Origin of the sequence: Corynebacterium glyciniphilum AJ 3170, assembly GCF_007673095.1 — a bacterium.
In the GTDB taxonomy this organism is placed as follows: domain Bacteria; phylum Actinomycetota; class Actinomycetes; order Mycobacteriales; family Mycobacteriaceae; genus Corynebacterium.
Genome location: NZ_VDYZ01000008.1, coordinates 111,053 through 168,564, shown reverse-complemented (window position 1 = coordinate 168,564; position 57,512 = coordinate 111,053). Strand labels below are relative to the sequence as shown.

General features: G+C 65.7%; 52 protein-coding genes (2 of these 52 running past the window's edge). 22 read left to right on the top strand and 30 right to left on the bottom strand.

Features of this window, described 5'->3' with window-relative positions; genetic code table 11:
- The 3 genes from FS507_RS09620 to FS507_RS09610 all read left to right on the top strand — a co-directional run.
- A protein-coding gene (locus FS507_RS09620) for an aromatic ring-hydroxylating oxygenase subunit alpha (RefSeq protein ID WP_145942556.1) crosses the window boundary here: on the top strand, positions 1-213 show its 3' portion. 975 nt of this gene lie to the left of the window's left edge; only the last 213 of its 1,188 coding nucleotides appear in the window; its start codon lies beyond the left edge, outside the window; it ends in the stop codon at positions 211-213.
- Between the two features lie 12 nt (positions 214-225).
- Positions 226-1,182 carry a PDR/VanB family oxidoreductase gene (locus FS507_RS09615; RefSeq protein WP_222121407.1) on the top strand — a complete coding sequence of 319 codons (957 nt, stop codon included), beginning with the start codon at positions 226-228 and terminating at the stop codon, positions 1,180-1,182.
- A 96-nt stretch (positions 1,183-1,278) separates the two neighbouring features.
- Entirely contained in the window at positions 1,279-2,658 is a 1,380-nt protein-coding gene (locus tag FS507_RS09610) for an MFS transporter (protein WP_145942555.1), read from the top strand.
- Between the two features lie 57 nt (positions 2,659-2,715).
- Here FS507_RS09610 and FS507_RS09605 read toward each other — a convergent pair whose 3' ends face one another.
- The 10 genes from FS507_RS09605 to FS507_RS09560 all read right to left on the bottom strand — a co-directional run bounded on the left by FS507_RS09605 (position 2,716) and on the right by FS507_RS09560 (position 13,593).
- Entirely contained in the window at positions 2,716-3,894 is a 1,179-nt protein-coding gene (locus FS507_RS09605) for a hypothetical protein (protein ID WP_260853279.1), read from the bottom strand.
- 59 nt (positions 3,895-3,953) lie between these two features.
- The gene (locus FS507_RS09600) at positions 3,954-4,958 is read right to left on the bottom strand and encodes an FAD-dependent oxidoreductase (protein ID WP_260853278.1); all 1,005 of its coding nucleotides are present in this window, start codon (positions 4,956-4,958) and stop codon (positions 3,954-3,956) included.
- Between the two features lie 112 nt (positions 4,959-5,070).
- Positions 5,071-6,474, bottom strand: a complete 1,404-nt coding sequence (locus tag FS507_RS09595; RefSeq protein WP_145942554.1) for an amidohydrolase family protein — start codon at positions 6,472-6,474, stop codon at positions 5,071-5,073.
- Positions 6,471-7,043 carry a pyridoxamine 5'-phosphate oxidase family protein gene (locus FS507_RS09590; protein WP_145942553.1) on the bottom strand — a complete coding sequence of 191 codons (573 nt, stop codon included), beginning with the start codon at positions 7,041-7,043 and terminating at the stop codon, positions 6,471-6,473. Before FS507_RS09590 ends, FS507_RS09595 begins: the two co-directional genes overlap by 4 nt.
- Positions 7,040-7,828: a creatininase family protein gene (locus FS507_RS09585; protein WP_145942552.1), complete on the bottom strand. Its 789-nt coding sequence runs from the start codon at positions 7,826-7,828 to the stop codon at positions 7,040-7,042. The genes FS507_RS09590 and FS507_RS09585 overlap by 4 nt, the downstream gene beginning before the upstream one ends.
- The gene (locus FS507_RS09580; RefSeq protein ID WP_145942551.1) at positions 7,825-9,252 is read right to left on the bottom strand and encodes an FAD-binding oxidoreductase; all 1,428 of its coding nucleotides are present in this window, start codon (positions 9,250-9,252) and stop codon (positions 7,825-7,827) included. Before FS507_RS09580 ends, FS507_RS09585 begins: the two co-directional genes overlap by 4 nt.
- Positions 9,249-10,457 carry an ABC transporter substrate-binding protein gene (locus tag FS507_RS09575; RefSeq protein ID WP_145942550.1) on the bottom strand — a complete coding sequence of 403 codons (1,209 nt, stop codon included), beginning with the start codon at positions 10,455-10,457 and terminating at the stop codon, positions 9,249-9,251. Before FS507_RS09575 ends, FS507_RS09580 begins: the two co-directional genes overlap by 4 nt.
- A gap of 42 nt (positions 10,458-10,499) precedes the next feature.
- Complete coding sequence (locus FS507_RS09570) at positions 10,500-11,420, bottom strand: ABC transporter permease (protein ID WP_145942549.1); 921 nt, start codon at positions 11,418-11,420, stop codon at positions 10,500-10,502.
- Positions 11,417-12,145, bottom strand: coding sequence for an ABC transporter ATP-binding protein (locus FS507_RS09565; protein ID WP_186314631.1), 729 nt, complete (start codon positions 12,143-12,145; stop codon positions 11,417-11,419). Before FS507_RS09565 ends, FS507_RS09570 begins: the two co-directional genes overlap by 4 nt.
- A 119-nt stretch (positions 12,146-12,264) precedes the next feature.
- Entirely contained in the window at positions 12,265-13,593 is a 1,329-nt protein-coding gene (locus FS507_RS09560; protein WP_145942547.1) for an amidohydrolase family protein, read from the bottom strand.
- Positions 13,594-14,084: 491 nt separating this feature from the next.
- Between FS507_RS09560 and FS507_RS09555 the strand changes: the two genes are divergently transcribed.
- The 3 genes from FS507_RS09555 to FS507_RS09545 are packed head-to-tail and all read left to right on the top strand — an operon-like array spanning position 14,085 to position 17,352.
- Positions 14,085-15,026 (top strand): PDR/VanB family oxidoreductase, encoded by a 942-nt coding sequence (locus FS507_RS09555; protein ID WP_145942546.1) that lies wholly within the window; start codon positions 14,085-14,087, stop codon positions 15,024-15,026.
- 56 nt (positions 15,027-15,082) lie between these two features.
- The gene (locus FS507_RS09550; RefSeq protein ID WP_145942593.1) at positions 15,083-16,291 is read left to right on the top strand and encodes an amidohydrolase family protein; all 1,209 of its coding nucleotides are present in this window, start codon (positions 15,083-15,085) and stop codon (positions 16,289-16,291) included.
- The gene (locus FS507_RS09545) at positions 16,288-17,352 is read left to right on the top strand and encodes an isopenicillin N synthase family dioxygenase (protein ID WP_145942545.1); all 1,065 of its coding nucleotides are present in this window, start codon (positions 16,288-16,290) and stop codon (positions 17,350-17,352) included. Before FS507_RS09550 ends, FS507_RS09545 begins: the two co-directional genes overlap by 4 nt.
- Before the next feature lie 68 nt (positions 17,353-17,420).
- Here the strand turns inward: FS507_RS09545 and FS507_RS09540 are convergent, their stop codons facing one another.
- Both FS507_RS09540 and FS507_RS09535 read right to left on the bottom strand, forming a co-directional pair.
- Positions 17,421-17,981: a pyridoxamine 5'-phosphate oxidase family protein gene (locus tag FS507_RS09540; RefSeq protein ID WP_145942544.1), complete on the bottom strand. Its 561-nt coding sequence runs from the start codon at positions 17,979-17,981 to the stop codon at positions 17,421-17,423.
- Complete coding sequence (locus tag FS507_RS09535) at positions 17,974-18,579, bottom strand: dihydrofolate reductase family protein (protein ID WP_145942543.1); 606 nt, start codon at positions 18,577-18,579, stop codon at positions 17,974-17,976. The genes FS507_RS09540 and FS507_RS09535 overlap by 8 nt, the downstream gene beginning before the upstream one ends.
- 157 nt (positions 18,580-18,736) lie before the next feature.
- On the opposite strand from FS507_RS09535, the gene FS507_RS09530 reads away from it, so the two are divergent.
- Positions 18,737-19,042 carry a helix-turn-helix domain-containing protein gene (locus FS507_RS09530; RefSeq protein ID WP_145942542.1) on the top strand — a complete coding sequence of 102 codons (306 nt, stop codon included), beginning with the start codon at positions 18,737-18,739 and terminating at the stop codon, positions 19,040-19,042.
- Here the strand turns inward: FS507_RS09530 and FS507_RS09525 are convergent.
- Together FS507_RS09525 and FS507_RS09520 are read right to left on the bottom strand one after the other, a co-directional pair.
- Positions 19,014-19,619, bottom strand: a complete 606-nt coding sequence (locus FS507_RS09525; RefSeq protein WP_145942541.1) for a ClpP family protease — start codon at positions 19,617-19,619, stop codon at positions 19,014-19,016. The two genes, FS507_RS09530 and FS507_RS09525, sit on opposite strands and share 29 nt — an antisense overlap.
- A 1-nt stretch (position 19,620) precedes the next feature.
- Positions 19,621-20,253 carry a ClpP family protease gene (locus FS507_RS09520; protein ID WP_145942540.1) on the bottom strand — a complete coding sequence of 211 codons (633 nt, stop codon included), beginning with the start codon at positions 20,251-20,253 and terminating at the stop codon, positions 19,621-19,623.
- A 221-nt stretch (positions 20,254-20,474) separates the two neighbouring features.
- On the opposite strand from FS507_RS09520, the gene FS507_RS09515 reads away from it, so the two are divergent.
- Positions 20,475-21,641 (top strand): acyl-CoA dehydrogenase family protein, encoded by a 1,167-nt coding sequence (locus tag FS507_RS09515; RefSeq protein ID WP_145942539.1) that lies wholly within the window; start codon positions 20,475-20,477, stop codon positions 21,639-21,641.
- Here the strand turns inward: FS507_RS09515 and FS507_RS09510 are convergent.
- Genes FS507_RS09510 through FS507_RS09500 form a run of 3 tightly spaced genes read right to left on the bottom strand, consistent with a single transcriptional unit; the run spans position 21,622 to position 25,636 of the window.
- Positions 21,622-22,782, bottom strand: a complete 1,161-nt coding sequence (locus FS507_RS09510) for an N-acetylglucosamine-6-phosphate deacetylase (RefSeq protein WP_145942538.1) — start codon at positions 22,780-22,782, stop codon at positions 21,622-21,624. The genes FS507_RS09515 and FS507_RS09510 overlap by 20 nt on opposite strands.
- A gap of 2 nt (positions 22,783-22,784) precedes the next feature.
- Positions 22,785-23,570: a glucosamine-6-phosphate deaminase gene (nagB, locus tag FS507_RS09505; protein WP_145942537.1), complete on the bottom strand. Its 786-nt coding sequence runs from the start codon at positions 23,568-23,570 to the stop codon at positions 22,785-22,787.
- 8 nt (positions 23,571-23,578) lie between these two features.
- On the bottom strand, positions 23,579-25,636 hold the full coding sequence (locus FS507_RS09500) for a glucose PTS transporter subunit IIA (protein ID WP_440130346.1): 2,058 nt from the start codon (positions 25,634-25,636) through the stop codon (positions 23,579-23,581).
- Between the two features lie 219 nt (positions 25,637-25,855).
- On the opposite strand from FS507_RS09500, the gene FS507_RS09495 reads away from it, so the two are divergent.
- Entirely contained in the window at positions 25,856-26,551 is a 696-nt protein-coding gene (locus FS507_RS09495; RefSeq protein ID WP_145942536.1) for a GntR family transcriptional regulator, read from the top strand.
- Positions 26,552-26,564: 13 nt separating this feature from the next.
- Here FS507_RS09495 and FS507_RS17590 read toward each other — a convergent pair whose 3' ends face one another.
- Together FS507_RS17590 and FS507_RS09490 are read right to left on the bottom strand one after the other, a co-directional pair.
- Positions 26,565-26,741 (bottom strand): hypothetical protein, encoded by a 177-nt coding sequence (locus FS507_RS17590; RefSeq protein WP_186314629.1) that lies wholly within the window; start codon positions 26,739-26,741, stop codon positions 26,565-26,567.
- The gene (locus tag FS507_RS09490; protein WP_145942535.1) at positions 26,738-27,454 is read right to left on the bottom strand and encodes a TetR/AcrR family transcriptional regulator; all 717 of its coding nucleotides are present in this window, start codon (positions 27,452-27,454) and stop codon (positions 26,738-26,740) included. The genes FS507_RS17590 and FS507_RS09490 overlap by 4 nt, the downstream gene beginning before the upstream one ends.
- 83 nt (positions 27,455-27,537) lie before the next feature.
- Here FS507_RS09490 and FS507_RS09485 point away from each other — a divergent pair, with 83 nt between their 5' ends.
- The 3 genes from FS507_RS09485 to FS507_RS09475 all read left to right on the top strand — a co-directional run bounded on the left by FS507_RS09485 (position 27,538) and on the right by FS507_RS09475 (position 30,740).
- Positions 27,538-28,293 carry an SDR family oxidoreductase gene (locus FS507_RS09485; RefSeq protein ID WP_145942534.1) on the top strand — a complete coding sequence of 252 codons (756 nt, stop codon included), beginning with the start codon at positions 27,538-27,540 and terminating at the stop codon, positions 28,291-28,293.
- A gap of 88 nt (positions 28,294-28,381) precedes the next feature.
- On the top strand, positions 28,382-29,644 hold the full coding sequence (locus FS507_RS09480) for an SLC13 family permease (protein WP_145942533.1): 1,263 nt from the start codon (positions 28,382-28,384) through the stop codon (positions 29,642-29,644).
- Between the two features lie 19 nt (positions 29,645-29,663).
- On the top strand, positions 29,664-30,740 hold the full coding sequence (locus tag FS507_RS09475; protein WP_186314628.1) for a PrpF domain-containing protein: 1,077 nt from the start codon (positions 29,664-29,666) through the stop codon (positions 30,738-30,740).
- 18 nt (positions 30,741-30,758) lie between these two features.
- On the opposite strand, the gene FS507_RS09470 is transcribed toward FS507_RS09475, so the two are convergent.
- From FS507_RS09470 to FS507_RS09435, 8 genes are read right to left on the bottom strand one after another with little or no spacing between them, the layout of a single operon-like run.
- Positions 30,759-32,153, bottom strand: coding sequence for an NAD-dependent succinate-semialdehyde dehydrogenase (locus FS507_RS09470; protein WP_145942531.1), 1,395 nt, complete (start codon positions 32,151-32,153; stop codon positions 30,759-30,761).
- Between the two features lie 34 nt (positions 32,154-32,187).
- Positions 32,188-33,834 (bottom strand): amidohydrolase, encoded by a 1,647-nt coding sequence (locus tag FS507_RS09465; protein WP_145942530.1) that lies wholly within the window; start codon positions 33,832-33,834, stop codon positions 32,188-32,190.
- Between the two features lie 9 nt (positions 33,835-33,843).
- Positions 33,844-35,316, bottom strand: a complete 1,473-nt coding sequence (locus FS507_RS09460) for a purine-cytosine permease family protein (RefSeq protein ID WP_145942529.1) — start codon at positions 35,314-35,316, stop codon at positions 33,844-33,846.
- A 34-nt stretch (positions 35,317-35,350) separates the two neighbouring features.
- Complete coding sequence (locus FS507_RS09455) at positions 35,351-37,147, bottom strand: amidase (RefSeq protein ID WP_145942528.1); 1,797 nt, start codon at positions 37,145-37,147, stop codon at positions 35,351-35,353.
- Positions 37,140-38,168, bottom strand: a complete 1,029-nt coding sequence (locus tag FS507_RS09450) for an agmatine deiminase family protein (protein WP_145942591.1) — start codon at positions 38,166-38,168, stop codon at positions 37,140-37,142. Before FS507_RS09450 ends, FS507_RS09455 begins: the two co-directional genes overlap by 8 nt.
- Positions 38,169-38,188: 20 nt before the next feature.
- Positions 38,189-39,775, bottom strand: coding sequence for an APC family permease (locus tag FS507_RS09445; protein ID WP_186314627.1), 1,587 nt, complete (start codon positions 39,773-39,775; stop codon positions 38,189-38,191).
- Between the two features lie 4 nt (positions 39,776-39,779).
- Positions 39,780-40,709, bottom strand: coding sequence for a universal stress protein (locus FS507_RS09440; RefSeq protein WP_145942526.1), 930 nt, complete (start codon positions 40,707-40,709; stop codon positions 39,780-39,782).
- A gap of 3 nt (positions 40,710-40,712) precedes the next feature.
- A complete protein-coding gene (locus FS507_RS09435; protein WP_145942525.1) occupies positions 40,713-42,197 on the bottom strand; it encodes a flavin monoamine oxidase family protein in 1,485 nt (494 codons plus the stop codon).
- Between the two features lie 247 nt (positions 42,198-42,444).
- Here FS507_RS09435 and FS507_RS09430 point away from each other — a divergent pair, with 247 nt between their 5' ends.
- Positions 42,445-43,158, top strand: coding sequence for a TetR/AcrR family transcriptional regulator (locus FS507_RS09430; protein WP_222121406.1), 714 nt, complete (start codon positions 42,445-42,447; stop codon positions 43,156-43,158).
- Positions 43,159-43,183: 25 nt separating this feature from the next.
- Here FS507_RS09430 and FS507_RS09425 read toward each other — a convergent pair whose 3' ends face one another.
- Both FS507_RS09425 and FS507_RS09420 read right to left on the bottom strand, forming a co-directional pair.
- Positions 43,184-44,560 (bottom strand): aspartate aminotransferase family protein, encoded by a 1,377-nt coding sequence (locus FS507_RS09425; RefSeq protein WP_145942524.1) that lies wholly within the window; start codon positions 44,558-44,560, stop codon positions 43,184-43,186.
- Complete coding sequence (locus FS507_RS09420; RefSeq protein ID WP_145942523.1) at positions 44,557-45,036, bottom strand: Lrp/AsnC family transcriptional regulator; 480 nt, start codon at positions 45,034-45,036, stop codon at positions 44,557-44,559. The genes FS507_RS09425 and FS507_RS09420 overlap by 4 nt, the downstream gene beginning before the upstream one ends.
- Positions 45,037-45,218: 182 nt before the next feature.
- On the opposite strand from FS507_RS09420, the gene FS507_RS09415 reads away from it, so the two are divergent.
- The 7 genes from FS507_RS09415 to FS507_RS09385 all read left to right on the top strand — a co-directional run bounded on the left by FS507_RS09415 (position 45,219) and on the right by FS507_RS09385 (position 54,427).
- Positions 45,219-46,928: an amidohydrolase gene (locus tag FS507_RS09415; protein WP_260853270.1), complete on the top strand. Its 1,710-nt coding sequence runs from the start codon at positions 45,219-45,221 to the stop codon at positions 46,926-46,928.
- Positions 46,929-47,002: 74 nt separating this feature from the next.
- Positions 47,003-48,097 (top strand): ABC transporter ATP-binding protein, encoded by a 1,095-nt coding sequence (locus FS507_RS09410; protein WP_440130345.1) that lies wholly within the window; start codon positions 47,003-47,005, stop codon positions 48,095-48,097.
- Between the two features lies 1 nt (position 48,098).
- A complete protein-coding gene (locus tag FS507_RS09405; protein ID WP_145942520.1) occupies positions 48,099-49,253 on the top strand; it encodes a polyamine ABC transporter substrate-binding protein in 1,155 nt (384 codons plus the stop codon).
- A gap of 22 nt (positions 49,254-49,275) precedes the next feature.
- The gene (locus FS507_RS09400; RefSeq protein WP_145942519.1) at positions 49,276-50,205 is read left to right on the top strand and encodes an ABC transporter permease; all 930 of its coding nucleotides are present in this window, start codon (positions 49,276-49,278) and stop codon (positions 50,203-50,205) included.
- A gap of 3 nt (positions 50,206-50,208) precedes the next feature.
- On the top strand, positions 50,209-51,069 hold the full coding sequence (locus tag FS507_RS09395; RefSeq protein ID WP_145942518.1) for an ABC transporter permease: 861 nt from the start codon (positions 50,209-50,211) through the stop codon (positions 51,067-51,069).
- Positions 51,070-51,101: 32 nt separating this feature from the next.
- Positions 51,102-52,511 carry an NAD(P)/FAD-dependent oxidoreductase gene (locus FS507_RS09390; protein ID WP_145942517.1) on the top strand — a complete coding sequence of 470 codons (1,410 nt, stop codon included), beginning with the start codon at positions 51,102-51,104 and terminating at the stop codon, positions 52,509-52,511.
- Positions 52,512-52,696: 185 nt separating this feature from the next.
- A complete protein-coding gene (locus tag FS507_RS09385; RefSeq protein WP_145942516.1) occupies positions 52,697-54,427 on the top strand; it encodes a thiamine pyrophosphate-binding protein in 1,731 nt (576 codons plus the stop codon).
- A 49-nt stretch (positions 54,428-54,476) separates the two neighbouring features.
- Here FS507_RS09385 and FS507_RS09380 read toward each other — a convergent pair whose 3' ends face one another.
- On the bottom strand, positions 54,477-56,003 hold the full coding sequence (locus FS507_RS09380) for a PucR family transcriptional regulator (RefSeq protein ID WP_145942515.1): 1,527 nt from the start codon (positions 56,001-56,003) through the stop codon (positions 54,477-54,479).
- Between the two features lie 114 nt (positions 56,004-56,117).
- Here FS507_RS09380 and gabT point away from each other — a divergent pair, with 114 nt between their 5' ends.
- On the top strand, positions 56,118-57,458 hold the full coding sequence (gene gabT / locus FS507_RS09375; RefSeq protein ID WP_145942514.1) for a 4-aminobutyrate--2-oxoglutarate transaminase: 1,341 nt from the start codon (positions 56,118-56,120) through the stop codon (positions 57,456-57,458).
- A gap of 27 nt (positions 57,459-57,485) precedes the next feature.
- Positions 57,486-57,512: the start of an NAD-dependent succinate-semialdehyde dehydrogenase gene (locus FS507_RS09370; RefSeq protein WP_145942513.1), read on the top strand. 1,437 nt of this gene lie beyond the right edge of the window; 27 of the gene's 1,464 nt are visible here — the first part of the coding sequence; it begins with the start codon at positions 57,486-57,488; its stop codon lies off the right edge, out of view.

Here is a 57,512-nt window from a genome sequence, read left to right as displayed (position 1 = left end):
GTGCGCAACTTCGACACCGACCAGCCTGTGCAGGACGTCTACGACTTCAACCTGCAGGTCTTCGAGGAGGACCGGGCGATGGTTGAGGCACAGAAGCCGGAGAACCTTCCGCTCGACCCGTCGTTGGAGGTCCACATCCCGGCCGACCGCTCGTCCATCGCCTACCGTCGAGCGCTGCGCGGGCTGGGCCTGTCGCAGTTCTTCACGGCGTAAGGGGACGGACAGATGACCCTTGCGACCGTCCATTCCATGACACGGGCAGGACGCGACGTCCTGCTCATCGAGCTGCATCCCACGCAGGACGGCGCCTTCCCGTCGGCGACGGCCGGAGCACACATTGACCTGCACCTCGGACCCGTGATCCGCCAGTATTCGTTGCTCGGTGACCCCCGTGACACAGCTCGTTGGCTCATCGCCGTCAAACGCGAGGACGACGGACGCGGCGGCTCGGACGTGATCCACACCCAGCTCCGCGTCGGGCACACCGTCGAGATCACCGGCCCCCGCAACCACTTCGAACTGCAGCATCCCACTGGCGGAACAGGTCGCACCATCCTGCTCGCCGGTGGAATCGGGGTCACTCCGCTGATCGCGATGGCGGAACAGTGCGCCGCCACCGGTCGGGAATTCACCCTGCACTGCTACACCTCCGACGCCGACGGGCTGCCGTTACGCGACCATCTGCTCGCCCGTCCGTGGTCGCCGAACATCGTCGAGCACCTCAGCAACGATGGAGAATCGTTGCGCACCACCGAGGCCTTGCCGCATTCGTACTCGGACGGGGACGACCTCTACATCTGCGGGCCTGCCGGATTCATCAGCCGCGCCCTCGAGCTCGCCGAGAGCGGGCGGTGGCCCGCCGACGTCGTCCACGTCGAACGCTTCGCACCCACCGAACAACCTGACCTCACCGGCGACGCCTTCACCGTCACCGTCGCCTCGACCGGGGCGTCCTACGCGGTCGCCGAGGACGACACCATCGCCGAGGTGCTCGCCGCCCACGGCGTGGCGGTGGAGCTGTCGTGCGAACAGGGGATCTGCGGCGCCTGCCTCACCGGTGTCGTCGACGGGGTGCCCGATCACCGCGATGAGGTGCAGTCACCGGCCGAGCACGCGGCGAACACCCGGGTGGCCCTGTGCTGCTCCCGGTCGAGGACCGCCAACCTCACCCTCGCCCTCTGATACTTGCCCTCTGGTCCTTCGCGGGGACGGTTCCGTCGGTTACGGTTGTAGGTCCCCGTCGGCTCTCTCCGCCGCACCGACAGACAGGCCGGACCCGTGAACGCACCGTCGCCGACCCCCGCCGTGCCCACCGTCCCGCCGGACGGCTTCCGCATCTTCCTCAACGTCCTCGTCAACACCGCCGTCGCGAACATCACGACCAGTTTCCTGTGGTTCGCCCTGACCTTCTGGATCTACGCCGAGACACGCAACGTCATCGCCACCGGTGTCGTCGGAGCGTCCTACATGCTGTTCGTCTCCGTGTTCAGCATGCTCTTCGGCACCCTCGTCGACCGCTTCCGCAAGAAGGACGTGATGGTGTGGGCCACCCTGACCGCACTGACGGTGGTCCTCCTGGACATCGTGTTCTTCTTCATCGTCGGCGAGGGACGGATAGCCGACCTCGGAACACCGTGGTTCTGGGTGTTCGCCGTCGTCCTGCTCGCCGGGGCCGTCGTTGAACAACTCCGCAACATCGCCCTGTCCACCACTGTCACACTGCTGGTCGCCGAGGAACGGCGGGCCAACGCCAACGGCCTCGTCGGCACCGTCCAGGGCATGGCGATGCTGGTCACCAGTGTCTTCAGCGGCCTCTCCGTCGGTTTCCTCGGCATGGGCTCGACACTGCTCATCGGGGTGACCGTCATGGTACTGACCCTGCTGCACCTGGTCACGGTGCGCATCCCAGAGCACGAGGTCCTGCAGTCGGACGACGCGACGGGGTGGGTCGACATCCGTGGCGGCTGGCTCGCCGTGATCGCCGTCCCCGGGCTCCTCGCGCTAGTCCTGTTCACCACGCTCAACAATCTCTTCGGTGGTGTGCAGATGGCGCTGATGGACCCGTACGGCATCGACCTCTTCGGCGTCCAGGGGTGGGGGATCTGGTTCGCCGTGGCCTCTACCGGGCTGTTTGTGGGCGGTGGTGTCATCGCGAAGTGGGGTTTGGGACGCAACCCGATCCGTACCATGCTGCTCTTCGCCGGTGGGATCGGTGTGGTCGGTGCCCTGATGACGCTGCGCGAATGGGGATGGTTGTTCGTCGTCGGCATCTGGCTGATGATGGCGTTCATCCCCGCCGTCGAGGCGGCGGAACAGACGGTCATCCAGAAGGTCGTGCCCTACGGGAAACAAGGCAGGGTGTTCGGCTTCGCCATGACTTTCGAGGCCGCCACCGCCCCGGTAACCGCCCTGTTGGTTGCGCCGCTGGCCGAGTGGTGGGTGATCCCGCACCTGGATACTGAGCAGGGCACCCGGCAGTGGGAATGGCTGCTGGGGACGGGCGACTCCCGGGGCATCGCACTGATTCTCATCGCCGCCGGGGTCTTCTGTGTGGTGCTGGCGGTGGCGGCGATGTGCACGCCGCAGTACCGGAGGTTGTCGCGGATCTACGTCGGTTCCACGGATACTGCTGACTCCACCAGCGGGGACGTGGCTTAGGACATCTGAGTCACCGCACAGAACGAATCTGATCTCACGATCGTTCTGCGCGGTGACTCAGATATCGGGGTTCGGCAGAAGAGGAGGATCCGCGCGATCAACGGCGCGCTCCACCGCCTCGTCGACATCCTCCATCATCTGAGGTATGTCCGAAAGAAGCCGCGCGTCAATCCGCGCGAACTCCCATCGCAACGCCTGCAGCCGGTGAACTTGCTCGAAGTCGATGCCTCGCCTCTCTTCAGCACGGTGGTACGCGCCGTCGTAAAACAGAGCGATCTTCAACTCCTCACAGGCCAGATCTGCCACCAGGTGTTTCCATGGTCGACCCTTCGGATCAAGCTGTACGGTGACCTGCGACGCCCAGGAGAAGCCTTCAGGCAGGACGTCACGGGTGTACAGCCGCAGGAGTGTCTCCCGCGGAGACTGTGCTCCGATGTCCGACAACGCCAACAGTTTGTCGATGGTCCTCCGATCGACGTAGTTGCGCGATCCGCGCCGGATGTTCTCAGCGGTGAGCCATGTGCACTGGTAGAAGGCGTCGATGAACTGGATGGAACGAACTTCCCGGTCCGTCAGGCCGGGGACAGGCGGGACGTCCCAGCCGTGCGATCCCTTCAGAATCGAGTGGAGGCACTGGCCTGCGGCGATATCGGCGCTGACGCCCCGGAGGTCCGGGAACTCCGGGTCCGGGCGCACCACCGGAGTCCCTGTACGGTAGCGCCGGAACACCGGCACCCGCGGCGTGGTGGCGGCAACCCAGGAGCGGGCGTCGCCCCGTGGCGAGCCATCGCGCAGCAGTACCACTGGTGCATCGTCGCACCAGAACGGCAGACCGTGGAACGCGGCAGCTGCCCAGAATCCGATGACGCTGCCGACACTGAGCATCCAGTGAGCGCGGGCGCGGGTGACGATGTCCATGCCGAAGCCGCCGCAATCGTCCGGTAGAACGCGGAACTCCTCCGGCATGTCCTCGGTGGCCAGATCAACCACCACTCCACGAGTGAGGTCACGGAACCGTTGCCGGACCGTGGTCTGCGTGGCGCGTCCCGACGCCAGGACCTCCGCCCGACGCTCCGGGACCGGGCGTGGCAGCACCCTGATGGAATGCTCCAGGCCCCGGCCGTCCGGAATCCGCCCCGCACGGCGCGCTGCCGCCAGCCATCGACGCCGGCGCCGTTTCTCCTCACGGAACTCGCGGCGTCGCTGCTCAGTTGCTCTTCCTGTCCCCGTCCCCATCACACCAGTGAAGCCGATAGGACACACCGGCGAAAGGGTGTGGATGAAACTGTGGAGAACTACAGCTCGCCGACGAGTTCCACGACACGCTCGGCGGTGCCCCAGGACAGTGTCACTCCCGCGCCGCCATGCCCGTACGCGGCGATGACCGGCAGGTCGTACCCGTCGACATGCTCGATTCGCACCGTCTCACGTGCCGGACGCAGTCCCGCGCCGTGGCCGATGATCGGCAGCTCCGTGAGCTCGGGGACCAGAGCCTCCGCACGGGACAGGATGGCCTCGGCGGTGGCCTGATCCGGGGTCTCGTCCCACGAGCCTGACTCGGACGTCCCACCGACGACGATCTCGTCCTCGCGGGGGAAGACGTACGTCATGTGCGACGGGTCATCGGAGTCCACGACCCAGTCGGTAAGCAGCGGGCCGTCCTCCCCGCCGTCACCGTTGGCGAAGAGCATCAGCTGCCCACGCACCGGGGTGACAGCGTCATCCCCACCGAGAAGCTCACCGCCGCGTAAACCGCCGGCGATGACGACCGCATCCCTCGTCCCCGTCAGCTCCTCCAGCGAGGCAACCGTGCGCCACTGGAAGGCCACGCCGTTCATCCGGCAGGAATCCATCAGCCAGGCGAGGTACCGCGAGGTCATGATCATCGGCAGGGTGGCCCGCACACCGCCGTCGACCGGCTGGACGGCATCCTCCCCCAGGACATTCACCACCGGCGCGACCCAGGAGCGGTCCGGCGGATCGAGGCGCTCATGCAGGACACCGGTGCGCATCTGCACCGGTGGTACGTCGTCGGTGAAGTCATCGGTGGCGGTGTCGGCGCTGGTGTCACCGAGAGCTGCCAACTCCACGAACCGTCGCAGCGACCGTTCGACGACCTGCTCCGTGCCTGCAGCGTGGTACGGGAACCACAGGGCACCCGCCAGGGCGGACACTGTGTCCCCGGGGCCATGGTCGGCGATGACGGTGACCTCGTGGCCGGTGTCAGCGAGTTCGTGCGCGCAGGACAGGCCGATCACGCCGGCGCCGATGACGGTGATTCGCAAGTGGTTCGATGGCATGGCGACCATTGTTTCATGTGCCTCTCCCCGCGGTGAGCATCTGAGTCACCGCGCAGAACGATCCGGAGCCGTGAACCGTTGTGGGCGGTGACTCAGATGCTGCCGTCCACCTTTACAACGCCGGGGTGAACCCACCGGCTGCGGCGGAGCGGACCATGCCCTCGTCCGCCAGGCGGTTGACCTCCGTGGCGTCGGCACCCGAGAGCGAGGAGGCGGAGGAGTCATACACCACCTCGCCGCCGACGTACACCGTCCTCAGGTGACGCAGCCCGCAGGCCAGTACGTATGTCGCCACCGGGTCCCACACCGGCCCGGTCGCCGGATCGCGGGGATCCACGACCACCAGGTCGGCAAACTTACCGACCTCCAACGAGCCCACCTTGTCATCCACTCCTACGGACCGCGCGGAGCCGAGGGTGTGCAGGTGCAGAACGTCGTCCACGGCCATGATCGATGCATCGGAGTGGACGGCACGCTGGGTGAACAGTCCGGTGCGCATGTTCTCGAAGGGGTCGGAGGTGTCGGTGCAGGACTGGTCGTCCACGCCCATGCCCACGGTCACGCCGCGTCCCAGCAGGGACACGATGTCGGCGACGCCGGAGCCCAGGCGTCCGTTGGACATCGCCTGCCACACCACCGAGGTGCCTGACTCGACCACGCGGTCCACCATGCGTTCGGTGGGGTGGACGAAGTGGCCGAAGGCGAAGTCGCTTCCGAGAACCCCGGCGTCGTCGTACCAGTCGAACTTGGACTGCTGGACGTCGATCTGCTCCGCGGTCTCCACGAAGTGTGCCTGGTTGGTGATGCCCCACTTTTCCATCAGGGTCTTCTCCCGCTCGGCGGTGACGGCGGCGGAGGCCCACTGCACCGCGCCGTAGACCGAGCCGCCGAGGTTCAACGCCGGGTCGATCTCGTCGAGGTGTGTCATCGCCACTCCGAAGGCGTCGAAGGCGTCCTGCTCGGGAAGCTGTTCGTCGTCGACGCGCACCGACGTGACGAAGCGGATGCCGGCATCGGCCACTCCGTCGATCTGCCGGGTCACGAAGTCCGGCTCGTGGACCTTCACGGCCTTCAGGGTGGAGGTCCCGTAGTCGAAGCGGCAGATCACCCGCGATTGGGTGAAGTTGTACACCGAGGTGATGCCGGAGGCGAGGTGGTCCAGGCCACCGGCGCGGGAGAGCCAGTACATGGTCTCCGGGTCGGCGTTGGCGAGCATCGCACTGTTCTGGGTGACCCACTTGTACAGCGGGGAGGAGTGCTCCACGCCGCGCATGCCGCCGGTGTAGATGTGGCTGTGCGCGGAGACGAACCCCGGGGCGAGGAAGGCACCGTCGAGGTCGACGACCGTGGTGTCCGGGGATGACGTCGCGACGGTCTCCGGTGGGGTGCCGTCACCGAGGCCGTCGATGCGTCCGTCTGCACCGACGGACAGCCAGCCGGTGAACCAGCGTGGGGGTGCAGGCTCCGCGCTGACCGGGATGATGACGGCGTTGGTGAACAGGGTGGGGGTGTTCATCCGGGAAGAACCTCCTGGGTCCAGTGAGAATCAGTGGTGGTACGCGTGTACCGCACGCGACGGGACGGCCTGGCGGCGTCTGCGGACCAGAACAGGTACTCGCGCGGGACGACGGCGTACCCGGCCCACGTCTCCGGTGGGCCGGAGTCGGCGAGGTTCGGGTGCTCGTGGGCGAAGGCCTCCCAGAGGCGGCGACGCTCCTCCGCCGGCTTCGCGGCGAGGTCGGCGTCGTTGAGCCAGGCGAGCAGTTGCAGGTAGCGGGAGCGCCGGGCGAAGGCGGTGCATTCGCCGGCCCGGGTGTCGGGGACGACGTCGCCGATGACGGTGACCTGCCATGTCCCTTCCGGAGACAGCACCGTCAGCGAAGCCTTCGGGCACGCTGCGATGTCCCGGACCTTCTGCGACCTGGCGTCGGTGTGGAAACACACGCGGCCGTCCTCGCCGACACCGGACACCATCACTGTGCGCGTCCGTGGGTAGCCGTCCGGGCTGACGGTCGCCAGTGTCATCAGGGTCGGGCCGGACGGCGACTCCTCGAGGTGGTCGAGGAACAGGCGCGACGGTGTCATCGCCGACCTCCTGGGGTGAAGGACGCGATCTCGGGCAGGGCGGCGACGATCTCGTCGACGCGTGTGCGGAACAGCTCCTCGCCGACCTCGGCGGACGCCCCGGTGGGGTCGCCGACCACTCCGGATTCTGACAGGTCGGTGGACAACCATCCGAAGGTCACCGCGCGATCCGGGGCGCCGAAGCCGATGTGTGCGCAGTCGGCGACGGTGTCGGCGACCTGCGGACCCAGGACGTTGGCGGCGGACATGTCCACCAGGTCCGGGGCGATGTGCAGCATCATGGAGGTCTCCGCCCAGCCGGCGTGCACTCCGATGCCGCGTTCGGTCTCCCCGGGCAGGGCAGGGCCGGACATCAGGAAGGTGTGCAGGTCGAAGCGTCGGCGCAGCTCGCGCAGGGCGACGCCCAGCAGGGCGGAGTTGCCGCCGTGGCAGTTGACGAAGAGCAGGCGCCTGGCCGGGGTCGCGGCGATGGAGCGTCCCAGATCCACCACCGTCTGGAAGAAGGTCTCGGGACGCAGCCACATCGTGCCGGGCAGCAGGGCATGCTCGTCGGACTTGGTGTAGGCCAGTGGTGGCAGCAGCCAGACGTCGGTGCCGGAGGCGGCGGCCTGCGTCACTGCCTCGGACGCGACAGCGTCAGCGACGGTCAGGTCGGTCGACACGGGCAGGTGCGGGCCGTGGGGTTCGATCGCCCCGGTCGGCAGCACCAGCACGCTGTCCTCCGAGAGAACGGCGGGGACCTCGGCGGTCGTCAGGTCGGCGAAGCGCCGGGACGCGCTGATCACATCCACCTCCCGGGGTTGAGGATGCCGTGGGGGTCGGAGGTGTCGGCCAGGGCCCGTACACGCTCGGGTTCCAGGTCGATGTACCACTGGTGCGGGGAGTGCACCCCAACCCCCAGGGCGGTGAGTTCCGGAACACCGGTGAGGATACGGTCCTTGAGGTCGTCCACGTTCTCGTTCTGTCCGATTCGGCCGTTGAGCATGCCGAACATCATGTTGTTGCCGACTTCGAGGTGGAACAGGCCACTGCCGTCCGCGGTGGAGAACACCGCCTCGACCTCCTCGAGTCGGTCGACGACCGCATTGCCCTGGCACTCCATGTGGAACCAGCGACCGGGCTGCTTCTTCTGCAGCCACCACGTCGGGTGGTTGTAGGAGATCGTGGAGAGGCGCACGGACTGGGTGATGCCCTCGCGGACATCCTCGACCTGCCCGCCGTAGGACGCGACGATCGCCGTGACGTCCTCTACTTCGTCAGCATCGACGATGCCCCGCAGGCTCGCCCGTCCATGCACGAGGGCGGGGTCGGCGGGCAGGGCGTCAACGATCTCCGCGCCGTCGGCGGACATCAGCCGCGGCTGCAACCGGGCGTCCAGCACTGCGCGGGCGGCGTCGAAGGCGGACCGTGTCGATCCGAAGGACGCGTACACGCACCGCCAGTCCTGCAACGGCTCGACGCGCACGGTGGCGCGCACGATGATCCCGGCGACGCCGTAGGTATGGACGAACGGTTGGGCGTCGTCGTCCTCCAGGTGGATGATCCGGGCGTCCGCGGTGGCGGGGACGATGTCCACGGCGGTGACGAAGCCCTGGTGGTTGCGTCCGTGCACGATGGTGCCGGTGCCGGCGGAGCCGCCGCCGAGGAACCCTCCCAGGGTGGACTGCACGGTGGACGGGTACATCCACAGCTGGTGGTCGTGCTCCCAGGCGTACTGCTCGAGAGCGAGCATCCTCGCCCCGGCGTCGGCGGTGATCGTGCCGGACTCCGCATCCAGTCCGTGGATTCCGGTCAATGAGGTCATGTCGAGCACCAGACCACCGAAACGGGGCAGCACCTGGCCGTAGTTGCCGGTGCCTTTGCCGCGGGTGGTGACCGGTACACCGTGTCGGACGGCGGCGCGCATGATCTCGGGTACCTCGTCGACGCGCCGGGGGTAGCAGACCACGTCCGGGGTACCGATTTCCCCGGCGGCGAGTTGGGCGGACAGGACCGGGCTCATGCCGGAGCCGTCGCGGGATGCCCGGGCGATCGCGCGGGGCAGCTGGCTGACCCCGCGCGGGCCGAGGACAGCGATGAGGTCGTTGACCAGGGCGTCGACGTCGGCTGCGGTGAAGTCGGGACGTCCGTCCTGGGTGGCGGTGGCGAAGACGTGGTCGACGTCGGTCTCGACGCGGACCCCGAGCTGTGGTGTTGTAGATGCGCTCATGAGAGCGAGACGCTCTCGTCGAGGAACTCGTTGGTGGCCAGCTCGTCAGTGGCCACACCGTCCTTCACAGGGGTGTTCTGTTCGTCGAAGATCGGGGTGACGATGTCGAGCACCTCGTTGAGGCGCACCTCGTCGAAGGAACCGAGCACACCGTCGGTGCCGTCGGCGACGAGCTCCTCGTCCAGCATCTGCCGGTGGCCGTACTCCGCGTTGCCGTCGCCGTAGACCCAGCCGGCGTTGAAGTCGGCGACGGCCTCGACGATCAGCTCGTTGGTGGCCGCGGGGTCCTCCATGTAGGACTTCACGCCGCGTTGCAGGACCGGGACCAGTTCGGAGAGGCAGTCGGTCGTCGCGGCGTCTTCCAAGTCGGCTGTCTTCGCAGCGAGGGCGGACTTGTAGGTCGGGAACCCTGCGTCGTGGATGAGCTGGTAGTCCACCGGCTTCATCCAGCCCTGGACCTCGTTCTCGTAGTTGTAGGGCTCGGAGGAGGAGTAGCCCTGCTGGGCGTTGGCGCCGTCGGCGGCGACGAAGGTGGCGGGGGAGCCGTCGTAGCTCTCGTCGATCTGGGACTCGTCGAGGATGCCGGCGCCGGTGAGGTACCTGATGTAGGACATGTTCGAGAAGGTCAGGACGGTTGTGTTCTCACCCTTGAGGTCGGCGATCTCGTGGACGTCCGGGTAGGTCTCGGGGTCCCACATGATCATCTGCGGGCTCTTGTCCAGGGTCGTCATCACGCCGGTGGTGGGCATGCCGTCGGAGTTCTGGATGGACTGGTCGGTGTCGACGTAGCCGAGCAGGATATCCGGGTCCTGGTACATCTGTGAGGTGACGTTCTGGTTCCCGATCGCCGGTCCACCGGAGCGGATCTCCAGATCGACGCCGGTGTAGCCGTTGTCGCCGTCGAAGAGCGGGCCGCTGACGACCTTGCCCTCGGCGTCGATGGTGACCGCGTCACGTCCCTCGCCGCCGTAGTTGAGCTGCTCGTAGAGGTGGCCGTGCTCTGCCTCGGGGAACCAGTCGGTCTGGACGACGACGGTGGACGGGCAGACGGAGGACAGGTCGGTGGTGCCGATGTCACCGTCGTAGTCGGATGCGGCGGACGAGGTGGATGAGGCGCTGCCGTCGCCGCAGGCGGTGAGGGCGAAGGTAGTGACCACGGCGACGGTGCCGGCGGTCACGGTGGAGACGGTACGGGTGGTTTTCATGCGGATTCTCCGGTTCTCGAATGTTCAGGAAGGTCGGGAAAGTTATTTGCTGTACCAGCGGCCGACGACGCGGTTGCCGATCCAGCCGAAGATGAGGAACACGACCACACCGAGCAGGGAGGCGAGGATGATGGCGGCGAAGAGTTCGGGCGACTGCAGGCGGGAGCGGTAGTTGTCGAGCAGGACCCCGATGCCGGGCGTGCCCTGCTTGAAGAAGAAGTCGCCGACGATCGCACCGACGACCGACAGTCCTGCGGAGGTCCGCAGTCCGACGAAGATCGACGGCATGGCGGCAGGCAGTTCGAGTTTGCGCAGGACCGTCAGACGGGACGGGTGGTGCAGGGCGAAGAGATCGCGCATGCCCGGTTCCACGGACTTCAGGCCGAAGAGCGTGTTGGACACCAGCGGGAACAGTGCGATCAGTACACACACGAAGACGCGGGCGGAGAAACCGAACCCGAACCAGAACCCCACCAGCGGCACCAGGGCCAGCACCGGGATGCACTGGAGGAACACCGCGTAGGGGAACAGGGCGGTCTCGGCACGCCGGGACTGGGACATCACGATCGCCCAGGTGACGCCGATCACCACGGCGATGAGCAGACCGGTCAGGGCGACGGTGGTGGTCTGGCCGAGTCCTTGCCACATCTCGGCGGCAGACGGTCCGAACAGTCCCTCGGTGATCACCTCGTGGGGTGGCGGCATCAGGAAGCGTCGGGACTCGTCGAGCAGAAGGTAACTTACCGCGTACCAGGCGGCGATGACCACACCGAAGACGGCGAGGGGCAGGACGATGCCGGCGAAGGGGATCGAGCGCGGCGTCCGGCGCTGTGACGGTGAGGCAGTGGGGGTGGAGCCGGACGTGGCTTGCGCCGATGATGCAGACGCCGCAGACTGCGCCGCCTCCGCAGCAGATCCGGTCGGGGCGTCCTGGGTCTTCTTTTCGGTGGCAGGTGCGGTCATGAGTGGGCCTCCATCAGTGAGTTCGAGACGCGTTCGGTGATTGCGGTGAACTCCGGGGAGAACCGGAGTTTCGGGTCGCGGGGGAAGTCGAAGGGGACGTCCACCTCGTCGACGATGGTTCCGGGGCGTCCGGACATCACGGCCACCTTCGTGGAGATGAACACGGCCTCGTTGACCGAGTGGGTGATGAACAGGCCACCGAAACGCTTCTCGGCGAACAGTTGGGTGAGTTCGACACCGAGCCGTTCACGGGTGATTTCGTCGAGTGCGGCGAAAGGTTCGTCGAAGAGGAAGAGCTCCGGCTCGATGGTGAGGGCGCGTGCCAGGGAGACGCGCATGCGCATACCGCCGGAGAGCTGGTGGGGGAGGTGTCCCTCGAACCCCTCGAGACCGACGGTGGCCAGTGACTCGGAGCACCGCCGCTCGCGGTCGGCCTTCGACAGTCCGTCGAGTTCACCGAGCAGCATCACGTTCTCCCTGACGGTGCGCCACGGAAGCAGCGTGGCGTCCTGGAAGACGTAGGCGACACGGTCGGTGGAGGTGGTCATCACTCCCTCGGTGGAGGTCTCGAGTCCGGAGGCGAGGCGGAGCAGTGTGGATTTGCCGCAGCCGGACGGGCCGACGACGCTGATGAACTCGCCGGGGGTGACGTCGAGGGACACCCTGTGCAGGGCGGTCGTCGCGTCGCTACCGGAGCTGCCGGAGGTGCCGGAGGTGAAAGTCATGCCGGTGTCGTCGAAACTGACCAGCGGTGTGGTTGTGGCGGGGGTCGGGGCGGTCGAAGTGGTCACGGTGTTCTCCTTTTTCGCGGGGTGCGGGGCTGTCAGTCCGGGTCGGATACCGGTCAGACGGACGGCCGGAGGTGGGGGTAGGTGGTCACGGAGGTGGTACGGGCGACGAGTCGTCCGGCCGAGAAGACGACCCGGTCAGACGGTGCCGAGGCGATGAGCGGGACGGCTGAGTCTGTCGAGACTGTCGAGTCAGTCCGCCAGTCGTCCGGGGTGCGGAGACACAGCAGGTCGGCCCTCGCGCCGGATACCGGCCCGGCAGGCGGCAGGCCCATCGCGGCTCGGGCGTCGGTGGTGACCAGCTTGAGTGCCTGGTCAGGGGTCTGGTGGGCGGCGGTGATGAGCAGAGAGGCGGTCTCCAGGGCGTCGGCGCGGCCGGTGGGGTTGAACGGGTCGGCGACGTTGTCGCCGCCCGCGGCCACCCGAACGCCTTTCTCACGCAGGGCGGTCAAGGGCGCGATGCCGCGGGAGCCGGAGACCTGGAGATAGAGGTTGGTGGCGGGCAGGGCGATGACGGGCATGTGCGCGGCACGGAGTTCGACGGCGGTGGTGTCGAGTTCTGACGCGGTCATGCCGGACAGTCGGCAGCAGTGCCCGGCCGCCCGGTCGCGGCCTTCCGGCCATCCGGTGACGCGTTCGGCGTAGTGGTGGATGGTCTGGACACGGGGCGCACCCGAGCTGGTCGGGTCGGCCTCCGTGAACTCGTCGATGTGCAGGTCACAGCCCACGGCGTGGGCCTCGGCGGCGTCGATGAGTGCATCGGTCTGGGCGATCGGATCCTCAGCGAGGTGCGGGGCACCTCCTATGAGGTCGGCGCCGGCATCCAATGCCCCGGCGACCAGCCGGGAAATCCAGGGGTTCGGGGTGGAGGCGGGGATGAGGGCCACGATCTGCAGCGTCATCACCCCGTCCAGTTCCTGGCGTAGCTGGTTGACGGCCCGGATACCGCGGAAGGGGTCTGTGCCGGTCACAGTGTCGGCAACGGGATGAGGGTAGACGTCGACGTGGCTGCGTACCGCGGTGGTTCCGGCGGCGAGCATGCTCAGTGCCGTGCCGCGCGCCCGCGCCAGGATGTCGTCCTGTGAGAAGCGCGCCGCGGCCATCGACCAGGCGTCCACTGCGCCGGGGAGATCCCCGACGGGTGGGTTGACCAGGTCCCAGGAACGTGACTTGTCGAGGTGTGCGTGGGGATCCGCGGTGGCGGGGATGATGCTGTATCCGCACAGGTCGAGCAAGCTTTCTGAGGCGTCGGGGTCATGGGGTCGGATGGCGCCGACAACGGGGCCGTCGAAGGTGATGTCGACGGTCCTCCCGGCGAGCCGGACTCCCGAGACACCGGTCAGTCCGGTGACATCGGTGATGCCGGGTATCTCAGTTGCAGTCATCGTGCCTCCTCTCCGGCTCGGGTCAGGGTGTGACTGCCGCAGAGGGGAGGTCATCGCCGGCTGCAGCAGTCGAAAAAACAGTGATGTGTCTGGTTTCGACATGCAGGACAGAAACTGACGGTGTCGGACGGTGTCTGACGGTGTCTGTCAGTCGGCGGTGTGCAGGAGTGCTCTGTCGTGCCCTGGTCCTGTACCGCGCCGGGCTGGGGCCGGGTAGGGGCAGGGACATCGGTGGTGCACCGCGTGTGGATTCGTCGTGCAGTTACGCAGACTATGGGGCGGGTGTTTCGCCGCTGTTTCCCTCCCGGATCACTTCAGTGACGCCCGTCGCCGCAGAATGCAGGGACGCCGGCACGATGTTTCGGTGTGGTGAAACCTTCGGTTAATTCCCTGGTTTTCGCCGCCTGGACCTGCGCGGACCCCTGTTCGTCGGGCTACTGTGGTCCGCGTACGTGCCGGGCTGGGGTACTCAGACTTCATGGAGGTACCCCGTGACCACCGCTACCGTCACCGCCCGACGCACCCTCACCCCGCGGGTCGACGAGTTCACCCTCGCGCTCCCCGACAACGTCCCGCCGCCGAGGTGGACAGCCGGTTCACACCTCGACATCCATCTGCCCGGCTCAGCCGTCACCCGCCAGTACTCGCTGTGTTTGTCGGGTTCCCCTGACAGCTACGTCATCGCCGTCGACCGGTGCTCCGAGCAGGACGGCGGACGCGGCGGTTCGGCGGCACTGCACCGGGATGCCGTCGTCGGAGCATCAGTGGAGGTCGGGGAGCCGAGGAACCACTTCCCATTGACCCGCGCACTGAACTACGTCTTTATCGCCGGTGGTGTCGGGGTCACCCCGATGCTTTCCCTCGCCGCGGAGGCCGAGAGGTCCGGACGTCCGTGGCGGATGTGGTGTCTGGCACGAACGCCCGAGGACATGCCGTACCTCCCCGAACTCCGGGAGGAGTACGGGGAACGGGTTTCATTCCACGGCTCATCCACGGGACGTCTCGACCTCGCCACTGCGTTGTCTGGTCTGCCGCGTGGTACGGCCGTATATGTCTGTGGGCCCGGGACGCTCGCCGCCGACATCATCGCCGCTGTCGGGGACCAGCCCGCCGTGGATGTCTTCGTCGAACAGTTCACCGCCCCCGACCTCCGGGACGGGACGGTCACGTCATTCGACGTCACCCTCTCCACGAGTGGCGAGACCTTCGCAGTCCCGTCGGACATCTCCCTCCTGGACACCCTGGAGCGCGAGGGGAAGGTGCTCGCCTCGTCCTGCCGCGAGGGAGTCTGCGGCACCTGCGAGATCGGCGTGGTGTCCGGGGAGGTCGACCACCGGGACAACGTGCTGACACCGGAGGAGCGCAGTGAGAATGAGTCGATGATGGTCTGCGTCTCCCGCTGCCGGTCCGGACGGCTGGTGCTTGACCTGTGAGTGCCGTGTTGTTGAAAGATCCACTGACGGGGCCGGACGTGGTGGTGCGGGACGGGATGCTCGGCGGCTCCGGGGACGGTCCTGCGCACGGTGCGGAGGTGGTCGACGTGTCCGGTTGTCTCATCACGCCAGGCCTGGTCAACGCCCATCACCACCTGCTCCAGTCCGCTTTCCGCACCCTGCCGGGGACCCGTGGCGTCCCGATGACGAAATGGCTGACAGCGATGGCGCAGGCGTACCGCGACTACGCGGTGGATCCTGCCCTCGCCAGGGCCGCGGCTGCCGTGGGCCTCGCTGAATCCCTGCTCTGCGGTGTGACCACCGTCGCCGACCACCACCTGACCTGGCCATCCGGTATTGACCCCGTGGAGATGGCTCTGGCTGCTGCGGACACTGCCGTGGAACTCGGGGCACGGTTGTGTTTCGTGCGCGGAACAGCGGGCGACGACCCCGACGCCACGGCAGAATCCGTCCGGGACATCCACCGCGCCTTCGCCGAATTCGACCCGGCCATGTTGCAGCTCGCCGTCGGCCCGTCCGGCGTGCACACCGACGGGCCCGAGACGTTCGCCGCCCTCGCCGAGGCCGCCCGGGACCTCGGCCTGCTGCGGCGCACGCAGGCCAATGAACAGGTCGACGTCGCCGTCGCCGCCGACAAGTACGGACGACGTCCTCTGGAACTGCTCGACGACTGGGGGTGGCTCGAACCGGGTGTGGCCCTCGCGCACCTCTGCGACGTCACACCGGACGAGATCGCCCGCGTCGCAGAGTCCGGGGTCGCCGTCACCCATGCGCCGGGTTGCGACGTTCCCATGGGATGGGGCCTCGCCCCGGTCGCCGACCTGCTGCGTCGGGGCGTGACCGTGGGGTTGGGGACGTCCGGCGGCGGAAGCAACGACGGCGGACACCTCCTCGCCGACGCCCGGCTCGCCGTCCAGGTCTCCGGGCTGACCGGCTCCCCGGTCAGCGCATCCGACGCCCTGGCCATGGCCACCTCAGGTTCGGCAGCCGGGCTGGGACGTCCCGAGCTCGGCGGTCTCGTCCCCGGAACGCCGGCCGACCTGTGCGTCTGGGACATGGGCGACGTCGCCGACGCCGGTGTCCACGATCCCGACGCCGGACTGCTGTGGGCCAGACCCGGACGCCGCCCCCGTGACGTCATGGTGGCCGGACGCTGGGTCGTCCGCGACGGCGTCCTGCTCACCGCAGACTCCCGCAGACTCGCAACACACCTGAACACCATGATCAAGGAGAGAACAGCATGATCCACGTCCCTGTCATTGACATCACACCCTATACCGTCGACGGTACGGCCCGGGAGCGGGAGAGCGTCGCCCGCCAGGTCGACACCGCCGCCCGGGAGGTCGGCTTCATACAGCTCACCGGCCACGGCATCGACCCGGACACCTGGGACGGCCTGGCTGACGCTCTCGACGCCTTCTTCCTGCGCGACCTCGACGTGAAGAAGCGCACCGTCACTCCTCCCGAGATCAACCGCGGCTACTCGCCACCGAAGTCCGAACGGTTGTCCCTGTCACTCGGGGTGGAGTCCGCGACCGGGATGAATGACTTCTTCGAGGCGTTCAATATCGGTACCCAGGCCAGTGACTTCGCCGGCGTCCCCGGCCTCTCGCTGCCCGCGGCCGACTATCCGGAGAATGTGTGGCCGACCGAGACCGACGGTGCCATGGCGGATTTCCGGGCCAACCTGGAACGCTGGTTCACCGCGGCCCAGCACGTCGCCGAGACACTCACCATCATTTTCGAGGATGCACTCGACGTGCCCCGCGGCACGATCACTTCGTTGACCGACCACTCCATCGACGTCCTGCGCACCATCAACTACGCGCTGGATCCCGGCCAGGCCGTGGAGCTCGACGGGGAGCTGACAGGTATGGGTGAGCACACCGACTACGGCATCGTCACCGTCCTGTGGGCCGACCGGGTCGCCGGTCTGCAGGTCCTCGGAGAGGACGGAACGTGGAACGACGTGCTGCCCGAACCCGGCGCCCTGTTGGTCAATCTCGGTGACGTCACCGCCAGGCTGACCAACGACCAGTGGAGGTCGACGCTGCACCGGGTGCGTCCACCGGTGGTCGACGGGACGATCATGCGTCGCCGGTCCGCGGCCTTCTTCCACGACGGCAATGTCGATGCCGTCGTCGGGCCGTTGCCCGGCATGGTCGACGATGAGCATCCCTCGCGCTATGAGCCGATGACCGTGGGCGAGCATGTGGCCCGCAAACTCGGCGGTTCACGCTCGCTGGAGAGCAACTCCTCCGACACCGCCCGTGAGTCGGAGCGGGTGCGTGCATCGAGACGGTGACCGTGCCCGGCCGGTATCCGCTCCGGCTACATTGGGGCCGCAGGGTCCACGATCAAGAGTCCCCGCCCTCAACCGGGAAGGATCTCCGTCTCCCAGCCGTCACTGGTACGCGTGTACCGCACCCGGCGTGACGGCCCCTCGTCGTCCCCCTTCCAGAACAGGTACTCGCGGGGGACCACGGCGAACACGGCCCAGGTCGACGGCGGATCCTGCTCTGCCAGGTCCGGGTTGTCACGGTCGAACTCGGCCCACCGCCGATGCCTCTCCGCCCGGTCCTCCTGCGCCAGGCCGCGGTCATTCAGCCAGGCGAGCAGCTGAAGGTAGCGGGGCTGGCCTGCGTAGACGGCACGTTCAGTCTCCTCGTCTGCGCGGGTGACATCACCGATCGCGGTGACCTGGCGGGATAAGTCGGTGGTCAGCACCGTCAGCGAGGCCTTGCCACCGGCATCGATGTCACGCACTTTCCGTGACCGCGCGTCCGTGTGGAACAGCACTCCGCCGTCGTCCCGGACACCGTTGACGTTGACGGTTCGGGTGCGTGGGTATCCGTCCTCGCCCACCGTGGCCAGGGTCATCAGGGTGGGGGAGTCGTCGAGATGGTCTGTGAAGAGTCGGGCGGGGTCAGTCATGGAGCCTCTCGTTGTCTGTATTATCTGTGTTTTCTGTATATTCGGTGTTTTTCACGTCGTACTTCAGCTGCACCATCCCGTTGCTGAAGCTCTGTGTGGAGCGCAGCGACAGGGACAGCGACAGGTCAAGCAGCATGGACAGGCCTCCTCCGACGGTGACGGGGCAGACCAGCATGTGGATCTGGTCGACGAGTCCGAGCCGCAGCGCCTCGGCGGCGAGGGTCGGTCCGTCCACGGTCAGGTCGCCGTCAGCCTCCTTGAGCCGGCGAATGTCGGCAGCGCGGAACTCGCGTTCCAGGCGGGTGTGCCGTGTCCACACCTCCGGCAGTGTGGTGGAGTAGACGATTTTCTGTGCCTCGCACCAGATCTTCGCCCATGCGGCTGATTCATCCGACTGGGCGGCGGCGTCCGGATCGGTCTCCCAGACGTGCATCATCTCGTACGTACGTCGGCCGTACAGGTAGGTGCGTACAGCGGCGGTGTCGGCGTTGATGACGGAAAGCACCTCCTCATCCGGTACCGCCCAGTCGAAGTTGCCGTCCCGGTCGGCGACATAGCCGTCGACCGAGACGAGCATTGAATAGATCAGCTGGCCCATGGTGTGCCTCTCCGGTGTGGTGTGCCCATAGCCTACGTCCGATCCTGGCCTGGGTTACCGGATCCGGTGTCCGCCGGCCGCGGAGAGCAGATTCGGTAACCCACCCCAGGATCGCGCAGGTGCGGCGGCGGGCGAGGGCCCGCCGTAGGATGGCGCCATGGACGCCGAGCACAACACCGACAACACCGTGGTCCCCTTTCGCCTCCGCAGAGAGCCCGCGACGCTCTGGCGCGAGGTGCTCGGGGAGGAGATCCGGCGCCAGCGCACCGCTCGGCATGACCGGCTCAGGGATACCGCGGAGCGGGCCGGTATCTCCCCGCAGTACCTCTCGGAGCTGGAACGGGGCATGAAGGACCCGTCCTCCGAGGTGCTGGAGGCCGTCGCGGGGGCACTGGGGAAGTCGTCGTTCGAGCTGGTGCGGTCGGCGGCGGCTCCTAGTGGGCCGGTGCTTCTCGCTGCGTGAGGATCCGGTCGACCACGCCGTAGTCGACTGCGGCGTCCGGGGTGAGGACGAGCTGGCGTTCGGTGTCGTCGCGGACCTGTTCCGGGGTCCGACCGCAGTGCCGTGCGAGGATGCTCTCCTGCAGCCGCCGGATCCGTTCCATTTCCTCGGCCTCGATGATCAGGTCGGGGATCGTGCCGCGGCCACCTTCGGCCGCCGGTGCGGTGAGGACGACCCGACCGTTGTGCAGGATCGACCGGTGTCCCGGGGTGCCGCCGGCGAGGAGCAGTGCCGCGGAGGCGACGGCCTGTCCGACGCAGGTGGTCTCCACCCGGGGACGGATGAACTGCATGCAGTCGTAGATCGCCATCGTCGCGGACTGTGATCCGCCGGGAGAGTTGATGTACAGGGAGACGGGTGCGTCGGGGTTGTCGCTTTCCAGGTGGAGCAGCTGGGCGATGACCGTGTTGGAGACGCCGTCGTCGACCGGTGTGCCGAGGTAGATGATGCGTTCGTCGAGCAGCCGGCTGTAGATGTCGACGGTCTTCTCGCCGCTCGGCGTCGACGTGGTGACGTAGGGGATCGGGTAGCTGGTCATGTCAGTTCACCCCCAGGCCGAGTGTCGTGCGCCGGGTCGTCAGTCCGTCCGGGCCGGTGATCAGGGTGAGGTCGTCGGTGACCCGGTCGATGAAACCGTAGTCCTTCGCTTCTTCGGCGGTGAACCAGCGGTCGCGGAGGGAGTCGCGGGTGACTTTGTCGAGGGGTTGGCCGGTGTCGTCGGCGATGCAGGTCAGGACGGTGTCGCGGGTGTGCCGCATGTCGGCGGCCTGGATCTCGATGTCCTGTGCGGAGCCTCCGATGCCGCCGGAGCCCTGGTGCAGCAGCACCTTGGCGTGCGGTAGGGCGAAACGTTTACCGGGGGTTCCGGCGGAGAGCAGGAATTGCCCGGCGCTGTAGGCCATGCCGATGTTCACGGTGGCGACGTCATTGGGGATGCCGCGCATGGTGTCGCGTATGGCGAGCATGCCGGGGACGGAGCCGCCGGGGGAGTTGATGAGCAGGACGATGTCCGCCGTGGCGTCGCGGGAGGCGAGGAGCAGCAGGGAGGTGCACAGGCGGTTGGAGGTGTCCTGTTCCAGGGCGTCACCGAGGACGACGACGCGACGTTCATAGAGGTCGCGGTAGATCTCCTGGTCCAGAATGCGGGTGGGGTCCGGGTTGTTCTCTGACATGGTGACCACACTGCGCACGACCGCGGCGCCGGGCAATGGCCTGCTGCCGACAGCGGATCCGCTGTGAGCGGATCGCCGTCCGTGGGAGCGTGCCGAAAGCGGTCCGTCACTGCCGAGGCATGGTCGGATCCGGTACGCCCGCATGACCGCACGTGGGCAGTGCGGCGTCACGGGGTTCTATGATGAATACTACTGAGTATTTGTTATGGAGAGGAACGACGATGACAGCAGCAGGTGCAGTAGACGCCGATGACTTCAAGGACATTCTCGACGCGGTGCGCGACTTCGTCCACGACCGGGTCATCCCCCTGGAAGAGCAGATCGAGCAGGACGACCGGATACCCGATGAACTCATCGCCGACTCCCGTCAGATGGGCCTGTTCGGCTGGGCCATCCCTGAGGAGTACGGCGGGCTAGGTCTCGACCCGGTGCAGGACGTGCAGCTGGCCATGGAGCTCGGATACACCACCCCGGCGTTCCGCTCCCTCTTCGGCACGAACAACGGCATCGCCGGCCAGGTGCTGGTCAACTACGGTACCGAGGAGCAGAAACAGGCGTGGCTGCCGAAGCTCGCCTCCGGCGAGGTCGTAGCCTCCTTCGCCCTGACCGAGGACGGTGCGGGATCCGACCCGGGAGGGATGCGCACCACCGCAGTGAAGGAAGGCTCGACCTACCGGATCAACGGGTCGAAACGCTTCATCACGAACGCCCAGTTGTCGCAGGTGCTGGTCGTCTTCGCCCGGACGGACCCGTCCGCCAGCGGGACAAAAGGGATCTCGGCGTTCCTCGTGGACACCGACGCGCCCGGCGTGACCGTAGGCCCGCATGACCGGAAGATGGGCCAGGAAGGCGCCTGGACCAGTGAGCTGTTCTTCGACGACGTCGTGGTCGACGCCGACCGACTGATCGGTGGGCAGGAGGAGGGAGGATTCCGGGCGGCGATGGCGTCCCTGGCGAAGGGCCGGCTGCACATCTCCGCGATCTGTGTGGGCCAGGCCCAGCGCATTCTCGACGAATCGGTGCAGCATGCCGCGACCGCCACCCAGGGTGGGCAGCCCATCGGGACATTCCAGCTGGTCCAGGGGATGATCGGGGAGTCCTACGCCGAACTCCGTGCCGCCCGGGCACTCGCCCTGGACGCCGCCCGCGACTACCGCGACGGCACCGACCGCAAGCTCGGCCCGTCGGCGTCGAAGCTCTACGCCAGTGAGATGCTCGGCCGGGTCGCCGACCGGGGCGTCCAGATCCACGGCGGCATGGGGTACATGCGCACCGTGCCGGTGGAACGATTCTACCGGGCCGCCCGCCTGTTCCGGATCTACGAGGGAACCAGCGAGGTCCAGAAGCTGGTGCTGGCCCGCCAGTTGCTCAAGAACGCGGGGAAATGACCTCTCCACCCCGGAGAACGGTGGTGACCTGCAGACCGGCGTCCAGGACGACCACGTCCGCGCGTCCCCCGACACGCAGGCCCACGGTGGGGAAGCCCACTGTCCGCGCCGGGTTCACCGAGGTCTGACGGACCGCCTGCAGCAGTGCTGCGTCGGGACCCGCGCAACTGTGGCGGACGGCGAACCGGAAGAGCTGGTCCATGGTGGCGGTACTGCCGGCGATCGTGTCGGTGCCCGCCACGTGTGCGACGCCGCCGGACACGTCGACGCCGAGTGTGCCGAGCCGGTAGCTGCCGTCGGGCATGCCGGCGGCGGCCATGGCATCGGTGACGAGAGTGACCCGGTCTGGTCCGACGAGGTCACAGACGCCACGGTAGAGCGAGGGGTGCAGGTGCACCCCGTCGCCGATCATCTCCACGGTGACCCGCGGGTCTTCGACCAGCGCGGTGACGGGCCCGGGCTCTCGGTGGTGGACCGGGCGCATCGCGTTGAACAGGTGGGTGCCCACCCGTGCGCCGGCGTCAATGGCGGAGAGCGTCTGCTCGTAGGAGGCGTCGGTGTGTCCGACGGCGGCGACCGCACCGGCGTCGACGACCTGCCGGACGGCGTCCAGAGCCCCGTCCAGTTCCGGGGCGAGGGTGACCATGCGCACGGTACCGCGGGCGGTGTCGAGGACCCGGCGGAGCTCCCCGGCGTCCGGATGCCCGGGCTGACGCAGTGCCGTGGGGTCGTGTGCGCCCTTCTTCGACGGTGCCAGCCACGGCCCTTCGAGGTGGATGCCACCGACCAGACCGTCGCGGACGTGCCCGGACAGCACGTCGACCTCGCGGAGCAGTTCCCCGGGGTGGGCGGAGACCAGGGAGGCCATGATCGTGGTCGTCCCGTGGGCGGCGTGCATCGCGACGGCGGTCGCGGTCTCCTCGTCGGTGGCGACGGGGAATGCGCCGCCGCCACCACCGTGGACGTGCATGTCGACGAACCCGGGGACGACGGTTGCCGCGCCGAACGCCAGGTCACCGTCTGTGGTGGGCCGCGGCGGCTCGCCCCGGCCGAGAGCGGTGACGGTGCCGCCGGTGATCTCCATCCAACCGGGACGTAGCACCTCCTCACCGGTGACCAGGACGTCCGCGGTGACGAGCACGCTCACAACCCCTGCCAGACGGGCTTGGCGGCGTAGGTCTGGCGGTAGTAGTTCGCCAGTTGGAGGCGTCCTGCGGCCGCCTCGTCGACCAGGACGGAGACGTGCGGGTGGTGCTGCAGGATCGTCGCCGGCCACAGGGCGCTGACGCCGCCTTCCGCCAGCTGGTGGACGGCCTCGGCCTTGTTCTGCCCGGTGGCGACGAGCACGATGTGGCGCGCCTCCATGATGGTCCCGAGCCCCTGGGTGAGGCACTGGGTGGGGACCTGGTCGAGATCGTCGTCGAAGAAGCGGGCGTTGTCGATGCGGGTCTGGCGGGTCAGGGTCTTGATGCGGGTGCGGGAGGCCAGGGAGGAACCAGGTTCATTGAAGGCGATGTGGCCGTCGGTGCCGATGCCCAGGATCTGCAGGTCCACCCCGCCCGCGGCGCGGATGGCGTCCTCGTAGCTCTGGCAGGCGGCTGGAATGTCGGTCGCCAGGCCGTTGGGGCCCTGGACGGACCCGGGCTCGAAGTCGACCCGTGAGGTGAACTCCTTGTGGATGACGTTGGCGTACCGCTCAGGGTGCCCGGCGTCGAGACCGACGTACTCGTCGAGGGTGAATGCCCGGGCTCTGGCGAAGGAGATCTCCCCGGCGTCGTTGCGTGCGGCGAGGTTGTCGTAGATCGGCAGAGGGGAGGAACCGGTCGCGAGGCCGAGGACGGCGTCGGGCGTGCGGTCGATCAGTGCGGTCACGGCGTCTGCGGCGAGCTCGCCGGCGGCGTCGGCGTCCGGGAGGATGACGATTTCCATGGGAGTCCCTACTTCTTCTTCTTGGTGACGGTGAACAGCGGGCGCATCGAGGACACCGGGGCGGGGGTGTCGGCGAGCTCGTCGACGGTGGCGCCGCGGGCGTCCATGACGACGACGGGCACGACGGTGGGGTACCCGGTCGCGGCGACGGCGGCGACGTCGTAGGTGATGATCGGCTGTCCGGCGACGACACGGTCGCCCTTGGCGGCGTGGGCGGTGAACCCCTCACCCTTGAGCTTCACGGTGTCGAGACCGAGGTGGACGAGGACGGCGGTCTTGTCGTCGGTCATGATCGCGTAGGCGTGCGGCAGCAGCTGCATGAGCTTGCCGGAGACCGGCGCGACGGCCTCGACAATGTCGGCGCTGCCGGCACTGCCGGCGGGCTCGATGGCCAGACCCGGGCCGACGGTGCCGGCGGCGAAGGTCTTGTCCGGGACCTCGGACAGGGCGACGGTGCGGCCCTGGATCGGCGCACGCACCAGGGTGGGTTCGGGGAGCGTGTCGGCCTCTTCGGTCTCGGCGGCGGTCTCCTGTTCGACCGGTGCGACGACGGGCTCGGTGACCGGTGCGGGGGACTCTGCGGGGACAGGCCCGGCGAGTGCGGCCTTGATCTCGTCCTTCAGGACGTCCGACTGGGTGCCGAAGACGGCCTGGACGTTGTTGCCGACCTCCATGACACCGGCTGCGCCGAGGGACTGCAGCGCACCCTTGTCGACGGCGTCCTTGTCGGCGACCTCCATGCGTAGGCGGGTGATGCAGGCGTCCACGCCGACGAGGTTGTCCCGGCCACCGAAAGCGGCGATGAGCTGTTCGGCACGCTCGGAGCCGGCAGAGGTTCCGTCCGACGACTGGGAGGCTTCGGACGCCTCGAACTCCTCGTCCGGTGCACGGCCCGGCGTGCGCAGGTTCCACCGCGTGATCGCGAACCGGAACATCACGTAGTACAGCACGGCGAAGATGAGCCCCTGGACGACCAGCAACGGAATGTTGTGTGCGGCCGGGGCCGTGCCGTAGAGCAGCAGGTCGATCAGCCCGGCGGAGAAGGAGAAGCCCAGGTGCACGTCCAGGACGTTGGCCACCGCCAGGGAGAGTCCGGTGAGCACGGCATGGATGATGTACAGCGGGAAGGCCAGGAACATGAAGGCGAACTCGAGGGGTTCCGTCACGCCGGTGAGGAAGGCGGTCAGGCCGGCGGCGGAGAAGATGCCGACGGCGACCTTCTTCTGCCGCGGCTTGGCGACGTGGATCATTGCCAGGGCGGCGGCGGGCAGGCCGAACATGAGGATCGGGTAGAAGCCGGAGGTCAGCGTACCGGCGGAGGGATCGCCGGCGGCGAACCGGCTGAGTTCACCGGTGACCAGGCCGTTCGCTCCCTCGTAGTCGCCGTAGATGAACCAGATGAAGGTGTTGAGGATGTGGTGCAGGCCCAGCGGGATCAGCATGCGGTTGGCGAAACCGTAGACGAAGGCACCCAGGGCCCCGGAACCGGCGATGAACTCACCGACGGAGGTTAGTCCGCTGTTGAACAGCGGATACACGTAGGCCATCGCGAAGCTGACGAACAGCACCGTCAGGGAGACGACGATGGGCACGAAGCGGCGGCCGCCGAAGAACCCGAGGTAGGGCGGGAGTTCGATGTCGTGGTACTTGTCGAATAGCCATGCGGTGATCAGGCCGACGATGATTCCGCCGAAGACGCTGTAGTCGATCATCGCCTGGTCACCGGCCGCATCCTCGACACCTTCGAGGACGACGGGGGACATGGTGTCGAACACCGAGGTCATCACCAGGTAGCCGGCGACGGCCGCGAGGGCGGTGGAGCCGTCGGCCTTCTTCGCGAAGCCGATGGCCACACCGACGGCGAAGAGGATGGCCAGGTTGCCGAAGAGTCCGTCGCCGGCGGCGCTCATTGAGTCGAAGAACGGCCCGATCACGGGGATGTCGGTGCCGCCGAGCAGGTCGTCCTGCCCCAGGCGGAGCAGGATACCGGCTGCCGGGAGCAGCGCGATGGGCAGCATGAGGCTCTTGCCGAGCCGTTGCAGTTGGGCGAATCCGGGAATGCGCACGCCCTTGCGCTTCTTCCCGGCGGCAGGCTCTGCCGGATCGGGAGCTGGTGTGGTGGCTGGGGTGGTCACGGGAGACTCCTCGCGTCAGGGGGTGTCCGGGGCTGTGGAGGGCAGCTCTGGACCAGTACCGATAATATTGGACTAGACCAATTAACTGTGTCAAGGGTCACGTTGGACCGATGATTGTTTGGTCTACACCAATACAGCTACGGTGTACCCATGAAGGTGCCCAAGTACTACCTGGTCAAGAACCAGATCCTCGAGCTCATCGCCGGTCTTGAACCCGGGGCTGCGGTACCCACCGAGCGTGAACTCGCCGGGCATTTCTCCACGTCGCGGACGACTGTGCGGCAGGCGATCGCTGAACTTGTCGCTGACGGACGCCTTGAGCGGACACAGGGGCGCGGAACCTTCGTGGCCTCCCCGAAAATGCTGCTGCTCCCTCAGGTGTCGTTCTCCAGCAATGCGGTGTCCCAGGGGTGGCGTCCGGGACGGGTGATCGTGTCCGCACGCTGCGAGGAGGCGTCCGAGACCGTGCGGGAGAACCTGCAGCTTGACGCAGGCTCCGTGATTACCCGCTTCGAGGTGCTGCGCACGGTGGACGGCGAACCGCTGGCGCACGAGATTGTGCATCTGCCGGGCGACCTCACGGAGCTGACCGAACGACTGGAGGCCCAGGACTCGCTGTACCGGATGCTGGCCGACGAGTACGGCATGGGGATCGTGGAGGTCGAGGACGTGGTGGAGACGATCCCATGCAATCCGGTGCGTGCAGACCTGCTGGGGGTCACGACCGGCCTGCCTCTGCTCCTGGTCCATCGCACCGGGTTCGGTGAGGGAGACCGCCCGGTGGAGTGGACCGAGTCAGCGTTTCGCGGCGACCGCTACCGGTTCGTCTCGCGGCGGAGGCTGTAGGGCGACTGGTGTGTCAGTCCTTCCGGGTCATCCGGTTGGCGCGGAGTTTGGCGAAAATCCCGATGACCATCAGCAGCAGACCGGCGGCGAGGAATCGGTCGGGTAGGACGCTGAGGACTCCGAGCAGGACGATGACCAGCCCAACGAGCTCAGCAGTCCAGGCGATGATGTTCACGGTGCCGGGGTTCATGGGGTTTCTCCTCGGGTGGTGGGGACGTTCTCTTTCAGGCGCTGAAGCCATTCCTGCAGCAACCGGGTTTCGGCGGTGCCGAGGATGCCTGGGTGAGCGGCGGCGAGTTCCGCTGCCGTGGAGAGAGCACGGCTGTCCAGGTCGTCGACTCGGGCGCCGGTACCGGTGATTGCGCTGATGACTCCCTCGCGGACAGATGCCGAGAGGGACGGATTCGGAGCGCCCTGGATGATCTGGCGGAGAGTGACGCCGATGTTCGTCGCCAGGATATGCGCCTTGGCTTGTTCCGGAGAAACAGTTAGTCGCCCCTGTTCTGCGGCCTGTGTTGTCAGTCCAAGCAGGATCTCGTCGGGGCGGGACTGGGCCGCCGGCGCGTGGCCGGGCTGGACTTTGCCGTACATCAGGGCATAGAAGCCTGGATTCGCCAGGCCGAAGTCGACGTGAGCGTCCCATCCGGTGCGGATGTCCTGAATCGGATCACCGGACCATTCCATGGACTGTTTCTCTGAGATGTACATGTCGAAGCCGTGCTCGACGACGGCATCGACGAGTCCCTGCTTGGAACCGAAGAAATGGTAAGCGGTGGGAAGTTTGACGCCTACGACCTCGCACACCGCTCGCAATGAGAAGTCTTCGCCAGGGGAGCGTGCGATCATGTCCGCGGCTGCGGCGATCAACTTTTCCCTCGTGCCTGTCGACATGTCCTTGCTCATGCTGCTACGGTAGCGCACATATCATCGATATATGAACACATGTCGGCGATATGTAACCTCTGTACACGACACAGGAAGGCACCATGACTGAACGCACGCTAAAGGGAAAGAACGTCCTGATCGCCGGTGGCGGCAAGAACCTCGGAGGTCTGGTGGCACGCCAGTCCGCCGCTGCCGGTGCGAACGTCGTGATCCACTACAACTCCGACAGCTCGCGTGACGAGGCCGAGGCCACCCTCGCGGCCGTTGAGGCCGAAGGCGTCCAGGGCGCGGTCCTGCAGGCGGACCTGACCTCCCCGGAGAACGTCGCCGCACTCTTCAAGGAAGCGGAGAAGGCCGTCGGGCGGATCGACGTCGCAGTGAACACTGCCGGGAAGGTCCTGCGGAAACCTATTGTCGACACCACCGAGGACGAGTACGACTCGATGTTCGACATCAACGCCAAGGCCGCCTACTTCTTCCTCAAGGAGGCGGGTCGCCACCTCGCTGACGACGGCAAGATCATCACTGTGGTCACTGCCCTGCTGGCCGCCTTCACCGACGGGTACTCCACCTACGCCGGTGGGAAGTCGCCGGTGGAGCACTTCACCCGTGCGGCCTCCAAGGAGTTCGCCGACCGTGGTATCTCGGTGAACGCCGTGGCGCCGGGGCCGATGGACACGCCCTTCTTCTACGGTCAGGAGACGCCGGAACGGGTTGAGTTCCATAAATCCCAGGCCATGGGGAACCAGCTCACCCAGATCGAGGACATCGCACCGATCATCAGGTTCCTGGCCACTGAAGGCTGGTGGATCACCGGGCAGACGATCTTCGCCAACGGTGGCTACACCACGCGGTGACCGGTTTGCTGTCACCTGTTCAAAATAGTAAGGCTAGTTATGTAATCTAGCCGCTGATGCGGTGTGCCGTCCGTCCGTAGGAGCCTGAGTGACCATTCCGCAGACGTTGTCCCTGGTGTTGTTGATCGTCGTACTGGCGTTGGCGGTATGGAAGAAGGTCAACATCGGAACCCTGTCGCTGGGGGCGGCTTTCGTGCTGGTGCTGGTCGCCGGGGTGGACCCGGACGAGATGTACGGTGCGTTCCCCGCCAGCCTCGTGGTACTGATCATCGGGGTCTCGCTCATGTTCAGCCACCTCCAGCTCAGTGGCGCCGTCCACTGGGTGATCGACGGTGCATTCCGCGTCGTCGGTGACCGCAAGGTGCTGATTCCGTGGGTGGGATTCGTGTTGGGTGGGTTTCTGTCCACGGTCGGGGTGTTCGGGACGGGGCCCGTGGCTGTCCTTGTGCCGCTCGTCGCGTTCATTTCCGTGAGCTACAAGGGCACCTACCTGATCAACGCATTGGGTGTGATCATGGGGTCGATCGGGCTCGGCATGTCCCCGTTGAACCCGACCGGGGCCACGGTCAGCCAGCTCGCGGCAGATGCCGGGGTCACATACTCTGAGTGGGGTTTGTGGCTGGTGGCGGTTGTCGTGACCGCAGTCGCGCTCGCTGTGCTCCAGGTTGTCTTTACTGCCCTGGGGAAAAGGGGGAGACTGCTTATCGAGCCTCAGGCCGCTCAGGTCGAGGAGGGGCAGAACTCCGGGGGAGTGGAGAACAGGATCTACGCTGTCAGCTCCCTCGTGGGGCTGGCAGTTTTCGTCGTCTGCGTCGTCGTATTCGGCCTGGACGTCGGCCTCACGTCCATGGCTGTCGCTGCCGTACTTCAACTGGTCTTCCGCCCGGCCCAGAAGGAGATGTTCAATCAGGTTCCGTGGGGTGCCGTTCTGCTGATCGGTGGTCTGCTCACGTACCTGGGGCTGTTGCGGTCCGTGGGGACGATTGACGCGGTCCAGGACGCCATTGGTGGCGCCGCCTCCGGTGTGCTGCTGCTGTTGGCGTTGGCCTATCTCACCGCACTGCTGTGCAATGTGGAATCCTCGGCTCTCGGTGTGTTGAGTATGACGATGCCTCTGGTGTTCGGGTTCTTCGCCGGTTCGCCGTCAATCTTCTGGATCGTGGCGGCGGTCGCGGTCCCCTCCGGCCTCATGGTCATGAACCCGATTCATATCGCCGGCACGCTGGTGGTGGGCAATGCAGAGGAAGAGCGGCAGAATGACGTCTTCAGGATCTTCATGGTCACCTCCCTCGGTATGACGGCGGTGGCCCCGGGAGTACTGAGCCTTATCCCGCTGGTCACCGGGCTGTGATTCGTGGAGGATGAGGACCATGGCATATGAGATTCCCGTGTCGGTGATCCGTGGTGGTACCAGTCGTGGAGTGTTCCTCCGTCTGCGCGACCTGCCGAGGGACAGCAGGGCCCGCGACGCCCTGTGCGTGGGCTTGACCGGTAGTCCCGACCCCCTGGCCGTTGACGGGCTGGGTGGCGGGGCATCCTCGAACTCGAAGGTGATGGCCGTCGGTCTTCCGGATGACCTGGTCGGCCTGCCGTGGAACGGCTCCTGCCTCGGGGACGTGGACCTTGTCACCGTCTTCGCCCAGCCCGCACCCACGTCCACCACCGTGGATTGGACGGGGAACTGCGGAAACCTGAGCGCAGCGGTGAGCACCTTTGCGTTGGACGAAGGACTGGTTGAACGTCGCGGTGACCGTGCGTCGCTGCGGGTGTGGAACGCCAACACCGGGGCGGTCTTCATGGTGGAACATGCGCTGGAGGACGGGAAGGTCCCTCGCTGTGGTGACTACGAGATGTCCGGCGCCGGGCGTCCAGGCCCCCGTATTGACCTGAGTTTCCTGGAACCAGGGGGTGAGACAACCGGGGCGGTGCTACCGCTGGGTCCCGTCACGGCTCTCACCGGCGGAGTACACGTGACCGCGGTGGACGTCACGAACCCCCTGGTCATCGTCGATGCCCACGAGGCCGGGGTGGATGTCGGGCTCACCCGGGACGAACTCAATGCGGATGCCGGGTTGTTGGAACGGCTCGAACTCCTCCGGCGGGACGCAGGCCAGCGCATGGGGATACCGGACAGTGCCGCCGTACCCAGGGTTGCGTGTGTGGCACGGGGCACGGACGGTGCCGACGTGGATGTGCGTGTGACCTCGATGGGGGTCTTCCATCACGCGGTTCCGGTGACGGTGGCTCTCGCCCTCGGATCCGCAGCGGCGTTGACAGGTACGGTCATGGATACCGTCCTGCCGGCTGTGACTGAGGGTGAGACCACCATCCGGCACCCCAAGGGGACCGTGACGGTCCTGGCGGAGACGTCAGACGGGGCACTGGTGTCTGCCGGGGTCGCCCGCACCGCACGGATCATCATGAAGGGGACGGCCCATCTGCCGTAGCAGGTGGGACACGGGGGCCTACTTCTTCACGGAGAACAGCCGCTTGTTGACGAACTCGTCCATGCCCAGCGGCCCGAGCTCGCGGCCGTAACCGGAGCGCTTCACCCCGCCGAACGGCATTTCCTCGGTCTCCGGCGGGGCCTGGTTGACGCCCACCATACCGGCCTGGAGTCCTTCCGCGAACTTCTCGGCACGGCCTTCTTCGGTGGCGAAGACGGAGGAGCCCAGGCCGTACTGGGTGTCATTGGCCAGCTGGAGAGCCTCCTCATCGGAGGAGACCTTGTACACCTGTACCACCGGGCCGAAGAACTCCTCGTAGTAGATGTCGGAGCCCACCGGAATGTCGGTGACCACCGCCGGTGAGACGAAGAACCCGTCGGCGTGCTCGCCGCCGAGACGCTCGCCACCGGTGCGCAGCGTCGCGCCCGAATCCACTGCTGTCTTGATCTGCGAGACGATCTTGTCTGCGGCTCCCTCGGAGGACATCGGGCCGAACGACTCGAGGACGTTGTCCACCTTCGTGGGATCGGACGGTTTCAGTGCTCCGATGATGTGCACGGCCTCGTCAACGAACTCGTCGTAGATGTCCTCATGCACGATGATGCGCTTGTTGGAGTTGCACGCCTGGCCCGTGTTCTCCAGCCGGACCTCCAGCGCGTTACGCGCGGCGGCACGGAGGTCGTCGCTGGAGAGGATCACGTACGGGTCAGAGCCGCCGAGCTCCAGCACCGCCTTCTTCAACGCCGAACCGGCCTGCGCGGCGATCGCGGCACCGGCGCGCTCGGAACCGGTGAGTGAGACACCCTGGACGCGGGGGTCCTCGATGATGGTGGAGATCTGGTCGTGGGTGGCGAAGACATTGGTGTACACGCCCTCAGGCACACCGGCTTCCTCCATGATCTTCTCGATGGCCAGGGCGGACTCCGGCACGCTCTCGGCGTGCTTCAGCAGGATGGTGTTGCCCAGCATCAGGTTCGGCGCGGCGAACCGGGCGACCTGGTAGTAGGGGTAGTTCCAGGGCATGATGCCCAGCAGTGTGCCCACCGGACGGCGCTGCACGACGCTCCGGGACTCGGCGCTGTCCTCGATCACCAGGTCCTCGGTGAGTTTCGCGGCGTTGTCGGCGTAGTAGCGGAAGATGTCGCCGCTGAACTCCGCTTCGCCGGGGGCTTCGGCGACGGGCTTGCCCATCTCGCGGGTGATGATCGCGCCGAGTTCCTTCTGACGTTCGGCGAACAGGTCGGCGACGCGGCGGACGATCTCGGCGCGTTCCTCGATGCTGGTCGCGCCCCAGGATGCTGCGGCGCTGTGCGCGTTGTCCAGGGCCGCGCTGATCTCGGCGTCGGTGGCGTGCTTGTGGTCGGACAGGACCGTGCCGGTGGCGACGTCGATGCTGCGGTAGGCGTTACTCATGGTGTTCTCCTTGGTCGGTTCGTGTCGGTTCGTGTCAGTTCTGGTCGGTGGTGGAGGTGTGCGTACGCTCACCGAGGACATATGTGGCGACGACCTCGGCCTCGAGAATCTCCCGGGGGTCGACCTCGAGGGGGTTGACGTCCAGCTCGATGAAGTTTGCCTGGAACCCTGGTCGGATCTGACCGGTGCTGTCCATATGTCCAGCGTAGGCACCTCCGGCGGTGAGTGCAGTAAGCGCCTCAGCGGGGGTGAATGCGCGTTCCGGATGGTATGGCGGCAGGGAAGGGGACAGGGAGGAACCACCGGTTAGAGCGACGTACAGATTAGGCAGTGCCTCGTGGGGCGCTGTCGGGGCGTCAGTCCCCAGGGTCATCGGCACTCCGGATTCCCGGAACTTGTGCCATGGGAAGCCGCGCTCCTGGCGTTCGTCACCGAGGACGGCCTTCCAGTTCTCCATGATCGCGGGATCGCTGTGCACCGGCTGCATGGAGGCGACGGCACCGAGTTCCGCCATACGGCGGATCGTGTCATCTGTGACGGTCTCGAGGTGTTCCACCCGGTGGCGGCGGGACCTGATGTCACTCCGGTTCTCTGCGGCGCAGTGCTCCAGGACCTCGATTGCTATCTCGCTGGTGCGGTCGCCGATCGCGTGCATGGCGATCTGCAGACCTGCGGCATCCGCAGTGGCTGCGACGGGCTTCATTCGCTCGGCGTCCCAGATGGGCTCGGCATTGGTACCGTCGGCGTAGGGGCAGCACATCGTCGCGGTCTTCGCATCGATGACCCCGTCCATGATGAACTTCACCCCCGCAATCCGGAACCAACGGTCCTCACCACTGGTGGAGAGCTCGTCACGGAGATCCACGGTCCGCGACACCTGGGCCTCGTTCTCGTCAAGGTCCGGCTGGGCGACCATCAGCACATGCCCGGTGATGGGGAACGGTAGCCGTCCGTCCCTGGCGAGGATCGCGCGCAGGGCGGTGATCTCGGCTTCGGTCAGCGCCATGTCGGTCACGCTGGTCACCCCGGACCTGAGGTAGGCGTCGAAGGCGAGTTCCAGTGCCTGGACGTGATCCTGCGGAGTGCTGATCCGCTCGAGGAAATCACGGGCGTACTTGCGCCCGGCAGTCTCGTAGAGCAGACCGGTGGCTTCGCCTGCGGCATTCCGGGCGATTTCACCGCCTACGGGGTTGGGAGTGTCATGGTCGATGCCTGCTTCACGCAGTGCCGCCGAGTTCACCCAGGTGGAGTGCAGGTCATTGGCGTCGAGGTAGACGGGGATGTCGGGGAGAACCTCATCCAGCATTGCCGCAGTGGGGTGGGTGTCGCCGACGGCATCGAAGAGCCAACCCCCGCCGAGCACGCGCGGTGCCCCGGGATTCTGGTCGAGCCATTGCAGGAGACGGTCCTGGATCTCCCCGAGCGTCTGGCAGTCGCGGAGTTGTGCTTTTCCCAGAGCGGTGCCGAACGAGGCCAGGTGGGTGTGTGAGTCGATGATGCCTGGGGCGATGAAGCGGCCCTGAAGGTCGACTTCGGGGACGGTCTTTCCGACCTCCTCCCGGACATGCTCGACTGGGCCCACAGCACTGAATTTCCCGTCGGTGACTGCGAAGGCTCCGGTGGTGGTGCCGTCGGTGTCTGCAGTGAAAACCGTGGCGTTGGTGTAGATAGTCGTGGTCAAGGTGATCTCCTATCGGGTGGTGGTGTCGGGAAGCGGCTCAGCGACGGTTGCGGAGTCCTTGCGGACGCGATTACCTGCCATGACGACATACGAAGCGGCAGCGACGATCATGCCTGCTGGAATGGACAGGTCCATTCCCGTCAGGGCGGACAGGGGTCCGACGAAGACATCAGTGTTGATGAACAGAGCGGAGGCGACACCACCGAGGACCAGGCTGAACAGGCCGGGCCAGTTCCAGCCGTTTCGGTACCAGTAACGACTTGTCGGTGTCTCGTCGAACAGGTTCGGGTCGTTGTACCGGTTTCTCCGCAGGATGACATCCGTGACGTAGACGGCGATCAAGGGTGCTGAAGCGATGATCACGAGCTGAAGAAGCAGGGAGACGGAGGTGGTGAAGTCGTAGATGGCGACCGACACGATGGTCAAGACGGTGCCGATGACGGCGATGATCAGAGTGGAAGGGATCCTGCGGATGGGGATCCCCAGAGCCTGGAGCGACAGGCTGGCGCTGTAAGTCGTCATCCCGTTCAACCCGATAGCAGCGACAATGACAGCGATCGTGAAAATCGGGAAGAACCAGGAAGGAAGCCCGCTGTCGAAGGCTCCCATCGGGTCCCCGACCATGTCGAAACCCGCGCCGGTCGCAATCAGGGCACCAATCATCGTGAAGAGGATGCCGGGCAACGCCCCACCGAAGGCTGTGGCTCCGGCGGTCTTCCATACGGGAGTCGACCGGGGCAGGTAACGCGCCATGTCGGGACTGTTGATGAATGACAGCGGAGTGGATCCCAGGATGGTGACCCCGATGGTCATCGTGGCGACCAGTGATGTTCCACTGAGTTTCTCGGTGGGCTCGTAGCTGAAGTCGAAATGCGGGAACATGAATATTGTCGCCACGAGAAAGACAACTACCAGGCCGTTGGCTACGTAGGGGTAGAGCCTGGTGATCAGTCCGTGTCCGTAGATTGCGACGAGCACGGTTATCAGTGCGATGACGATGACGACGATGATGCCGACCAGTTGGGTCGAAGGAACTCCGACCCGACTCAGAAGTCCGAGTCCGTTGACCGAGGCCGATGACCATGTCAGCGACAGGTATACCGCAGCGAGAAGCCAGCCGTAAAGGCCGACGATGACCTTGTTTCCACGTAGACCGTAGAACGCGCGGCTGACTACTGAGCCGGATGTACCGGACGCCGGACCACTGATGGCGATGATGCCGACAAACACCCAGCACAGGGAAACAATGAGCGAGACCGCTAAAGTCTGCACCAGGCTGAGTCCGAGCCCGGCGACCATCAGCGCTCCCATGGTGATGGTGAGGAAGCTGATGTTGGGGGTGGCCCACACCCAGAAGAGTGAGCTCGGCTTGCCGCCTCGTTCTTCATCGGAAATGTACTCGATGCCACGGGATTCGGGCCCGGACAGCGAACCCGTCTCGTCTACCCCGGTATCCGTAGGTCCGGTCTCATGTGGATCCATGGGAGTAGTGGTGGGTTTCGTGGTGCTCATGGTGTCACCTCTCTGAGGGTGTGGTGGGGGTGGTGCGTTCTGGTGGTGTTCGACGGGTCCGGGCCGGTGCTGTCGCCTCGATCTCGGCGCCGAACCGGAGCAGTCGGTTGTCGTCCCAGGCCCGCCCGGCGATGGTGAGTCCGACGGGCATCCCTTTGTCCGCGGTGATTCCCATCGGTACCGTGACCGTGGGGATGCCGAGGTGGCGGGGGACGAGATTTCCGGTGGCGACCCAGACCCCGTTACGCCAGGCGGCGTCTGCGGAGGACGGGGCGGTGTCGGCGTCAGCCGGACCGATATCCGCCATCGCGGGGAAGACCACCGCGTCGAGTCCCAGGTCGTCCATCCAGTTCTCGAGATCAACGCGCCTGGTCTCCTCGAGCCCACGGACACCGTCGGGAAGTAGCCCGAAGCTGGAGTTGTCCGTGAGATCGGAGGGGCCGGTATAGCCGAGCCGCGCGATGAGCGACGGGTAGGTGGCGATATCGTCGTCGAATCCGTCGTAGCGATCGGGGAGGGCCCCCTCAGGGTGGGGGAAGATCCGTGTTCCGTCGACGTCAGTGAGGGAATGGAACGAGGGTGCTCCGTTGGCCTGCAGGAAATCCTCCCAGGACCAGGCCGCGAGCGCGCCGACCTCAAGGTCGAGGTAGTCCGCGCTGACCAGCCCGCGGGTGGAGATGGTGGGTGCTCCGGGCCGGTCGCCCTCGTAGTTCGTGACGGCAGGGAAATCGACCTCGATGACAGTGGCACCGGCAGCCTCGAGATCGGCACGTAGGGTTTCCCACAAGGCGATGACAGCGGGAGATGTGGTGATCCGCTGCCCCATCGGGCCTCCGACACCGACGTCGCCGGTGCGGTCACCGCCGGTTCCCGCTGCCTCGTCTGCGTTGACGTACATCGCCGGGATCCCGAAACGGACCCCGGTCAGTCCGGGGGAGCCGTCAGCGACATCCCGGTAGGACGTGGGCCGGATCTTGGAGGACGCCGGAATGTCGACCCACGGCTGCATGCGCCAGAAGTCGCCGCGGGTGGTGTGGTCGTCGGCGACGATGACGTCCAGCACCTCAGCCATGTCGGCCATGGAACGGGTGTGGGGTACGACGACGTCCATGGTCGGTACCAGCGGCCAGTTGCCACGGGTGGAGATCACCCCACGGGACGGCGTGTAGGCGCACAGCGCATTGCAGGACGCCGGGGCCCGTCCTGACGACCATGTCTCTTCGCCCAGGCCGAAGGCGGCGAACTCCGCCGTGGTCGCGCTGCCGGATCCGTTCGACGACCCGGAGGCGAACGCGCTGGTCAGGTAGTCAGGATTGTAGGGACTTTCCGCGCGCCCGTGGAGGCCGCGTTGCATACCGCCGTTCGCCATCGGAGGCATCGTGGTCAGCCCCAGCAGGACCGCGCCACCGTCGCGTAGGCGCTCAATGGTGAACGCGTCTTTCTGAGCGACGAGATCGGCGAAAGCAGGCGACCCTGCCGAGGCAGTCAGCCCACGGGCGAGATACGACTCTTTCGCGGTGTAGGGAATGCCGTCCAAGGGGCCGAGGGGGGTGCCGGCGCGGCGACGGTCATCGGAGGCGTATGCCTCGTCCAAGGCGGCCGGATTGTCGACGATGACCGCGTTGAGCGGGACGCCACCGTCGCTGGCGAGGCCGTCCCCACGTGTGGGATCAGGACGGTCGAACCGTCGGATCCGGGCCTGGTAGGCTTCCACCAGTTCGACGGCGGTCGTTGTCCCGTTCTCGAGGTCGGCGCGGAGGTCGGCGATGGATTTCCCGGTCACATCGTAGGTGTTATCCATGACGCACCTCTGGCTGCTGCTGGGTGATGCAGTGGATGCCGCCGCCGAAAGCGAAGATGTCGCGGGCGTCGACGAGTTCCACGGTGCGACCGGGGTAGGCCTCGGCGAGAATGCCCCGTGCGCGTTCGTCGGCCTGCTCATCACCGAAGGCGCACAGGATGACAGCGTTGTTGCAGACCAGGTGGTTGATGTAGGAGTAGTCGACCCACCCCTCCTCGTCCCGGAGGACATCGGGGGCCGGGAGGTCGACGACTGTCAGGGGTTTCCCGTCAGCGTCGACGGCGGAGTCCAGTACCTTGCGGAGTTCCCGGGTGACCTCATGGTCCGGGTGGTCGGGGTTGTCCTGCCGGTGCAGCAGCACATGACCGACCTCGGTGAACGAGGCGACGATGTCCACGTGCCCTCTCGTCCCGAACCCGTCGTAGTCCCGAGTGAGCCCGCGGGGCAGCCATATGGCGTGCCGGGTTCCCAGGCGGGTGTGGATCTCTTCTTCTACCTGTTCCTTCGTCCATCCGGCGTTCCGGTCCGGGTCCAGCTGGACGGTATCGGTCAGCAGCACCGTGCCACGGCCGTCGACATGCAGTCCGCCGCCTTCTCCGACCAACGGTGAGTCGTCGGCGGGGACGCCGGCGGCGTCGGCGACGGTGGTGGCCAACCGGGCGTCATTTTCCCAGGCGGCCCAGGACTGTGCGCCCCACCCGTTGAAGATCCAGTTCACGGCGCGTAGGGAACCGTCGGTGCCATGGACGAAGGTGGGGCCGGAATCTCGGATCCAGGCGTCATCGAGCGGAGTGGTGACCAGTGTGATGCCGGTGGTGCCGGCAAGGAGGTCTCGGGCGACCTGCTCATCGTCGGGGTCTGCGACCAGGGTGACAGGCTCATACAGTGCGACGGTGCGGGCGACCCTGGCCCACGCGTCACGGGCACGGGCGAGCGTCTCGGAACCGTCGGGGCCGAAGGTGTCGTTGGCGGTCGGGAACGACATCCAGGTTCGCTCGTGCGGGTACCATTCGGCAGGCATGGTGGTGGGGGAGGTGGAAGTCACGGAAGCGGCTCCTTTTCCGGGGTGGTGTCGGGAGTGTCGTCGAGTGTGTCGGAGTTGTCGCTGGTGGATTCGGTGACGGGTAGGGTCTCGCCACGGAAGAAGGCGGGGTGGAGGACGCGGGTCCAGACCATCAGAACCACACCGATGAGCAGGACACCGACGCCGAGGATGAAGACCATCCCGATGCCGGCGATCGAGTTTCCGGAACCGTAGTCGGGGTCGAGGGAGTCGACCGCGGTCTGCACGAACATCACCAGGAGGACGACACCGCCGATCAGCGGGAAGAGGAAGCGGAAGATCGTGGTGCGGGCCGACACAAACAGTTCCTTGCGGAAGTACCAGACGCAGGCCAGAGCGGTGATGCCGTAGTAGAAGCAGATCATCAGCCCCAGTGCCGTGATGGTGTCCCAGAGGGCGTTCTCACTGATCAGCCGGGTGATGGTGTAGAAACCACCGGCGGCGACCGCGGAGGTGACGGTGGCGACGGAGGGGGTGCGGAACCGTGGACTGATCTTCGAGAAGACCGGAGGCAGTGCCTGGTAGTAGCCCATGGCCAGGAGTGTGCGGGACGGGGAGATCATCGTCGAGTTCAGTGAGGAGAACGACGAGGTCAGTACGGTGATCGACATGAGGATCGCGAACGGTCCCATGATGGGGGAGGCCAGGGCGGCGAACAGGGACTCCTGGTTGGCCGGGTTACCTGCACCCAGGCCTTCGGAGCCGGTACCTGCCCAGGCCACCACGCCGACAGCACAGAGTGTGTAGATCGCGATGATGATGACCACGGTGATGGTGGACGCCCGGCTGGCGGTCGTCTTCGGGTCCTTGGTCTCCTCATTCATGGTCAACGTGGTGTCCCAGCCCCAGAACATGAAGATGGAGAGCGAGATACCGGCAGCGATCACGGAGAAGCTCTCGATGCCGGCCGGGTTGAACCACTCGAGGCTGATCGGTGTGGGGTCGAAGGAACTGCCGTTGTTCGCCTGCACGATCGCGGAGACGGCGAAGGCGGTGAGCACCACGAGCTGGATCGCCACGAGGATGTACTGGACCATCTTCGTCGACCCCAGCCCCCGGTAGGAGACCCAGGCGGCGATCGCGATGAAGACCAGCGTGGTCGGGATGTTGACCCAGAGGTTCCGGGTGAGGTCGGCGATGTCCTGGTTGTCGAATATCTGGCCGAGCAGGATGTAGAGGAAGTCCACGGCGACGGCGGCCAAGTTCGACAGGACGATGACGGTCGCTGCGATCAGGCCCCATCCACCCATCCATCCGACCCACGGTGAGAAAGCTTTGGTGGCCCAGGTGAAGGACGTACCGGAGTCCGGGAAGCGGGAGTTCAGCTCGCGGTAGCCGAAAGCCACCAGGAGCATCGGGAGGAAACCGAGGATCAGGATCGCGGGGACATGGGCGCCGACTTCGGCGATCGTCGGGCCCAGACCTGAGGTCAGGGTGTAGGCGGGGGCGATGCAGCCCACGCCGATGACGACGGTGCCCAGGACGCCGATCTGGCCTTTGGCGAGGCCCTTGTCTCTGGGGACGGTACTGGCCGTCGTTCCGGTGCCGGTGGTGTGTGAGGTCATGGTGTCAGCCCTCCGGTTCGGGGTCGGTGGCGTGGTCCGGTTCATGGAAGGAGTAGCCGGACGGGATGACGATCACCGGCACCGGTGCGACCCGCAGCATCTTCGTGGCGGTGGAACCCAGGAACATGCGGCCGTGACTGGCCAGACGGGACGAGGCGACGAGGACGATCTCGTCGTCGTGCCAGTTGAGTTCGGCCATCGCGGCGGGGACGTCTCGTCCGGTGGCGATGTGTGTTGTCGCCCGGCCGGCTTCGACGAGCTCGGTGGCGTCCTCGGCCAGACGCTTGGTGGCGTAGGTCTCGAGGTCCTGGAGGACATCGGTGGTCACCTCCGACTCGTCCTGCGGCACGGTTTTGTCGCTGACATCGAGAGTCACCAGGGACACCAGGCGTAGCGGAATCCCACGGTTGCGGGCCGTGATGATGGATTCGCCGATGAGGTCGGTGGCGCCGCGACGGGGGCCGAACATGGCGGTGACATGTCCGAGGGGGCCGGGGTGGTCGTATCCGGCGGGTGCCAGGGCGACCGGCACGTGGGACGCATGGAGCAGGTGGGATGCCATGGTACCCAGCCGGTGCCGTCGGAGAAGGCCACCCGGTCGTGATCCGGTGACGATGATTCCCCCGCCCAGCTGCCGGGCCGCGTCGAGGAGCCCTTCCGGGGCTGATTGGCCGGGGACAAGGTGGGTTGAGCACTGGATGTCCTCGGGAACGGTCAGCGCGGCCTCATCGAGCCAGGTCTGCAGCTGGCGGTCGCGGATCCGGCCGTAGCTCTGGTCGAAAGGCTGGGCGGCGGTGAAGATGTCATCCTCGGGGGCGACCATCACCAGGTACAGGTGGGCGTCACGTTCTCTCGCGATGGCGATACCGAGGCGCAGGGCGTCCCGTCCCGTTGACGTCGCACTGTAACCGACGACGATGCGCGCAGTGGTCATGGCTCAGAGCCCCTCGATGATGGTGTTGGCCACGGCCTCGCCCTGACGGACAGCGCCGTCGACATGCTGGTAACCCTCGGCGGCGATGTCGGAGCACGCGTAGTGGATCGGGCCGGTCGGCTGATTCTGCAGATGGCCCCACCGGTGGAGCCCGCCCAGGTCGTAGCTGGTGGCGTAGGCGCCCCGGGTCCACTCCTCGGCGGCCATGTCAGACAGGTAGAAGGCGATGGGATTCATGGTCTCCTGGCCGAGGTAGTCAGCCATCGCGGAGAGGATGGCCTCCTTACGCTCGGCCTCGGGCAGTGCCCACATCTTCTCCGCGTAGACGTCGGAGATGAAACCGACCAGGGTGCCGTTGGCGTCCTCGACAGGCTGTCCGTTCTGCCATTGGACGTTGGTGTTGTCGTAGACCTCCTGGACCAGGCGTCCGCCACCGAAGGACGTGCCGGAGAGGCCCTTGTCGCGCCAGAAGGGGGTTTCGTAGACCGCGTGGATCTTGATCACCAGGCCCATGGAAATGTGCTGGTGCGCGATGTGCTGCTCCCGGGGCATCGGGGGGACGAACTGGATGCGGTTGTAGAGGTTCGGGGGGACAGCCAGCACTACGTTCCTGGCATGCACGGTGACGCTGTCGGACACGGCAGTGACAGCTCCGGGGGCACCGTTGTCCGGGACGCCGTTACGGACGTCCGCGGGGATCCCGTTCGCCTCGTCGGCGGTCGTCGGGTCGACGTCGGCCCAGGTGAGTTCCCGCACCGGAGAAGAGAGGATGATGTCACCGCCAAGTTCACGGATCTTGTCGGCGAGGGTGAGCGAGACGGACTGCATGCCGCCGACCACGCGCTTGTCGAGGATGAAATCCTCATCCACCAGATTGGAGAAGGATCCGGCGGAGGCGGCCATCAGAACGGCCTGCAGCGTGGAGAACGCGTAGGACGGTTTGGTCAGCATGCCGGAGGCGACGTAGATCGACACATTGTCGATGGCCTCCTGGTCGTCGCTGTGCTGGGAGAGCCAGTCGCGGAAGGGGACGGTGTCGAGTTCGGCGGCCCGTTCTGCGGCCCAGGGGGTTTCGGCCCCGACCTCGTCGGCGAGATCATCCATCAGGGCGATGAGTTTGTTCATCTCGGCTTCGGTCTCGGCCGAGCAGGGGAGGCGGTCACCTTCGTAGGTGTGACGGGAGCCGTCCGGTGAGACGTAGACGGACTTGCCCTCGCGGTAACGCTGGTAGGTCTCGAGGCCGAGTTCGTCGACCATCTCGATCAGCCGTGTCTGGTCGGGGGAGATCCACTGTCCGCCGATCTCGATGAAGTGCGGATTGCCGTTGCCGTCGACGGCGGTCCCGTTCCAGGTGCGTCCGCCGACGCGGTCGCGGGCCTCGAGGACGGTGACGGACTTGCCGGCCTTGGCCAGGGTGTAGGCGGCGGTGAGGCCGGCTGGACCTGCGCCGATGACGACAACGTCACGGTCGTGAGTGGTGGTGGTCATGTTTGTGTCCTCCTTGTTAAATGAACCACATTCGTTTACGGTGACCGTACATCCATGGCGGCGGGAACGCCAGGTTTCGGCCGAGAAAATATCGCGGTGTGACGGAGCGGGGGACGCTTGTGATTCACTGGAGACATGCACGACCTGCACTGATGTGATTGGTGCCACTCATGTAAATTATTTGTGACATTCGCGTCCAGTTGTCTCGGAGGCAGCGGATACGGCGGTTGGAGAGGCCGGGATAGTTGTGACGGAGAGTCGAACGGACCACAGGACGGGACGGCGTGCAGGACGGCCGACGGCTCCGGTGCTCGACCGTGAGCGGATCGCCGACGCCGCACTGATCCTTGTCACCGAGGAGGGGCAGGGGCGTCTCACGATGAAACGCCTGGCGGATCGTCTGGGGGTGTCGGTCTCCGCCCTCTACAATCACATCGCCAACAAAGCGGACCTGTTGCTGCTGGTGGAGGACGCGGTGATGTCCCGGGTGGATGCGTCCGCACTCGGGAAGCTCGTCGATGCGCAGAGCCCTGCCGGGGCGTTGCCGGTCGCGCTGTGGTCCTGGGGGCGGTCGTACCGGGACGTCTTTGCGGCGTACCCGGAGCTCGTACCTCTTATCGCCACGATGCCGGTCTCCGGTGCCCCTGCGACCCGGCGGATGTACGAGACGGTGTCGGCCGGGCTGGTCGCGGCGGGTGTCCCGCGTGCACAGGTCGTGACCGTGATCGTCTCCTTCGAGTCGTTCCTGTACGGCTCGGCGATGGATGCCAACGCTCCGACGGAGATCTTCTCCTCAGCGCCGGAGGAGTCGGATGCGCCGACGTTCCAGGCAGCGGTGGAGGCGTTCACTGCGCGGGTCACGGACGCCCCGTCCGGCGCAGCGAACCCCTACGCCGACGATCCCTTCGAATGGGGGCTGCAGGCACTGGTGGACCGGGTGGCGGCGTTGGTGGGGCTGTGACGCCAGCTCCGGGAATACTACTTCGTCACATCAGTTCGGATGCTCGTGTGAGGACCGACCGAAGAATTGACTCAATCTCGTCGAACTCGAGCTGGCCGATGGTCAGGGGAGGGGAGAGTTGGATGACAGGGTCGCCCCGGTCATCTGCTCGGCAGTACAGGCCCTCCTCCCAGAGTTTACCGGTGACGAAGCCCTTGAGGATGCGCTCGCTCTCCTCATCGCTGAAGGTCTCCTTGGTGGCCTTGTCCTTGACCAGCTCGATGCCGTAGAAGTAACCTTCGCCGCGCACATCGCCGACGATCGGAAGATCGAGCAGCTTCTCCAGGGTGCGACGGAACGCCGGGGCGTTCTCATGGACACGGTCGTTGAGCCCTTCACGTTCGAAGATGTCAAGATTGGTCATCGCCACGGCGCAGGCGACGGGGTGGCCGCCGAATGTGTAGCCGTGGGAGAAAATTTCGCCGCCGTGTCCGAAGGGTTCGAAGAGACGGTCAGAGGCAATCATCGCTCCCAGTGGCGCATATCCACTGGTCAGTCCTTTGGCACAGGTGATGATATCGGGGATGTAGCCGAAGTCGTTGCAGGCGAACATGTCGCCGATCCGACCGAATGCACAGATTGTTTCATCAGAAACCAGCAGGACGTCGTACTGATCGCAGATCTCGCGGACACGTTTGAAGTAGCCTGGTGGCGGAGGGAAGCAGCCGCCTGAGTTCTGCACCGGTTCGAGGAATACCGCTGCCACAGAGTCAGGGCCTTCGAACTCGATCGCCTCTGCGATCCGGTCGGCGGCCCAGAGCCCGAACGCTTTCTCGTCGCCGTCGAACCGTTCGTCGGCACGGTAGAAGTTCGTGTTCGGAACCTTCAGTCCACCGGGGACCAGGGGTTCAAACTGATTGCGTAGACCCGGCAGGCTGGTCACAGTCAGTGCACCGTGTGGTGTGCCGTGATAGGCGACTGCGCGGGAGATGACCTTGTGCTTTCCGGGTTTTCCCATCAGCCGGAAGTAGTTCTTCGCCAGCTTGAACGCGGACTCCACGGAGTCGCCACCGCCGGACGTGAAAAACACTCGATTAAGGTCTCCGGGGGCGTAGCCGGCGAGACGTTCGGAGAGCTCGACGGCTGGTTCGTGGGCATAGGACCACAGCGGCATGAAGCCGAGCTTCTTCGTCTGTTCGTAGGCTGTCTGCGCGATCTCTTCGCGACCGTGTCCAGCCTGGACGACGAAGAGCCCGGCTAGGCCGTCGAAGATCCTACGCCCGGTGTCGTCGTAGATGTGGTGGCCTTCGCCGCGGGTGATCACCGGTGTAGTGCCGCCCCGGTAGAGGTGGCTGTGATCTGCCATGTGCATCCACAAGTGGTCGCGCAGAGCGTTCTGTGTGCGTGTGGTCTGATCTGTCATCGTGTACCCCAGTTGTACTTCTGGTTCCTCAGGTCGAGGTAGGTCATGGTTTCGGTCTCTCGCACGCCAGGAATGGCGCGGATGGTGTTCAGGACATCAAGGAGTTCGGAATCATCGGAGCAGACGACTTCAGCGAGGATGTCGTACACACCCGCGGTGACGACGACGTAGTCGGCGGTGGGCAGTTCGGCGATCACATCAGCCACCGGAGTGATTGCGCCGGTAACCCTGACGCCGATCATCGCTTGGCGAGCGAAGCCGAGCTGACGAGGATCGGTGACCGCGACAATCTGCATCGCACCGGAATCAATGAGTTTTGCGACGCGCTGGCGCACGGCTGCTTCGGACAGGCCGACGGCCTTTCCGATCTCCGAGTAGGTCCGTCGTCCGTCGTGCTGGAGCTCCTCGATGATCCGTTTCGACTTACTGTCGAGGTTGAGGTTCTCGCTGGCGATCCGTGGAGGTCCGTCGTTCATCTGTCATCTCCTTGACTAGGTCCCGACTGACGCCAGCGTACCGGATTCGTTGTTGTGCTGGTGTTTCTATGCGATTTCGGTTGTTAAAGGTTGATCAACAACCGAGAACCTGTGTTTTTCACCACTACTATGTAGTACGCTCGTCAAAACCACCGACGCCACGATCGTATTCGGGAGTGTATGTGTACCTCGCTGGAACCGACTCATTCACCATTGTCAATGCGGTGATCTTCGACGGCCATGATGTTCTCGACGCTGACACCGTTGTCGTGCAGGACGGAGTGCTCACCGACCTCAGGGTCGGTGTGAACTCCGACCTGCTCGAGGGATCGGAGATCATCGATGCCCACGGAGGGCTTGTCACCCCCGGTTTCGTAGACGCTCACGTCCATCCGGTCTTCGCAGGTATCGAGACACTGTCGCTGGACCTCAGTGACTGTGACACCGTGGACGGCGCCCTCGCCCGTATCCGCCGCGCGCTCATCACCGAGCCAGGATCTGTCGACTGGCTCACGGGCGGGGGCTGGTCGATGAGCGACTTCCCAGGTGGCGCACCGCACGCCAGCCTGCTCGACGAACTCTGCGCTGAAACCGGTACGAACCGACCGATTCAGTTGATCAGCGCTGACCACCACTCCAGTTGGGTCAATTCTGCTGCACTCACCCGTGCCGGTATCGATGCCTCCACCCTCGATCCGTCCGGTGGGGTGATCGACCGTGATGCTGACGGTGAGCCCACCGGCACGCTGCATGAGTCTGCCGTGGATCTTGTCGGAGCCCTGATACCGAAGGAAACTCCGGAGGAACTTCGCGCCGGTATCCTCGAAGGACAGCGCCGACTGCACGAGGTCGGTGTGACCGGCTACATCGATGCCATCGTCGGCGATTACCTCGGTCACGGCGACACCTACCAGGCGTATATCGATGCCGTGGAGGACGGGGTGCTGACCTGTGAAGTTACCGCTTCCCTGTGGTGGCGGCGCGATATCGACGTGCCTGCGGACGAAGCTGCCCGGCTGAAAACGATGGCTGTCGACGGCCCGCAGTTCCGCACCACGAACGTGAAGTTCATGCTCGACGGCATCGTCGAATCCCTCACCGCTGCAGTTACCGAGCCTTATCTTGAACCCTCCACAGCACAGGGAAACTGCCCTTGTGAACGGATGACAGGCGGTGGGAACCACGGCACGCACTACTTCACCCCGGAGCACCTCGCCGCGTCGTTCCGTGAACTGCGTGGTGCCGGATTCGACATCCACTGCCACGCCATCGGCGATGCTGCCGTGCACGGCGCGCTTGACGCTTTCGAAGCCTCGCAGGGCATAACGCTCGCTGCTGAGGACGACGAGCGCCACCACATCGCCCATCTGCAGGTTGTCGACCCCGCCGACGTGCCCCGCATGGCGGCTCTCGGGGTCACCGCCAACCTCCAGGCCCTGTGGGCTCACTACGACGAGCAGCTCATTGACCTCAATCTTCCCGTGCTCGGCGAGAAACGCTCCGGCTGGATGTATCCCTTCGCCGACTTCGCTGCCGCAGGTACTCAGCTAGCCATGGGCTCTGACTGGCCGGTGAGTACTCCTGATCCCTGGCAAGCGATCCATGTCGCAGTCAACCGCACCCACCCCACCGGAGCACGCCACGAACCCCTGCTACCTGACCAGGCGCTTGACGTGATGACGTGCCTCCGGGCCTACACCACTGGCTCCGCCCGGCTGGCGCGTACACGTACAGCGGGACGGCTCATCCTTGGGGCCCCTGCGGACCTGGCGCTCGCGTCGGCCGCCCCGGTCGGCCCCGGAGCGGTCTCCGCCGAGCGCATTTCCGAGATCAGCAACACCCTCACCGTGGCCGCAGGCCGCATTGTCTACGTTCGAGAGGACCCGCAGTGACTACACCAACCACCCCCGCCGACCGCGTCGCGTCACCTCTAGCAGCAGACTCAGCTGAGTCTGCCGGTGGCCGCATCACCCTGCGTGGGCTGAAGAAGTCCTACGGCGAGCACGCGGCAATCAAACAACTCGACCTCGACGTCCGCGATGGCGAGTTCCTCGCCCTCCTCGGCCCGTCCGGTTGTGGCAAGACCACGCTACTGCGCATGATCGCCGGATTCGAGGAACCCTCGGGTGGCGAGATCCTGCTCGACGGCGAGGACCTGACCAGCCTTCCGGCGCATAAGCGCCCAGTCAACACCGTCTTCCAGTCTTATGCACTCTTCCCCCACATGAGTGTCGCCGAGAATGTCGCCTACGGGCTCAAGCGCGCCAAAGTGCCGAAGAAGGACATCGGTCCGCGCGTCCGTGAAGCGTTGGAGATGGTGCGCATGGACGGTTTCGCTGAGCGTCGTCCTGACATGCTCTCCGGCGGTCAGCAACAGCGTGTCGCTCTGGCCCGAGCCCTGGTCAACCGTCCGCGGGTCCTGTTGCTCGACGAGCCGATGAGCGCGCTGGACCGTAAACTGCGCGAAGAGATGCAGTTGGAGCTGATCCGCCTGCATACCGAGCTCGGCCTGACCTTTATCTTTGTCACCCATGATCAGGAAGAGGCGTTGGCGATGAGCGACCGCATCGTTGTTCTCTACAACGGTGTCGTCCAACAGCTCGGCGAATCAGAGGAGATCTACGGCAGCCCCGCCAATGCCTTTGTCGCCGGCTTCATCGGTCGACAGAATTTCTACGACGTCCGCATCGACGCCATTGATGATCTCATCCGAATGTCGAATAACCGTATCCACATTGAAGCCCCTGTGGGGCAGGCCAAGGACTTTTCCGTCGGCGACGAGGTCCAGGTAGCTATCCGACCTGAGGCCATCAGCATCACACCTACACCTCCCGGAACGGTGCCAGCTGCCGGTCCTGACCCCAACAGTGGAGCGGTGACGGTCCTCGGGGAATCCTTCCTCGGCGATGTCGTTCAGTACCTCGTCCAGGCGTCAGACGGGCACGAAATGCTCGTCCGTGTCTCCAGCGTCGATGCCCCAGATGTCCACGAAGGGGACATCGCCAGAATCACCTGGCCCGTCTCCTCCGTGCAGGTCTTCGCTGTGGGATCGGAGGAGTGACATGGATTCCGATGTCCGCATCCTTGGCGGCCCGGCAACCGTCGCGAAACTCACGCGCCGTAGCGTCCTGATAGGCATGGCGGTCTCCGGTGCCGCCCTGCTCACCGGCTGCGGGCAGGGGTCCGGGAAAGTCGCGTCCAACGTCGCTCCAGATGGTTCACTGGAGGACCGGCTCAACATCTACTCCTGGGGCGACTACGATGACCCGGCGTTGTTTCAGCAGTTCAAAGACGAGTTCGGCACTGTCATTCAGGCGGATGCGTTCGGCTCCAATGAGGAGATGATCGCGAAGATTGCAGCGTCCCGGGGGACCTCCGGCTACGACATCGTGGTGCCGACGGGTCTGATGATCCCCCAGATGGTTGACCATCAGCTCATACAGCCTCTCGACCATTCACTGATCCCCAATATCTCCACCATGGACGCGAACTTCATGGACCTCAGCTACGACAGGGGAAACAGGTACTCAGTGACGAAGGCATGGGGCACCACCGGGTTCGTCTATGACAGAACCGTGCACACCGGCACGTACCGCAGCTGGAGCGACTTCCTCGCCCTTGCCACCGGGGAAGCGTCTGGAAGGACCTCGCTGCTCGAGGATGCCTGGGAGGTTTCCTCTGTCGCTCTCGGACACCTCGGTATCGATATGAACACCGAAGATGCGGCCGATCTTGCCAGAGCCCGCGACATCGTTGTCGATGAGCTCGCCCCACATGTACGCGCTTACGTCGGCAACGCAGCTACCGCCATGAGTCAGGGGGCGTTCAGCCTCATGCAGGCGTTCAACGGTGATGCCCGTCAGGGCATACTCGATGCCTCGGATCCTGACCGGTGGGGGTTCGTGTTCCCTACACCTACCGCCAACCTGTGGACCGACAACTGGTGCATCGCAACCGCCGCACCTCACCCTGACGCTGCTCACCGTTTCATCGACTGGATCATCGCGCCTGAACAAGCCCCTGCCGAAACCGACTATATCGGTTATCCCACCGGGTCGAAGCTCTTCCTTGACGACGCGGTAGAAGCCGAATTTGAGCGCCCTGACCTCATCTTCCCGGGGCAGGATGTACTCGACCGGCTGACGGCCTCCGAATACCGGGGAATGCAGCAGCGCACCCGCATCATGACCGACGCTCAGGCCCGCAGTGGCGTGTAGCGATAACTGAGAGGACGAACTGATGAGAAAACTCGCTGCACGGATCATGGGCCCCGGCGCGCTGGCCTTCCCCACATGGGCTTACGCCGTGTTCTTCTTCATTATTCCGGTAGTCATGGTGCTGGCATACAGTTTCGGCTCCAAGCCGGACGAATTCACCACCGTCTCCATGGACGACCTGTCCTTCGGTCGTTTCGGCGAGGCGCTGACCGGGACCTTCCTGTCCACTTTCGGCGCCACCCTCCAGATCTCGATCCTCGGCACGCTCCTGTGTCTGTTGATTTCCGTACCTTTCGCCTACTGGCTGGCGGTGAAGGTCCCTGCGAAGTGGCGGGGACTGATGCTGGCCTTGGTGATGGTTCCTTTCTGGACGAATTTCCTGGTCCGGACCCTGGGCTGGCAGGTCATCCTGTCCCCTGAGGGTTTTCTTTCTGAGGCACTGACCAATATGAACCTGACCGGAAGCCCGCTCGATATTCTCTACACCCGCATCGCCGTGCAGATCGGTGTGGTTTACAACTACCTGCCACTGATGATCATGCCGCTGTTCGTTGCCATCGACACTGCAGGCCCTGCGCTGCGCGAGGCAGGCCACGATCTCGGTGCAGGCAGAATCATGACGTTCTTCACTGTGACCCTGCCGTTGGCCATGCCCGGAATCGTGAGCGGCTGTCTGCTTGTATTCGTACCGCTGACCGGTGACTACGTGACGTCGACCGTGCTCGGAGGAGCCAGCGGCTCCATGATCGGGCAGGTTATCGCCAACCAGTTCAATACCGCCCAGAACTGGGCTCTGGGCTCTGCGATGGCAGTAGTGCTGATCCTGGCGACCATGCTCGTCATCGTCATCGTCGGGCTGGGGATGTGGATCATCCGGCGCATCACAGACCGGGTGACGCGCATTGATCTGGGGGAGCCGTCCTGCGTTCCCGCCACACAAGAAGGAGTTTGAGCCATGGCCGTCCGACGCAATCGCCGCACGCTGACCAACACCATCTTCCACGTGTGGGGAGTTCTGGTCTTCCTGTTCCTGTTCACCCCGATCCTTGTCATAGTCGTCTACTCGTTCAATACCGGACGTATCCTGTCCAGCTGGCAGGGTTTCGGATTCAGCGCCTATATTGACGCCGTCAACAACGACGTCATCGTCAACTCGGTGATCACAAGTCTCCAGGCCGCCGTCGGTTCCGCATTGCTTGCCACCGTCCTCGGTACTGTCGGCGGTGTCGCACTGGCACGGGCGAAGAAGGGTTCGTGGTGGGCCGCAGGGCTCACCGGGTTGCTTGCGCTCACCCTGATAACCCCGGAGATTGTCGACGGCATTTCCTTCCTCCCATGGTTCGTCACCCTTGGAGTCGACTTCGGGTTCGGCCCGGCCAACAACGGCCTTGTCCGGCTGATCATCAGCCACGCCATGTTTTCACTTGCGGTAGTGACTTTCATCATCCGTGCCAGGATGGGCACCGTAGACAAGGCATTGGAGGAAGCAGGTGCAGACCTCGGAGCAAACGCCTGGCACCGGTTCCGCGACATAACCCTGCCCATCGCAGCCCCCGGCATCTTCGCCGGTGCGCTGATGGCATTCACCCTGAGCCTCGACAACACCATCCTGTCCAGTTTCGTCCAACAGCCTGGCTACACCCCCTGGCCGGTGTACATCTTCGCCTCCGTCCGCGTGGCACTGCGTCCCGAAGTGGCGGCGATGTCCACGATCATGTTGGTCCTCACCCTGTTCGCGTTGGCGATGGTGGGACTGGTGCTCAAGAAGACCGGCGAATCCGCATCCGGCATCGTCAAGACCATGGCAGGCAGCTGACCTGCAGCTGACCCGACGTCGAAAGGAACACAATGAACATCGCCGACGCACTCAGGGACGCCTCCACCACGCCGTACTGGCTGGACAACCCGGAACGTCCCGACCCGCAGCCCGCGTTGCGCGGGCACACCACCGCCGATCTCGTCATAGTCGGTGGCGGATTCACGGGCCTGTGGACGGCCCTGCAGGCCGTCGAAGACGATCCCGACCGCAGTATCGTCCTGCTCGAAGGCACCGAGATTGGTTGGGCCGCGTCCGGACGTAACGGTGGATTCTGCTCCGCCAGCCTCACTCACGGCTACGACAACGGCGCACACCACCTGCCTGACGAGAATGACCGGCTCGCTGAACTCGGGCTGCGTAACCTCGACGGAATCCAGGAGACCGTCGAGCGTCTCGGTCTCGACTGCGACTTCGAGCGCACCGGCGAGCTTTCCATCGCATTCGAACCGTGGCAGGTCAGGGAACTCGAAGCGGAGCACGACCCGGGCAATGGCTACCGCTGGCTTGACGCCGAGGAGCTCCGTGATCACATCCGTCCTGCCGGCGCGCTCGGTGGCCTACTCGATGAACGCAACAACGCCATGATCAATCCGGCGAAACTATGCTGGGAGCTACGTCGGGTTCTGCTGGAGCGAGGAGTGCGGATCCACGAGCACTCCCTGGTTCGGGACCTGAGGCAGGATACGGATGGCATGATCGTCGACACCGATCAGGGGTCTGTCACTGCGCACCGCATAGCACTCGCGACCAATGTCTTCCCGACACTGCTGAAGAAGACCACGTTCCATACCGTTCCGGTATACGACTATGCGCTGATGACTGAGCCGCTCACCGATGCACAGATGGATGCTATCGGGTGGCGTCACCGGGAAGGCCTCGACGATGTGACCAATCGTTTCCACTATTTCCGTCTCACTGCTGACAACCGCATCCTCTGGGGTGGATGGGATGCGGTGTATCACTTCGGCAAGCGCGTCCTACCGAAGTACGACCAGCGCCCCGAGACTTTTGAGACACTGGCCCGCCAGTTCTACGAGATGTTTCCGCAGCTCGACGGGGAGTCCGCGGACGGTGTCGACGGGGGAGTGATCTTCACCCACAAATGGGGCGGAGCGATCGACACCTGCTCACGGTTCTTCCCTTTCTTCACGACCGGCTACGGCGGGCGCGTGGCTTACACCGCCGGGTTCACCGGCCTTGGTGTCGGTGCATCCCGATTCGCAGGGCGGGTGATGCTCGATCTGCTCGGAGGACAGCCTACTGAGCTGACGCAGCTGGACATGGTGCGTAAGATGCCGAAGCCTTTCCCGCCGGAGCCTGCAGCGTGGCTGGGTGTTCAGATGATGACGAAGGCGTTGATTCGCGCCGATGAGAACGAAGGGAGACGCGGGCTGTTCCTCAAGGTGATGGACCGGCTGAAGATGGGATTCGACAGCTGAGGGGGGCGACCTGACATCGACGCATGCCCCGAGGAAGATTATGGAGGCGTCGAGGCCTCTACCCAGGATGCGCAGGTGATGCCACGTTAGCCTGGGACCCGCAGCGTCACAGTCCCTGTATCTCACACGGAGGGCACGCTCGTCCAAGGAGTGCCGCACAAGCGAAACGTCCCAGTGGAGGAATCATGACAGATGGATCGACCGACCAACCGGACCAGACCAGCACCCGCCCGGGTCGCCGCATCGGCGGGGACGTGGTGCTCGAGACGCTGGCGTCACTCGGGGCCCGTGGCGTCGTCGGGCTGCCGGGTCAGCACGCACTCGGCCTCTTCGACGCACTGCGCCGCTCCGAGCTCCCGTATCTCGGAGCGAGGATCGAAAACAACGCCGGATTCATGGCGGACGGGTTTGCCCGGGTCTCGGGCACTGTAGCGCCCTTGCTGTTGTCCACCGGCCCCGGGGCCCTGACCTCGCTCGCCGCACTCCAGGAGGCTGCAGCATCGTCGATTCCGGTTCTCGCCCTCAGCGCGCAGGTTCCTGTGGCGGGACTCGGTGGAGGAAGGCACGGCTATCTGCATGAACTGCCGATGCAGTCGGACTCGTTCCGTGGGGTGGTCAAACACGTCGTCACAGTGCGGTCCATCAGCCAGATTCCGACGGCCCTCGCGGACGCGTGGCGGATCGCGGACACTGCTCCGAATGGGCCGGTGCTGGTCGAGGTCTCGCAGGACATCCTTCTGGAAGACGCTGACGCAGCCGTTCCCCCGATCACCGGTAGAGACGTCGCGGAACGCGCCACAGCTGAGCCGCCCAGCCCTGTCACGGAAATCGTCGAGTACGCCGCTACCGTCCTGGATGGAGCTGAGCGTCCCGTCATTTACGCAGGCGGAGGCGTCGTCCGGGCAGGGGCGGAGAACGAACTTGCCGCCCTGGCGGAGCGTCTCGACGCGCCGGTGGTCACCACAGTCGGTGGGAAAAGCGCCCTACCGTGGGAGCACCCTCTATCAGCGCGGTCCTGGATCGAGGACATCGCAACGACGGAGTTCCTCGAGGATGCAGATGTCCTACTTATTGTCGGCAGCGGCGTCGGTGAGCTGTCCAGCAACTACCACACCCTCGCGCCTCATGGAACGGTCATCCAGGTCGAGGCTGATCTCGGTAAGCTCGGCTCCAACCACGCGGGTATCGGCATCCACGCTGATGCACGCGTGACCCTGGCACTGCTTGACGACCTGCTCGATGCACGGGGGCGCACCTCTGACGGCCGACGACGCGACATCGCGGTCCGACGGATCACTGCGTTGTTGGAGACGGTGTCTGCCCGGCTCTCCGGTCAAGGGCTGGACAAGGAACGGACGTTGATCTCCGGTCTCCGTGATGCCGTCCCCGACAACACACGGGTCTTCTGGGATATGACGGTTCTGGCCTACTGGGCATGGTCGGCATGGGATGTCCGTGATGACGAGTTCGCCTCTGCCCAGGGAGCGGGGGGACTGGGCTACGCACTACCTGCCGCACTCGGGGCTGCGTTCGGACACCGGCAGGCCGGCGAATCCTCGTCCGTTCTTGCAGTCTCAGGGGACGGAGGCGCACTCTACGGCATCGCCGAACTGGCGGTTGCCGCCCAGGAGAAACTTCCCGTTGTCTGGCTTATCGTCGACGACGGTGGTTACGGGATCCTCCGCGAATACATGGAGGATGCCTTCGGCGCAGCCACGGCAACGGAATTGACCCGGCCAGACTACGTACGTCTGGCAGAGTCATTCGGTGTAGCTGCAGAGACAACGACGATGGAGGACGCGCCTCACGCCGTTGCCCGGGCATTGGCGACCAGGGAGCCTCACGTCATCGTCCTGCCCGCAGTACTTGATCTCTTCGCTCCGACACACCTTGACCGGCTCGACGCCGGGCGGTAGGCCGCGCTTCACTGTCGCATCACGGGCGATGCCTCATAAGCCGGACCGCTCACCGACGCGTCACCGACACCAGCAGCAGCTCGGCGCGGACGACCGGGTCGTCCAGGTCCACTTCGCAGATCGTCGCGATACGGTCCAGGCGTGACCGCACCGTATGCCGGTGGACCCCCAGAACCTCTGCGGTTGTGGCCACCCGGCACCCGCTACGCAGCCAGGTCGCCAGCGTGGCCTGCAGCCCGTCCTCGGCCGAGGCCAGCCGGTCGATGGTCTCCGCGGCCCGCTGGTCCAGTGCGGCCCGGACGTCCGGCTGCTCCAGCCAGTCCGTCCCCGCCTCGTACGGACCGACGTGGGTCCCCGGCGTCAGCGCCCGTGCGGCTGTCTCCAACCGCTGCACACGCTCCAGGGTCACACTGTTCCAGGTCATGGGTTCCCCGACCGCGATACGTAACCGGGACGCACTGTCGCCGAACGCTGCTGCGATGGCGTCCACCGCCCGCGTCCCCCGGAACAGGAACAGCGCACTCGCGGTATCCAGGGACGTGCCCGGCAGGTCAGTGACGAAGAGGTGGCGGCCGGTGCGGGACGCCGCCCGGTCCGCTGCGGTGACGGCCCGGTCCAGGTCGGCGCGGCGGTCCGTCGCCACGACCGTCGGGCGGACCAGCCCTTCGCCGTCCGATGCTTCATCAAGCACCCGTCCCATCGACTGATTCCCGCCGTCCAACCCCAGCAACAGCTGGAGAGCCAGGGAGTTCAGCCCGGTGCGGCTGCGGCGCAGGTACGCAGGACGCTGGAGCAGGATGTCCGCGAGACCGGCAGCATGCTTGATCACCGACCTGTCGTGTGGACTGAACGGATGGTCGGCGACCATGGTGATGAGATGGAACCGGGATCCCTGCGGGGTCATGCGCTGGGTGATCCGCCACAGTCCGCCTGAATCGTCGGCACCACTGGCGCGTTGTTCACGGGCGACGGCCACCGCCGACCGCCCCGTACGGTCGTGGCTCCCGTGCAGTCGGCCGTCACTGTCTGTGACGGCCACGGCGGCGTCCAGCTGGCGGGCGGCGGTCGTCAGGAGTTCGTCGAGACCGCCACGTACGGCGGCGGCGCTCAGCTTCTCCTGGGCGACAACCAGCCCCTCCTGTTCGCGGCGGCTGCGGCGGGCGCGCTCCTCCGTCACGGTGTTGAGGATCGAGATGAACGCCGTGTGACGCGGGATCTCGAACACCGCGATACCGCGCCGCCGCGCCGCCTGGACCAGGGAGTCCGGGACCGTGGGGAAGAACAGTCCGGTCCCGAAACCGATGGCAGTCACCTCGGCCTGGGCGAGACGGTCGACGTAGGCGGGGAACGGATCGTCGTCCGGCTCATCGTCTGTCGGCCGGGACGAGGTCTCCCGGGCGAGCGCCACGCCGACAGTCAGCACCACCGCCCGGGGCTGCAGGAACTCCCGGGGGTCGACCAGCTCGGTCGGCTGGATGACCGAGAAGACCGCCTCTGGATCACCTGTACCAACAATCGGCCGTAAGTCCAGTGCGCGCTGGGCCCGGAGCCAGCGCAGGGGGATGTCGTCGTCCATGGCCCAACTGTACATTTCAGATCTGCAGATTCGCCGTAATGTCGGTGTCGCCGCGGCCATGGTCCGCCGCATAATGGCCTCAACACCCCCGAGAAGAACGTGAAGGAGCTTCCGATGAAGGACCTCAGCTACCGCCTCCCGCAGGAACGCACACTCGTCACCTCCGGCCCCGGCCCGGAGAGTACGGCCCTGGCCGCGCGACGCGACGCCGCCGTCCCCCGGGGGGTCACTCCGAACCTCCCCCACTACGTCGTCGATGCTGACGGCGGAGTGCTGGTCGACGCCGACGGGAACTCCTTCGTCGACTTCGCCTCAGGTATCGCCGTGACCTCCGTCGGAGCGTCCAACCAGGCAGTGGTCGACGCAGTCAGCGACGCGGCCTCACACTTCACCCACACCTGCTTCATGATCTCACCCTACGAGTCCTACATCCGCGTCGCCGAGAAGCTCGCGGAGATCACCCCGGGCGACCATGACAAACGTGCCGCGCTGTTCAACTCGGGTTCTGAGGCAGTGGAGAACGCCGTGAAGATCGCCCGCAGCTACACCGGACGTAACGGCGTCGCCGTCTTCGACCGCGCGTACCACGGACGTACCAACCTGACACTGGCCATGACCGCCAAGAACATGCCCTACAAGTCCGGTTTCGGTCCTTTCGCCTCCGAGGTCTACCGCGCACCGGTGTCCTACCCGCTGCGCGACGGACTGTCCGGACAGGAAGCCGCCGAGCGTGCCATCACCACCCTCGAGCAGCAGGCCGGTGCATCCAACCTGGCGTGCGTCGTCATCGAGCCGATCCAGGGCGAAGGCGGGTTCATCGATCCCGCCGAAGGCTTTCTCCCGGCTATCGCGGAATGGTGCCGCGACAACGGAGTGGTCTTCGTGGCTGACGAGATCCAGGCCGGCCTCTGCCGCACCGGTGACTGGTTCGCCTCCGACCACGAGAACGTCGTCCCCGACCTGGTCACCGTCGCCAAGGGTGTGGCAGGCGGCATGCCGCTGTCGGCCGTCGTCGGCCGCGCCGAGATCATGGACGCGCCGCACCCCGGTGGGCTCGGTGGCACCTACGGCGGCAACCCCGTCGCCTGTGCCGCAGCGCTCGCGGCCCTCGACCAGATGGAGGCCCTCGACCTGAACAGTCGGGCACGGGAGATCGAGACGATCGTCCGCGAGGTCCTTGAACCACTGGTCGGCGCCGAGACCGGGCTCGCCGAGGTCCGGGGGCGAGGAGCGATGATCGCCCTCGAGTTCACCGACGCCGACGGGCGTCCGGACGCCGCGACCACCAAGGCCGTGGCCGACGCCTGCAAGAAGCAGGGCGTGCTCATCCTGACCTGCGGAATGGACGGCAACGTCGTCCGGCTGCTCCCGCCGCTGGTGATCACTGAAGACCTGCTCAGGGATGGTCTCGGTGTACTCGCCGACGCGATTCGCGATAACGGTGTAGGCAAGTAGACGAGAGAAACAGGAGGAACAACCGCCATGACCAACCGCACACTCCCGTCCGAC

Bases quoted from the DNA above. Each gene is read 5' to 3' on its own strand.
- FS507_RS09615 (WP_222121407.1), top strand. From the start codon at position 226: ATGACCCTTGCGACCGTCCATTCCATGACACGGGCAGGACGCGACGTC.
- FS507_RS09605 (WP_260853279.1), bottom strand. From the start codon at position 3,894: ATGGGGACGGGGACAGGAAGAGCAACTGAGCAGCGACGCCGCGAGTTC.
- FS507_RS09600 (WP_260853278.1), bottom strand. From the start codon at position 4,958: ATGCCATCGAACCACTTGCGAATCACCGTCATCGGCGCCGGCGTGATC.
- FS507_RS09595 (WP_145942554.1), bottom strand. From the start codon at position 6,474: ATGAACACCCCCACCCTGTTCACCAACGCCGTCATCATCCCGGTCAGC.
- FS507_RS09590 (WP_145942553.1), bottom strand. From the start codon at position 7,043: ATGACACCGTCGCGCCTGTTCCTCGACCACCTCGAGGAGTCGCCGTCC.
- FS507_RS09580 (WP_145942551.1), bottom strand. From the start codon at position 9,252: ATGAGCGCATCTACAACACCACAGCTCGGGGTCCGCGTCGAGACCGAC.
- FS507_RS09575 (WP_145942550.1), bottom strand. From the start codon at position 10,457: ATGAAAACCACCCGTACCGTCTCCACCGTGACCGCCGGCACCGTCGCC.
- FS507_RS09570 (WP_145942549.1), bottom strand. From the start codon at position 11,420: ATGACCGCACCTGCCACCGAAAAGAAGACCCAGGACGCCCCGACCGGA.
- FS507_RS09565 (WP_186314631.1), bottom strand. From the start codon at position 12,145: ATGACTTTCACCTCCGGCACCTCCGGCAGCTCCGGTAGCGACGCGACG.
- FS507_RS09560 (WP_145942547.1), bottom strand. From the start codon at position 13,593: ATGACTGCAACTGAGATACCCGGCATCACCGATGTCACCGGACTGACC.
- FS507_RS09550 (WP_145942593.1), top strand. From the start codon at position 15,083: ATGCTCGGCGGCTCCGGGGACGGTCCTGCGCACGGTGCGGAGGTGGTC.
- FS507_RS09545 (WP_145942545.1), top strand. From the start codon at position 16,288: ATGATCCACGTCCCTGTCATTGACATCACACCCTATACCGTCGACGGT.
- FS507_RS09540 (WP_145942544.1), bottom strand. From the start codon at position 17,981: ATGACTGACCCCGCCCGACTCTTCACAGACCATCTCGACGACTCCCCC.
- FS507_RS09535 (WP_145942543.1), bottom strand. From the start codon at position 18,579: ATGGGCCAGCTGATCTATTCAATGCTCGTCTCGGTCGACGGCTATGTC.
- FS507_RS09530 (WP_145942542.1), top strand. From the start codon at position 18,737: ATGGACGCCGAGCACAACACCGACAACACCGTGGTCCCCTTTCGCCTC.
- FS507_RS09525 (WP_145942541.1), bottom strand. From the start codon at position 19,619: ATGACCAGCTACCCGATCCCCTACGTCACCACGTCGACGCCGAGCGGC.
- FS507_RS09520 (WP_145942540.1), bottom strand. From the start codon at position 20,253: ATGTCAGAGAACAACCCGGACCCCACCCGCATTCTGGACCAGGAGATC.
- FS507_RS09515 (WP_145942539.1), top strand. From the start codon at position 20,475: ATGACAGCAGCAGGTGCAGTAGACGCCGATGACTTCAAGGACATTCTC.
- nagB (WP_145942537.1), bottom strand. From the start codon at position 23,570: ATGGAAATCGTCATCCTCCCGGACGCCGACGCCGCCGGCGAGCTCGCC.
- FS507_RS09495 (WP_145942536.1), top strand. From the start codon at position 25,856: ATGAAGGTGCCCAAGTACTACCTGGTCAAGAACCAGATCCTCGAGCTC.
- FS507_RS17590 (WP_186314629.1), bottom strand. From the start codon at position 26,741: ATGAACCCCGGCACCGTGAACATCATCGCCTGGACTGCTGAGCTCGTT.
- FS507_RS09490 (WP_145942535.1), bottom strand. From the start codon at position 27,454: ATGAGCAAGGACATGTCGACAGGCACGAGGGAAAAGTTGATCGCCGCA.
- FS507_RS09485 (WP_145942534.1), top strand. From the start codon at position 27,538: ATGACTGAACGCACGCTAAAGGGAAAGAACGTCCTGATCGCCGGTGGC.
- FS507_RS09475 (WP_186314628.1), top strand. From the start codon at position 29,664: ATGGCATATGAGATTCCCGTGTCGGTGATCCGTGGTGGTACCAGTCGT.
- FS507_RS09470 (WP_145942531.1), bottom strand. From the start codon at position 32,153: ATGAGTAACGCCTACCGCAGCATCGACGTCGCCACCGGCACGGTCCTG.
- FS507_RS09460 (WP_145942529.1), bottom strand. From the start codon at position 35,316: ATGGATCCACATGAGACCGGACCTACGGATACCGGGGTAGACGAGACG.
- FS507_RS09455 (WP_145942528.1), bottom strand. From the start codon at position 37,147: ATGGATAACACCTACGATGTGACCGGGAAATCCATCGCCGACCTCCGC.
- FS507_RS09450 (WP_145942591.1), bottom strand. From the start codon at position 38,168: ATGCCTGCCGAATGGTACCCGCACGAGCGAACCTGGATGTCGTTCCCG.
- FS507_RS09445 (WP_186314627.1), bottom strand. From the start codon at position 39,775: ATGACCTCACACACCACCGGCACCGGAACGACGGCCAGTACCGTCCCC.
- FS507_RS09440 (WP_145942526.1), bottom strand. From the start codon at position 40,709: ATGACCACTGCGCGCATCGTCGTCGGTTACAGTGCGACGTCAACGGGA.
- FS507_RS09435 (WP_145942525.1), bottom strand. From the start codon at position 42,197: ATGACCACCACCACTCACGACCGTGACGTTGTCGTCATCGGCGCAGGT.
- FS507_RS09425 (WP_145942524.1), bottom strand. From the start codon at position 44,560: ATGACAGATCAGACCACACGCACACAGAACGCTCTGCGCGACCACTTG.
- FS507_RS09420 (WP_145942523.1), bottom strand. From the start codon at position 45,036: ATGAACGACGGACCTCCACGGATCGCCAGCGAGAACCTCAACCTCGAC.
- FS507_RS09405 (WP_145942520.1), top strand. From the start codon at position 48,099: ATGGATTCCGATGTCCGCATCCTTGGCGGCCCGGCAACCGTCGCGAAA.
- FS507_RS09400 (WP_145942519.1), top strand. From the start codon at position 49,276: ATGAGAAAACTCGCTGCACGGATCATGGGCCCCGGCGCGCTGGCCTTC.
- FS507_RS09395 (WP_145942518.1), top strand. From the start codon at position 50,209: ATGGCCGTCCGACGCAATCGCCGCACGCTGACCAACACCATCTTCCAC.
- FS507_RS09390 (WP_145942517.1), top strand. From the start codon at position 51,102: ATGAACATCGCCGACGCACTCAGGGACGCCTCCACCACGCCGTACTGG.
- FS507_RS09385 (WP_145942516.1), top strand. From the start codon at position 52,697: ATGACAGATGGATCGACCGACCAACCGGACCAGACCAGCACCCGCCCG.
- FS507_RS09380 (WP_145942515.1), bottom strand. From the start codon at position 56,003: ATGGACGACGACATCCCCCTGCGCTGGCTCCGGGCCCAGCGCGCACTG.
- gabT (WP_145942514.1), top strand. From the start codon at position 56,118: ATGAAGGACCTCAGCTACCGCCTCCCGCAGGAACGCACACTCGTCACC.